Genomic DNA, 57,671 nt, shown 5'->3' with positions numbered 1-57,671 from the left:
TTTGCATGTCATAATATTTAAATATAATAACTTTCTTATCTTTTAAGTAGTAAAAAATACTATTTAAGTTGAGGAAGTTTTTTTATTTCCTCAACAAAGGAGAGGACAATTATGGCACAAATTAAAATAAATAATTTAAGTTTTCAATATGATAACCATGGAGATGATATATTTAAAAATGTATCCATAAATATAGATACAGACTGGAAGTTAGGATTAATAGGTAGAAATGGTCGAGGGAAAACAACTTTTTTAAAATTATTAAAAGGAGAATATAAATATAGTGGGCAAATAATAAGTCCAGTAAGCTTTGATTATTTTCCTATGAATGTAGAGAATGACAATCAAGTAGCTTTAGAAGTTATGAGAGAAGCAATAGCACCGTTCACTAAATGGGAAAAAGAACTAAAAGAATATTCAAGTGATATTAAATATATAAAAGAATATGGAGAAGTGTTAGATAAATTTATAAGCTATGATGGATATATTATTAATGAAATGATAGAAAAAGAAGTAAGAAAAATAGGATTAGGACCAGAAATACTAGATAGAAATTTTAAAACATTAAGTTCTGGTGAGCGTACAAAACTATTATTATCAGCATTATTTCTTAGAAAAAATAACTTTTTACTTATTGATGAACCTACTAACCATTTAGATTCAGAAGGTAGAGAATGTGTAGCAAAATATTTAAATAAGAAGAAGGGATTTATATTAGTTTCACATGATAGAAACTTTTTAGATGAAGTAATTAATCATGTTTTATCTATTAATAAAAGTAATATAGATATCCAAAAAGGTAATTACACTACATGGCAAGTAAATAATGATAGGCGAGATGAGTTTGAAAAATCAGAAAATGAAAAATTACTTAAAAACATTAAAAGACTTAAAATAGCAGCTAAACAAAAATCTAGTTGGTCTGATAAATTAGAGTCCACTAAAATAGGAGGTGGTCCTGTAGATAGAGGATATATTGGGCATAAAGCATCAAAGATGATGAAAAGAGCTAAATGCTTAGAAAAGCGTCAAAATAAAGCTATAGAGGAAAAATCTAAATTGCTAAAAAATATAGAACAGGTAGAAAAACTCAAAATAGGGAATATAGAGACAAACTCAGATAAGTTGTTAGAGGTAGTAGACTTACAAATAGTATATCAAAAGGAAATATTTAAAAAACCAATAAGTTTTAAAATTAAACCAGGAGATCGTATTTGGATAAGAGGTAAAAATGGGTGTGGTAAATCAAGTTTAATAAAGCTATTAATGGGAGAAGAAATTAATTATACAGGCTATGTAGAAAAAGTAAGTAAGATATCATATGTTTCTCAAGAAACAAATTTTTTAAAAGGAAAAATTGAAGAGTTTTCAGCAGAAAAAGGAATAAATATACAGCATTTAAAAAGTAGCTTGAATCAAGTAGGTGTTACAAATATTCAATTTGAAAAGAATATAGAACAGTGGAGTGAAGGTCAAAAGAAAAAATTACTTATTGCTGCAAGTTTATGTGAAAAATCTCAACTTTATATTTGGGACGAACCCCTTAATTTTATTGATGTAATTTCGCGTATACAAATAGAAAATATGATTCTTGAAGAAAAACCTACTATGCTTTTTGTAGAGCATGATAAATGTTTTGGAGAGAAAATAGCTACTAAAATTATAGATATAATATAAAAAGAATATATTTTAAATATATTTAGTGTTGTATCATTTAATGGTAAATAAAATTAAATTATCAATAATTAAAAAAGATAGTGTTGTACTTTTGGGCACTATCTTTTTTATAATAATAAACTATTAAGAGGAACAAAATGTTCCTCTTAATATAACGGGTTTAATTATTTTTAATAATGAAAAGTATTTTTTTAATATTTGAAAATATTTAAAGGTACTAATGATTTTAAAGTATAAAAATTTTGCTTTATATATCTAAATAGAAGTGATATAATTAATTTCTAATAAAAATAATATGTAAATGAGGGGGTCAACTATGGCAGAAAGTATTAATTATAAATACAAAAAGGATGTCTTGAGATTAGCCACATTTATAGGGCAATTAATGCTTAGTAATGGAGCAGAAACTTATAGAGTAGACGATACTGTAAAACGGATTTGCAAATCTAGAGGATTTTCTCATATAAATGTGTTTATGGCACCCAATACCATTATAGTTTCTGATGATAGATTTGATGGATATACATTTATGAAAGTAATAGAAAATAGGTGTATAAATTTAAATAAAATTGACTTACTAAATGAGTTTTCAAGAAAATTTGTTAACGATATAGATATGTCAATAGATGATGCAATAGCAGAATTAAAAAACTTAGAAGATAAATCACCGCATACACAAAGTGAGATAAATATATGGACTGCAATAGGTTCTTCTAGTTTTGCAGTATTAGTTGGAGGAGATAACGTAATAACATTTATGCTAACTCTTATAACATCGGTAATAGCTATGATTACTTATAATAAGGTAAAAAAAATAACACATATACCTGTTTTTGCAACACTAGTTTCATCTATAATTATAGGATTTTGTGGAATAGGTCTTGTAGAACTTGGTATATTAGATACACCAAAGATGTTAATAGTAGGATCTATAATGCCACTTTTACCAGGCGTACCTTTTATAAAAGCTATAAGGGATTTAGTATCAGGGGAGTTAATGTCAGGAGTAGGAAGAGCAATTGATGCAGGAGTTATTGCCACAGCTATTGCAGTTGGTGTTGGTATGTCAATGAATATATATGTAAAATGGGGAGGATTATTATAATGATTTGGATGCCAATGTATATACATATAATATTTTCATACTTAGCAGCAGTTGGTTTTGCAGTATTTTTAAATGCACCTAAAAAAACACTATACATATCTGGTTCTATAGGAATGATATCATGGACTATATATATAATTTTAATGAGAATCAATTTTGATATGATGAGTGCAAACTTTATAGCAGCGTCAATTGCAGCATTATTATGTGAAATATTAGCAAGAAAGATGAAAAAACCTACTATATTATTTGTAGTTCCAGGAATAATAACTTTAATTCCAGGTCTTGGATTATATAATACAATGTATTATGTTATAGAAGGAAATTTCCAAGAATCATTCACTACAGGAGCTAATGTTTTATTTGCAAGTGGTTCTATAGCCCTTGGTGTTATAGTAGTTTCTTCTTTATTTAGGACATATTATAAAAACTTAAGGAAAAATGAAAAAGTAGAGATTCATAAGGTTTCACAAATTAGCCAACAATAAAAATAGAATTAGTACTTTAAAGGTAATTAATTTGATATAATATTACTAAATATTAGTAAGACTATTGGAGGAAACAAATGTTTTTTATAATGGGTGTAAGTCAAGAAGAGAAAAAACTAGACTTTGATGAATTTACTATATGTAAATGCTGTGGAAAGTATGGACATGTAGAAGTATATATATCATATTGGTATTTTATGTTTTTCTTCATACCTCTTTTTAAATGGAACAAAACATACTTTGTCAAAATGACTTGCTGTAACAAAATAGGAAAGTTAAATAATGAAATTGGAAGAAAAATCGAAAAGAAAGAAAAAGTATCTTTAGATTTAGATAATATAGAATTTATTGATTTAGAAGATAGAAATTATTTTAATTATGATAAATCTGAAGAAATTAACAAATCTATAGAAGATTTAGAATTTGAGAAAAAGAAGATAGAACAAGGAAAAAAAGAAAAGGCTATAGAAATAGCAAAGGAATTATTAGATGTATTACCTATTGAAGTGATAGCACAAAAAACTGGACTTACTATAGAAGAAATAAAAAACTTAAAAAAATAAAGAAGATGGCATTGTGAAATATGATGCCATCTTTTTATTATTTAAGTTTTTATATTTTATTATAACTGTTAATAAATATACTAATTTAAGGGGTAAATTATATAATTTATTCTAAAGCCAGATTATCGTTACATGTTTTTTTAGATTTTTTCTTATTATCTTTTACATATATTATTGCAATTATTAATCCGATTACTACTAATATAGTAGCAATTCTAAATGCAGCATCCATTCCTTTTATATCAGCAAGAACTTGAGACGTATTTAAACTACTATTTGATACATGTGTCATTATAGATATAAGCATAGATGCGCCTATTGCCCCAGAAACTTGTCTAAGTGTAGAGCTTATAGCACTACCATCTGCCAGTTCAGATTGTTTAAGTGAATTAAGTCCCCAAGTTGTAACTGGCATTAATAAAAATGTTATTCCGAGCATTCTAAACGAATACATAATAGTTAATGTTAAAATAGACGTTGTTTCACTTAAGTTTGAAAATGCAAATGTACCTATTCCCAAACATAAAAATCCTGATAAAACTGGGATTCTTGCTCCATATTTATCAAGCATACGTCCTGATACTGGACTTAATATAGACATAAGTATTGAACCTGGAAGCATCATTAATCCTGGTATCATTGCGGACATTTTTCTTGCTGATTGTATATATAAAGATAATATCATAGTTGCAGATGTAAATGCTCCATAAGTAATCATTAGCAATATAACTGATACTACAAACTGTTTACTTTTAAATACTCTAAGGTTTAAAAGTGGTACATCAACCTTGTATTGTCTTATTGTAAATAATATAAGTGATATAATTCCAATTACTATTGGTACATATGTTATAGGATTTAATATTCCATATGATCCAACATTAGAAACTCCTGTTAATAATCCTCCAAACCCGAAAGTTGATAATATTAGTGATATGAATTCAAGTTTAGATTTTTTAATTTCTGTAATATTTTTTAATGTAAAGTGTGCAAATATCATATCTAATACTGCAATAAAAGCTAGAACATAAAATAAAACTCTCCATCCAAAGTTATCTATTACATACCCAGCTAATGTTGGTCCTATTGCTGGAGCAACACCAACAACAAAACCATACATACCCATGGCAGCTCCTCTTTCTTCCTTAGGGTATAGGTTTAGCATTGCAACTTGAACTAATTGCATTATTATTCCGGAAGCCATCGCTTGAAAGACTCTAGACACAACTAGCAATGAAAAGTTTTTTGTAAATATAGATATCGTACATCCAATAGAAAATAGCAACATAGCACTAATATATAGCTTTTTAGTTGAGAAATTACTTATTAAATATGCAGTTGAGGGTATCATAATACCTAAAACAAGCATATAAATTGATGTTAGCCATTGAGCTGTATCTGCATTTACAGAAAAATCATGCATTATACTAGGTAGTGCTGAAGTTAGTACAGTTTGATTAAGCCCTGTTAAAAATGAACCTAGCATTAGCGCTGAAACTATTAAATTCCTTAATCTTTTATTCTCCATTTATTATTTCATCTCCTAACTTAGATATCAATCTATTTAATTTAGCTGCATATTCTTTTAGAGAATCTTGCTTTTCTAAGTATGCTATCATAGCATGCATAGTCAATGAATTATAATTACCTAAATTAAATTCTTCTTCTATTTTTGTAATTGCTTCAGATAGTTTTTCGTTTTCATTTAATTTAATACATTCTTTTATAGAATATACTACATTTAAAAAAACATCTTTTAGAGAATCTTTATAATTGCTTTCACCAATTTCATCTATAGAGTAAAATATATTTTCATTTATAATACTTTTGTTGTATCTTAGATTTTTTATATTTAAATCTATTTGTCTAGTTATAAATTCAAAAATATATTCTTCACTAATATTTCTTTTATTCATTTTCATTACAAGATTAAATTCATGAATTAAGCTATCTATAACAAATAATAACTCCCATATAAAAGGAGTTATTTCTTCACCATAAATTAATATTAAAGGGGTCTTATAACAGTTTATTATATTAGATCTTAAGTTATTTCTTATCTCTATTAAAGAATTACCCTTAATTTCTGAAAATTCTCCTAGAATGTGTGCATTAAAAGAATAGTTATATTTAAGATAATCAGATACAAGTTTTATTTTTTCTTTTAATTTTTCATGTGGTGTTTTTGTATTATCTGTGTCTATCAATATAGATGCATTAGAAAATTTTTTATTAGAATAGATTAACATTTCCCAAACTAAATCTTCTTTAGTCGCAAAATACTTATAAAATGTAGATTTAGATATCTTACATTCTTTTACAATATCATCTATTGATGTATATTTTAATCCTTGTTTATTAAAACATTTTTGAGCCACTTGCATAATAACTTCTTGTTTACTACTCATAAATCACCTCTTAGAAACTAATAGTACTGATTAGTACTTATTGATACTTTATAGTACTATTATGTATATTTTTATTATTTTTGTCAAGTAACAGGGCCAATATTCTTAAGGAGTTAATCTTATATACATAGCAATCGGGAGTGGAATAGATGAAATTAATTATAAAATAAACAACTAAAAAATTAGTTATACTACTACTTAAATATACAAATAACGATATAGCATATAAGATTACCAGCCAAAGGATAAATAATGGATAATACTAGACCTACAAGTATGCCTTAATTTAAGTAAAACGTATGGTAAAGTGAATTAAAAGAAAATATTTATCTATAGCAGTGAATAAAGACAAATTTATAGATGGTATTTTAAAGGATATAGGAAAATATGAATGCAATTGTTGATACAACCCCATAGAATGCACACCACTAGTACAAAATGAAGAATCACAAGAATCAAATGGAATCTAGGTAGACATAAGTATAGTATTGAAGAAATATAAAAATATAAAAGGTATATTCCTAGTAGATATAAAATACTTAAATTTTTAACACATGATTATCACAGAAATTCGCTCGTAAATTTATATTATTATTAATATTTAATTATATAAAAATTAATAATAATAATTTATTACCATAATCTTATTATGTTAACTACTATTTAAATTAGAAATAAAAAATAAAAGTGTTTTAAATTAATATATAGGAGTATAATTACAAGTAAGAATAATACATAAATAATAGTTATTAAAAGTATAAATATATATATAATTATTGAAGAAAGAAGGTCTAAAATTGACTAAAGAGGAATTAAAAATACTTCAAATGTTTGAAAATCCAACTATATATGAGGTTAAAATAATTATAGAAGAAACTAATATAGATTTAGAAACTATAATAGCCTATTATAGAGGTGGACTAGATGAAAGTTTATTATGTGAGAATATACATAGACAAAAAAGAAGTAGAAATAGTTAATGTAAAATATATAATAATTATGATTAAAATATCCCATATAAGTTTTGCTTATATGGGATATTTTAAAGTGCATCTAACATTAAAAAACTTAAATAACAAATATGGATATATAAAGAGAAATTTGTATACAAATCTTAAAAAATGAAATTTTTATATGATATAATAAATATATGGTAAAATATGTAAAATAGGGGGGTGAAATTATGGTTAATGCTAGTTTTAGGCAATTAGAAATAGGGCAAAGGATAAAAATAAAATCTAATGTATATAAAATAATTTCTTATATAGTATACAAAGATGAAGAAGGTTCAACTTTTATAGAATACGAAATTTTAAGCGATAATAATAGCGTATTATGGTTAAGTGTTGGAATAAGTTATGATTATTTATATTTATTTAAAGAAACCCATCAAAAATCAGAAAACACATTATACAAGTCGGGATACAAATTAAAAGAAGACTTAAAAGCAGAAGTTACAAACTTTTATAAAGCAGATGTAGATTTATATGAAAAAGTAGTATTTAAAGAATATGAACATAAAGAATCTAAAAAAATATTTTCAGTAGAAATTTGGGAGGATGAAGTTACCTATTGTGAAAGCATTGAAGTAGATAATATAGAAATACTACAAGATGATTACATAGAAGAAAACAATCCTAAAAAAGAACAGAAAAAAGTGCAATATCTAAAATATGCTTTATTACTTTCAATACCTATAATTATATTAATAGTATATATGTTTATAAGTGATAAAAATTTTATACAAAACTACCTTAAAAATAACTCATCAAAATATACTTATTACACATCTATAACTTCAGATGCTAATAGTAAACTAAAAGCAGATGTATATTATACATCTATGTCCATGGATGAATCAGCAAAAGATATAATAGATAAAGCAACAACTTTAATAGAAGAAGTTCAAAGTAGTGATGATGAGTATAGTGTGGCTATACTTACAAAGGATGAATATGCTGTAGTTTATATAGGGATGGATGATAAGACATATATACAAGTATGTCCTAGAGAATATATGTATGTTAGCAACAATGATCTATATAATACAAGTCACTCTTCATCAAATGTATATTATAGAGATTTTTATTATACATTTGGATATAGAAATGACTACAGCAAATACAAAAGAAGAATATCTCCATTTAATACTTATAAAGGAAACATAGTCTCTCAAGATTTTAATAATAAATACAGAGAACTACAAACTTCAAATCAAAGTGTTAAAAGAGGTAGTGTATTTTCAAGAACATCATCTGGTGGTGGACTTAGTAGTGGTAAATAATAGGAGGAATATATGGAAGGTATTTTAGGAACGATAATCTATTCAGTAATAGGTTTTATACTTATGTTAGTTGGAAACTTTTTAGTAGACTTGGCTATACCTTGTCACTTTCCAACAGAAATAAAAAGAGGAAATAAAGCAGTAGGATATATAAGTGCAGCATCATCAATAGCAGTAGGAATACTTTTAAGAAGTGTTATAGCATCTCCAGTTAATCAAAATACAAATACAACAATACTACAAGATTTAACTTCAACAGTTATATACTTTGTACTTGGAATAGTACTTTGTATATTAGGTTACTTATCAATGTTAGTATTTAATAAAAAATATAACCTAAATGAAGAAATTGGAAATGGAAATAGTGCAGCAGGACTTATGGTTTCAGGAATATTTATAGGTCTTGCTATACTAATTAGTGGTGCTATACAGTAATGGTAAATAATAAATTTAATTACAAGATTTTAATGCTTACAACACTTATAATATCAGGCTGTTCGATAGTGTATGAACTTTTAATAAGTGCTGTAGGCTCATACTTATTAGGAGATAGTATAAAGCAGTTTTCTATAACAATAGGGCTTTATATGTGTGCTATGGGAGTAGGTTCTCATATTTCAAAATATGTTAAAAAGAACCTATTTGACTTTTTTGTATTTGTTGAAATAGCTGTCGGTATACTAGGAGGAATATCTTCATTAATACTATTTTTATCCAATGTATATATAGCTTCTAGTGAATTTATTATGTATATACAGATAGTTCTAATAGGAACTTTAGTAGGACTTGAAATTCCTATACTTACAAGAATTATAGAGGAAAATTGTGATAATTTAAGAGTAACTTTATCAAATGTATTTAGCTTTGATTATATAGGAGGACTTATCGGCTCACTTTTATTCCCATTATTTTTACTTCCTACTTTAGGGTATTTTGCTACATCTTTTTTAGTGGGAACGATAAACATAGTAATAGCTATAGTTATAATTCATAATTATAAAAGTTATATAAAAAATATTGAAACGTTTAAGATAGTCTCATATATATCATTAGTATTTATGTTTTTAGGAGTATTATATTCTGAAAATATATCTCAAAGTATTGAAAATTCACTATATCGTGATAGAGTTGTATTATCAAATCAAACGCAGTATCAAAAGATTGTTATGACAAGACACAAGGATGATTTAAGGTTATATTTAAATGGGAACATACAGTTTTCATCTAAAGATGAATATAGATATCATGAAGCATTAGTTCATATACCTATGGGAATAGTTAAAAATCATGAAAATGTATTGATACTAGGCGGAGGAGATGGACTTGCAGTTCGTGAGTTATTAAAGTATGATGATATTAAAAATATTACTTTAGTTGACATAGATAAAGAGATGGTAGATTTGTGTAAAACAAACCCACTTATAACTGAGATTAATAAAAACTCTTTATCTAGTGAAAAAGTAAATTTGGTATATGAAGATGCTTTTGAATTTTTAGAAAATACTAAAGAGGTTTATGATGTTATAATAGTTGATTTGCCAGACCCTAACAATGATAGTTTAAATAAATTATATACTAATATATTTTATAGACTATGTAAAAATGCATTAACTCAAAATGGAGTAATGACCGTTCAATCCACTAGCCCATATTACGCTAGAAAAGCATTTTGGAGTATAAATAAAACTTTAAAATCTGAGGATTTTAATGTATATCCATATCATGTGCAAGTGCCATCTTTTGGAGAATGGGGATTTAATCTTTCTTCAAAACAAGAGTTGAATTTGGATGATATTAAGGTTAATGTAAGTACCAAGTATTTAAACAAGGGTTCTATTGAGAGTATGTTCAATTTTGCACAGGATGAAGTTATCGATATTGAAAGTATTGATACTAATACTTTATCTCATCCTAAACTTATAAATTATTACGAAGAATCGGTTAAAAATTGGAAATAGTACGGGAGGAGTTTATGTCTATTACATATGAATTTTTTTCCAAGTATTTAATATATTAATATGGATATTAATTCCTATTGCTATATATAAATTTATAAAAAAATATAAAGAAAAGAAAGTATTAATAAATAGTAAAATTTCTAATTTAGAGAAAAGAGTTAATGAATTAGAAAATAAATAGTATAAGTTTAATCATATAAAAATACCATTAGCATAAATTTATGTTGATGGTATTTTTTTTATTCTAAGTATATAGAAAACATAAGTTAATTAATTTTATAAAAATAAAAAGTTGCTATAAATATATTTAAAATTTTTACCTTATATTATGTATTATTATTTTAGTAAAAGTTAAGATGGTATTCTTTTGAATTACTTCATATTTATTCGAGATAAAAGAATATACAGCAATCCAAAAGAATATATAGGAATAGAGTGAGAGTTAAAAATATTAGAAACTATAAAAGATAATTAGAAATATATATTTAATATCTTCAAACATTAAGACTATAAGGGGAGGGAGAATATTGCCTGGTAAGAAACTTGTGCTAAACGAAAAGTGGTGCAAAAGTTGTGGAATCTGTGTGGAATTTTGTCCGAAAGATGTATTAAAACTAGAAAATAGTAAGGTACAAATACAAAAAGAAAAAGATTGTATTTTTTGTGGATTATGTGAACTTAGATGCCCAGATTATGCTATATATATAGCACAAACTTCTGAGGATTAAAGAGGTGAGAATATGTCTAGGAAAGTAAAGTTATTACAAGGAAATGAAGCTTGTGTACATGGGGCACTTTATGCAGGTATGAAATTTTTTGCAGGGTACCCTATAACACCATCTACTGAAATAGCAGAAATTTCATCGTTTATGCTTCCAAGAGTAGGAGGTAAGTTTATTCAAATGGAAGATGAAATAGCATCTATGGCTGCAACTATAGGAGGATCAATTGCAGGACTAAAATCAATGACAGCTACTAGTGGACCAGGTTTTTCTCTAAAGCAAGAAAATATAGGGTATGCATGTTTAGCTGAAGTACCATGTGTTATTGTTGATGTTCAAAGATGTGGTCCAAGTACAGGGCTTCCAACATCTCCAGCGCAAGGTGATTTAATGCAAGCTAAGTGGGGAACTCATGGTGACCATCCAATAATAGTATTATCTCCAATAAGCGTTAAAGACACATTTGATATGACAGTAAAAGCATTTAACTTTTCAGAAAAATACCGTACCCCAGTTATATTACTTTTAGATGAAGTTATAGGACATATGAGAGAAAAGGTAGAAATACCAGAAATAAATGAATTAGAAGTGATAGATAGAATAAAAGTTACAGCATCTAAAAAAGACTATAAGGCTTATGATTCAAATTGCTTGGTACCTCCTATGGCAAATTTTACAGATGGTTATAAATATCATGTAACAGGACTTATGCATGATGACGTAGGGTTTCCAACTAACAGCATAGAGAAAACAAAAATATTAATGGATAGACTTATAAGAAAGATAGAATGTAACTTAGATGACATATTAATATATGAGGAATATAAAACAAAAGATTGTGAAGAACTTATAGTTACTTTTGGATGTATGAGTAGATGTAGCAAAGATGCAGTAAATATACTAAGAGAAGAAGGCATAAAAGCTGGACTTTTAAGTATAAAGACGGTATGGCCATTTCCTGAAGAAAAGATGAGAGAAATAAGTAAGCAAGTTCAAAATATATATGTACCTGAATTAAATAGTGGACAAATAAGGTTAGAAGTAGAAAGGGTAAGTTCAAAAGACTGTAATATTTATGGAATCAACAAATATAATGGAGATATTATAACTCCAGAAGAAATTGTAGATAAAATATTGGAGGTAAAAAGATGCCTAGTACAGTCATAGAAAATAATTTTAGAATGGATAGACTGCCACATATATGGTGTCCTGGATGTGGTCATGGGATATTAATGAGATCTATAGCTGTAGCTATAGAAGAGTTAGGTCTTATTAAGGAAAATGTTTGTATAGTATCTGGTATTGGATGTTCATCAAGGGCATCTGGATATTTAAACTTTAATACACTTCATACTACTCACGGTAGAGCATTGCCATTTGCAACAGGTGTAAAATTTGCAAGTCCTAATATGCATGTTGTAGTTATAACTGGTGATGGTGACTGTAGTGCAATAGGAGGAAATCATTTAATACATGCTTGTAGAAGAAATATAGATATAACAGCAATAGTATTTAATAATAATATATACGGAATGACAGGCGGTCAATACTCTCCAACTACTAACACTAATGATTTATCCACAACATCACCATATGGAAATATTGACAGACCTTTTGATATATGTGAGCTAGCAATAGGAGCAGGAGCTACATTTGTTGCAAGGGCTACAGCATATCATGCAAAGCAAATGATAGATTATATTAAAAAAGGAATAAATCATAAAGGATTTTCTTTAATAGAAGGAATGAGTTTGTGTCCAACATACTATGGAAGAAAAAATAAGAAAGGGTCAGCAGTATCCTTAATGAATTTATTAAAAGAAAATTATTTAGATGTATCTATTAAAGATAAATTACCCAAAGAAAAATTAGAGAATAAATCATTTTATGGAGTATTTAAAGATAGTATTATGCCAGAGTATACTGAGGAATATGAAAAAATTTTAAATAAATTCAAGTAAGTATAAGGAGATTATATTATGAGAAAAGAAGTTAGGCTTAGTGGTTCTGGTGGTCAAGGACTTATTCTAGCAGGTGTTATACTTGCAGAAGGCTCTATACTTTCAAATCTAAATGCAGTACAAACCCAATCATATGGGCCTGAAGCTAGAGGGGGAGCTAGTAAGGCTGAAGTAATAGTAAGTGATGAAGAGATAAATTTTCCAAAGGTAAGAAAAGCTGACATGCTATTATGTTTAACACAAAAGGCATTTGATGAATATTATCACACAGTAAAAAATAATGGAATTATAATTTTAGATTCTTCTATTGATGAGAAAGATATAATTAATGATGATAAAATTAAGGTATTAAAATTACCTATTATATATACAAGCAAGTATGAATTAAAAAAAGAAATGGTAGCTAATATGGTAGCACTTGGAGTAATATGCAATATGATACCAGAAATAGATACAGAACAAGTAAAAAAATCTATGTTAAGTAGAGTTCCAAAAGGAACAGAAGAATTAAATGAAAAAGCTTTTGAAAGAGGAATTTCACTATCAAAATAAATTAAAAGTTTAATAAAATATTAAAATATTTTAATTTTATTAATTAGGTATAGGGGGGGAAGCTTATGACAAATAACAAAAATGAGATACAAGTAAACTTAAAAAAATGGGAAGAAAATAAGGTTAATAAGAGTTTAAGTAAATTTTCAGAAAGAAAAGAAATATTTACATTTGATACAGGAGAAGAAGTAAAAAGACTATATACACCAATTGATGTAAATATGGACTATGAAAAAGATTTAGGTTATCCAGGGCAATATCCATTTACAAGAGGTGTTCAACCTACAATGTATAGAAGTAAGTTTTGGACTATGAGAATGTATGCTGGATTTGCAACTGCTGAAGAATCAAACAAAAGATACAAATATTTAATAGAACAAGGTTCTATGGGACTTTCAGTAGCATTTGATTTACCAACTCAAATGGGATATGACTCAGATGATGATATATCTGAAGGTGAAGTAGGCAAAGTTGGAGTTTGTATAGATTCATTAGCTGATATGGAAATATTATTTGACTCAATACCACTAGATAAAGTATCAACATCGATGACTATAAATGCACCAGCATCAGTTCTTCTTGCAATGTATATAGCAGTAGCCAAAAAGCAAGGTGTAAGTGCTGATAAGTTAAGAGGAACTATTCAAAACGACATATTAAAAGAATATGTAGCAAGAGGAACTTATATATTCCCTGTAAAGCCTTCTATGAGGCTAATAACTGATATATTTGAGTATTGTTCAAAAGAGGTACCAAAATGGAACACTATAAGTATATCAGGGTATCATATAAGAGAAGCTGGAGCAAATGCAGTTCAGGAAGTAGCATTTACTTTAGCTGATGGTATAGCTTATGTTAATTCTGCTATAGAAGCAGGACTTAATGTTGATGATTTTGCGCCAAGATTATCATTTTTCTTTAATGCACATAATAATTTATTAGAAGAGGTTGCAAAGTTTAGGGCAGCAAGGAGATTATGGGCAAAAATAATGAAAGAAAGATTTAATGCACAAAATCCAAAATCATGGTCGCTTAAATTTCACACCCAAACGGCAGGTTGTACACTAACTGCACAACAACCAGAAAATAATATAGTAAGAGTAGCAATTCAAACATTAGCAGCAGTTCTTGGAGGAACACAATCACTTCATACTAATTCAAAAGATGAGGCATTAGCTCTACCAACAGAAGATTCAGTAAGAGTAGCACTTAGAACGCAACAAATAGTGGCAAATGAAAGTGGAGTAGCAGATAGCATAGACCCACTAGCTGGTTCTTATTATGTAGAAAGCTTAACTAATAATATAGAACAAAAGGCTTTAGAATTAATAAATAAAATAGACAACTTAGGAGGAGCACCACAAGCCATAGAAAAAGGATTTATTCAACAAGAAATAATGGATAGTGCATATAGATATCAAAAAGAAATAGAAAATAATGAAAGAATAATAGTTGGAGTAAATAAATTCCAGATAGAAGAAGAAGCTCCAAAGGGACTTCTCAAGGTTGATCCTATGGTTGGTGAAAGACAAAAAGAAAAGATAAGAAAATTAAAAGAGAGTAGAGATAATGAAAAAGTACAAAAAAACTTAGAAGCTTTAAGAAAAGCTTGTAACTCCAATGAAAATATAATGCCATATATACTAGATGCAGTAGAAAGTTATGCCACATTAGGGGAAATATGCAAAGTTATGAGAGCTGAATTTGGTGAATATAAACAAACGGTAATGATATAGTGATTTAAGGAGGAATACAAATGAGACCAATAAGAGTATTAGTTGCAAAACCAGGCTTAGATGGACATGACAGGGGAGCTAAAGTAATAGCTAGAGCACTAAGAGATGCAGGGATGGAAGTTATATACACAGGCCTTCGTCAAACTCCATATCAAATAGTTCAAGCTGCAATCCAGGAAGATGTAGATGTTGTGGCTATGAGCATACTATCTGGTGCACATAATCATTTATTACCAAAGGTCGTAGAATTATTAAGATCTGAAGAGGCAGACGATATTTTGGTAATAGGTGGAGGCGTTATTCCAGAAGAAGATATACCTTTTTTAAAAGAAAAAGGTATAGCACAAATTTTTACACCAGGAACTCCAACAACAGTTACTATAGAGTTTATAAAAGAAAATCTCAAAAGAGAATTATAATAAAGGTGAAATTATGAGTGATATAGTAAAAAAAGTTATAGAAGGTAAAAAAAGGGATTGTGCTAGGCTTATTACTATTGTAGAAAATGAAATAAATGGATATGAAAAGTACCTAAAAGAAATATATAAATATACTGGAAGGGCTTATATAGTGGGAATAACAGGCCCTCCCGGTGCAGGAAAATCTACAATGACGGATAAGTTAGTAAAACACATAAGAAGTAAAGGAAACAAAGTCGGTATAATTGCAATAGACCCAACAAGCCCTTTTACAAAAGGAGCAATACTTGGAGATAGAGTAAGAATGAATGATTTAAGCTTAGACAAAGGTGTATTTATAAGGTCTATGGGGACAAGGGGTAGCCTAGGTGGTCTATCAAATGCAACACAATCTGCTGTAAAAATACTTGATGCTTATGGGTGTGACTTTATATTTATAGAAACTGTAGGAGTTGGGCAATCGGAAATCGATATAGTAAAAAACTCTGACACTACACTTATGATTATGGTTCCAGGTCTTGGAGACGATATACAAGCAATAAAAGCTGGTGTTATGGAAATTGGAGATGTATTTGTTATAAATAAGGCTGATAAGGATGGAGCGAAAAAAACAGCCTTAGAAATAGAAATGATGCTTGATTTTAAAAAAGATTGGAAATTTAGACCACCGGTAAACTTATGTGTAGCAGAAACTGGAGAAGGTATAGATACTACTTTTAAAAATATAATAAAGCATAAAAATTATTTAGAAAGTAGTGGCGAACTAACTAAAAAAAGATTTGAGCGAAACAAATTAGAAGTAAAAGAATTAGTACAAAGAAAGATTTCAAAGCTCGTTAAAGAACTAGAATATACAAACGAAGTCAATGAGCTTTTAGATAAAACTATAACTAAGGAAATAGATATATATTCGCTTAGCGATATATTAGTTGAAAAGATAATTAATGATTAGGAGGAAACTATGGAAATATTAAAAGTAGATCATGTGGGGATAGCTGTAAATAACCTAGAAGAAAGTTTAAAATTTTATGAAGATGTATTAGGAATAAATTGTGAAGGTACAGAAATTATAAATGAACAAAAAGTCAGAGTAGCATTTTTACCAGTTGGAGATACTGAACTTGAATTACTAGAATCAACTACTGAAGATGGACCTATAGCTAAATTTATAGATAAAAATAATGGACGCGGTGGAATACAACACGTAGCAATAAGAGTAGATAATATAGAAAAAGCAATAGAAGAAGTTAAAGCTAAAGGGTATAAAATGATAGATGAAGTACCGAGATATGGAGCAGGAAATGCAAAAATAGCTTTCTGTCATCCAAAAGGAACTGATGGAGTGTTACTTGAGCTAAGCGAAAGAAAATAAAATTTGCTTTACCATTTAATACATTAACTAAAGTTTTGGGGGTGGTTTTGTGTCACAAGAAAAGTTAAATCTACTTTATGAAAAAAGAAGTAAGATAGAACTAGGAGGTGGGCAAAAGAGAATAGATAAACAACATGCATCAGGAAAATTAACTGCAAGAGAAAGATTAAATTTATTATTTGATGAAAATACTTTTGTTGAATTAGATGCATTTGTAAAACATAGATGTTCAAATTTTGGTATGGAAAAACAAGAAGTACCAGGTGAAGGTGTAATATGCGGATATGGTAAAGTTGAGGGGAGATTAGTTTGTGCATTTGCACAAGATTTTACAGTACTTGGTGGGTCTTTAGGTGAGATGCATGCTAAAAAAATAGGCAAAGTTATGGATATGGCACTTAAAGTTGGAGCTCCAGTAGTAGGGCTTAACGATTCAGGAGGAGCTAGAATACAAGAAGGCGTTGATGCATTAGCTGGATACGGAGAGATATTTTATAAAAACACAATAGCATCGGGGGTAGTACCACAAATATCTGCAATTATGGGTCCTTGTGCAGGAGGTGCAGTATATTCACCGGCACTGACAGATTTTATATATATGGTAGATAAAACTAGTCAAATGTTTATAACAGGTCCACAGGTTATAAAAACAGTAACAGGTGAAGAAGTTAGTGCTGAAAGTTTAGGTGGAGCATCTACTCATAATACTACTTCTGGAGTAGCTCACTTTATAGCAAATAACGATGAGGATTGTATACAACAAATAAGAAAACTGCTTAGTTTTTTACCATCAAACAACTCAGAGAAAGCTCCAATAATAGATACAATAGATGATGCCAATAGAAAAAATGATATATTAAACAGCATAATTCCAGATGATGCCAAAAATCCATATGATATGAAAGAAATAATATATGAAATAGTAGATGAGTGTGATTTCTATGAAGTCCAACCATATTTTGCACAAAATATGATAACTGGATTTGCAAGAGTAAACGGAGAAAGTATTGGTATAATTGCAAATCAACCAAAAGTTATGGCAGGATCACTTGATATAAATGCATCAGATAAAAGTGCAAGGTTTATAAGAACTTGCGATGCTTTTAATATTCCGATAATTACATTAGTAGATGTACCAGGATTTTTACCAGGAACATCTCAAGAGTATGGAGGGATAATAAGACATGGTGCAAAAATGCTTTATGCATATAGTGAAGCTACAGTACCAAAAATAACTTTAATAACTAGAAAAGCTTATGGTGGTTCATATCTTGCTATGTGTTCAAAAGATCTGGGAGCAGATATGGTACTTGCTTGGCCAAGTGCTGAAGTTGCAGTTATGGGACCAAGTGGTGCAGCAAATATAATATTTAAAAATGATATAAAAAATGCCCAAAATCCTAAAGAAATGAGAGAAGTTAAGATAAATGAATATAGTGATGAGTTTGCAACTCCATACAAAGCAGCAGAAAGAGGATATTTAGATGATGTAATAGAACCTGCATACTCAAGAGTAAGAATAGCTGATGCACTTGATACATTATCATCTAAAAGAGAAGAAAGACCGCCTAAAAAACATGGAAATATACCTTTATAGGAAGGTGGTAATATATGAATATTAGTCAATTATTAGAAACTTTAAAAGATCCTACAATAACATTATCAATAGGAGAAACATTATTAGCAGGTGTTAGTGTAGCATTACTGTCTATGAGCGTAGTTTTTATAATTTTATTAGTTATAACAGCTATAATAAAGTTACTTCAAAGTGAAAAATCACAAGCTAAGCTTAAGGATAGTACTGAGAAAGAAACTATGACAGAAAGTAATGAATTTAAAAAAGATGAAAGTATAGAAGAATTAGTATCCGTAATAACTGCAGCAATAGCAGCTTCAACTGGAAATAGTACAAATAATATAATAGTAAGAAAAATATCTAGGACTAATAACTCAAAAACAAATTGGGAAAGAATGACTAAAAGTACTACTAAATAAAGTAGCAGGGGGAGTTTAATAATGATAAAAAAATATAATATAACAGTTAATGGAAATACATATGAAGTAGAAGTAGAAGAACTAAGTAGCGTAGCGAGTCATATTTCAAAAGTACCACAAGCACAAAGTACACACCAAATAGATAAAGCATCTAAAGTACAAAATAAAGCTCAATCATCACCTAAAGCCTCAAATAGTTCTGGTCAAGTAAATGCTCCAATGCCAGGAACTATATGCGATGTTAAAGTCAAAGAAGGAGATAGTGTAAAAAAAGGTCAAGTTTTATTAATACTTGAAGCTATGAAAATGGAAAATGAAATAATGGCAGATTCTGACGGAACAGTTACATCTGTTAATGTTTCAAAAGGAGCATCTGTAAGTGTTGGAGATATACTTTTATCTATAAAATAGTACTTTAGATTATAATAAAACTACAAATACTTTATATTACATATAATTTGAGCAAAAGATTAAGATAGAGGAGAGTTTTTATAGTACGTAAAATCAAACTTATCAGAATAGGGAAAATTACAATTTCCTAGAATAGAAAAAGGGGGACTTACCCGTGATAGAAGTTATAAATAATTTTATTTCATCTATGGGGATTGTTAATATATCATGGCAACAAATAATTATGATTTTTATTGCTTGTATTTTATTATATTTAGCAATAGCAAAAGAATTTGAACCATTATTATTAGTACCCATAGCTTTTGGTATGTTACTTACAAACCTTCCGTTGGCAGGTGTTATGAATGGGCCAATATCATCAATTAGTAATTTAGAATTAACAAATGAAGCTATAAATGGAACTATAAATACTAAATCACCAGGAGGACTTTTACATTATTTATATCAAGGTGCAAAGCTTGGAATATTTCCACCACTAATATTTCTAGGTGTAGGAGCATGCACAGACTTTGGGCCATTAATAGCAAATCCTAAAACCATGTTACTAGGAGCAGCAGCTCAATTTGGGATATTCTTTACATTTATAGGAGCATTACTCTTAGGGTTTACTGGGCTTGAAGCATCATCAATAGGAATAATTGGTGGAGCTGATGGACCTACTGCAATATACTTAACGACAAAGTTAGCATCTCACTTATTAGCACCTATAGCAGTTGCTGCATATTCTTATATGGCACTAGTACCAATTATTCAACCACCGATTATGAAAGCTTTAACAACTAAAGAAGAAAGAAGTATAGTTATGACACAATCAAAGTTGGTGTCTAAAAAAACAAAAATAATATTTCCAATAGCAGTAACAATAGTAGTATCACTATTATTGCCATCAGCAGCTACATTGATAGGACTTCTTATGTTTGGAAATTTACTTAAAGAGTGTATGGTTACAGATAGATTATCAGATACTGCAAGTAATGCTTTAATGAATATGATAACTATATTTTTAGGATTAGCAGTTGGAGCATCAGCAGAGGCAGAAATATTTTTAAGCATGCAAACTATAAAAATATTTGTACTTGGTATAATAGCATTTAGTATAGGAACTGGATCAGGTGTATTATTTGCAAAATTAATGAATAAATTTAGCAAAGATAAAGTAAATCCACTTATAGGAGCAGCAGGAGTATCAGCAGTTCCTATGGCTGCAAGGGTTGCTCATAAAGTAGCACAAGAAGAAAATCCAGGCAATTTCATACTTATGTATGCGATGGGACCAAATGTTGCTGGAGTTATAGGTTCAGCAGTAGCGGCAGGAATACTTCTTAGTTTATTTGGATAAATATATTTAGTAGACGAAGGATATCTCTAAAAGTTTTAAGAATTAAAAGAGATATCCTTTTTTAGTTAAAATATGGTATTTATATTTAATTGTATAAATTTAAAAAATTTGATGAGAAAAATTATAGGAATTGTTAGTAATTATAATAGAGGAGGGAGATATATGGATATATTAAAATATAATAGTAATGCTTGGGATAATGAGGTTAAAAAAGGAAATAAGTGGACAATGCCTGTAAGTAGTGAAGATGTAGATAAAGCAAGAAATGGAGAATATAAACTATTATTAACACCAACAAAATTAGTACCTAAAGAGTGGATAGGGAACATAAAGGATAAAAAGGTACTTTGCCTAGCATGTGGTGGAGGACAACAAGGACCAATTTTTTCTGCACTAGGGTCAAATGTAACCGTATTTGATAATAGCAAAGAACAGCTATTAAAAGATGAGCTTGTAAGTAAAAGAGATAATCTTAAAATAGATTTAGAACAAGGTGATATGAGAGATTTATCAAGATTTGAGGATGAAAGCTTTGATTTTATATTTCATCCAGTATCAAACACATTTATAGATAATATAGAAAAGACTTGGAAAGAGTGCTACAGAGTACTTACAAAGGGTGGTGTGCTAATAGCTGGATTTACAAATCCTATAGTATATATATTCGATTTATATGAATGGGAAAAAGGTAATTTAGCAGTAGCAAACACTATACCTTATTCAGATATAAAGCAACTGCCAAAAGAAAAACTAGAAGAATTTATAAAAAATAAAGAACCTTTAGAGTTTGGGCATACACTTTATAGTCAAATAGGAGGTCAAATTGAAGCAGGTTTTGTAATAGGTGGATTTTATGAAGATAAGATAGAAGATGATATATTAGGAAAATATATAGATACTTATATAGCTACGAAGGCAATAAAATTATAAATAATATATATAATATATATAATATAGATTAGAAATCTAATTACTTGCAAATTGTACCATAATATAGTAAATTTAAATATATTAAATAGGACATTATATAGCTCAGGAGGAAATTTATGAAATTTAGTAAAGAAAATTTTATATATGAATTTACTAGAAACCAAGCCACCAATGAGGAGATACATGAAAACATATTAGAAGGAATGAATGTACACGGTGCAAACTTTATAATACTAATATGTGCAATAATAATAGCATCTGTTGGACTTAATATGAACTCTACTGCAGTAATAATAGGTGCTATGCTTATATCACCACTTATGGGTTCTATTATAGGTATAGGCTATGGTGTAGGTACTTATAATTTAAAGTTATTAAAAGAAGCTTTTAAAATACTAACAATATCAGTTTTTATAAGTATAATAACATCTACATTATATTTTTCAATAACACCAATAACAACAGCAGGTAGTGAAATATTAGCAAGGACTAGTCCAACTATATGGGACGTTATAATAGCTTTTGTTGGTGGTATAGCAGGAATGGTTGGACTAACTCGTAATAAAATTAGTAACGTAATACCGGGAGTTGCTATAGCTACTGCACTTATGCCACCACTTTGTACAGCAGGATATGGACTTGCTACTAAAAATTATCATATATTTCTTGGTGCAGGATATTTATTTTTTATTAATTGCTTTTTTATAATAACGTCAACTTTTATAGTTACAAAAGCATTAAATTTACCAGCTAGAACTAATTTAGATGATGAAAAACAACATAGGGTAAAAAGAATTATATTAATTACAGCTGTAATAGTTATGATACCTAGCGTATTTTCTGCACTTAATATGATACAAGAAACAATAGATGAAAGTAATTTAGATGCTTTTATTAATACAGAATTAAAAGATCAATATGTAATAGAAAAAAACATAAATACAAAAAATAACACTATAACTTTAGCATTAATTGGAGAAAAAATATCAAGAAATGAATTTAAAATTTTAGAAAAAAATTTACATAATTATGGATTTAAAGATATGGATTTAATAATAAAGCAAGATGAAGGAAGCATATCTGATATAGAAAAGTATATATCTGATATAAAAAATCAAAGTAATATATTTATAAAGGATAATAATGTATCTAATAAGACAGGTGATATAAAAGAAGATACAAATGTGCAAGAAATATCAAAAGAAATAAAAGTTATTTATCCTCAGATAAAAGAAGTATATTTAGGATATGTAACTAGTGATACTAATAGTTCAAAAGAAGTACCGGTACTTATACTATATACAAATGATGAAACCTTAAGCAAAAGTATACCTACTATAGAAAACTGGTTTAAAGCTAGAACTAAAGAAGATGGAGTTAAAGTTTATGTGCAAATGATTTCTACAGAAAAAGAAACTAAAACTGATAATGAATATAAAAAATAAGACACTAATAATAAGTTAATCAACATGTAAAAAAGCACTAAAAATTATAATTATGATTTTTAGTGCTTTTTTACATGTTACAAAAGTAGTATTTTTTACAAATTAATATATAGTTGTTTATGTAATATATATCTAAGTCTATTTCATAGTATTTAGTAAAGGTTAAAAATTAAATTAAGGAAGGGGACAAGTAAATGAAGTCTTTAATAAGAGTTAGGATAGGGACAAATGATGCTAACTATGGCAAAAATGTAGTAGATAGTTCAAAGATACTTAAATTATTTAAAGATGCGGCCACAGAAATACTTATAAAGCATGATGGAGATGAAGGCTTATTTAGATCTTATGACAATATAGAGTTTTTAGCACCTGTATATGCAGGAGACTATATTGAGGTTAGTGGAGAATTAATATCTTTTGGAACCACATCTAGAAAAATGAATTTTGAAGCGAGAAAGGTTATACAATCAGCATCAGATATAAGCGATTCAGCAGGAGAGGTATTACTAAGACCTATAGTTGTATGTAAAGCTACTGGAACTTGTGTAGTTCCTAAAGATAAACAAAGGAAATAGATAAAAATATGAATTATTAAGTTAAATATTATAAAAGTTATAAATATAGAATTTATAGAGTTTATTATACATGAATATATTAAAAATAACTAAAGAATTGGTATAATTTTCAGAAAATTTAATATAGATTAATAAAATATAAAAATAAGGGGGGAATATTTTGAAAGCAAAACCAAAAACCCAGAGAAAGGCAACTCTTATAGAATCTATAATACCATTAATACTTTTAGTTATAGTATTAGCATATTCACTGATAAAACTCGATGCGGATCCACATATACCACTTATAATAGGTTCACTTGTGGTAGGTTGTGTTGGAATATTTAGGCTAGGGTTTAGCTGGAAAGAGTTAGAAGTAACAATACTTGAAACTATAAAGATGGCAATGCAGGCGATACTTATACTTATGATAGTAGGTACACTTATAGGAACATGGATACTAAGTGGAACAGTACCATCAATGATTTATTGGGGGCTTGAAATATTATCACCAGCAATATTCCTACCAGCAACTACAATAATATGTGCAATAGTATCACTTGCTACTGGATCATCTTGGACTACAGCAGGAACTGTTGGTATTGCACTTATTGGTATCGGGCAAGGCCTTGGAATGCCAGCTCCACTTGTAGCAGGAGCTATAATATCTGGGGCATACTTTGGAGATAAAATGTCACCACTTTCGGATACTACAAACTTAGCACCAGCAATGGCAGGATCAGAGCTATTTGAACATATAAAACATATGATATACACTACTGGACCAGCACTTATAATAGCACTTATACTTTATGGAATAATAGGTATGAAATATGCAGGCAAAGAACTTGATATGGCAAATATTGAACTTATAAGAAGTACACTTAGTGATTCATATAATACTTTATCACCGATACTATTTATCCCACCTATTTTAGTAATAATACTTGTCATATGTAAAGTACCAGCGATACCAGGATTATTAATAGGAACACTACTAGGTGGAATATTTGCATATTTCTGTCAAGGATCTAATTTAACTGATATAGTAGGAGCTGCTCATTATGGATATGTATCAGAAACAGGAGTAGCTGATGTTGATGCACTATTAAGTCGTGGTGGTCTTGATTCTATGATGTGGACAGTTTCACTTATATTATGTGCACTTAGTTTAGGAGGATTACTTGAAAAAACGGGAATGCTAGAGGCACTATCAAGTGCACTTTTGAGATTTGCAAAAGGTTCTTTTGGATTAGTTTTAGCTACTATAGTATCTTGTATAGGAGTAAATTTAGCGACTGGAGACCAATATCTATCAATAGTTTTACCAGGAAGAATGTATAAAAATGAATTTAGAAAAAGAGGATATCATCCAAAAAATTTATCAAGGGCACTAGAAGATAGTGGAACACTAACATCACCACTTATCCCATGGAATACATGTGGGGCTTATATGTGGGTAACTTTAGGAATTCACCCATTTGCTTATTTACCATTTGCATTTTTAAACTTAATAAATCCTATAATATCTTTAATATACGCAGCTACTGGTATAACTATAGAAAAATTACCTCCTGAAGAAATGGGAAAAGTTAAAGAAGAAATAGAAAAAGGTATACTATAAATAAGAAAGAGGCTATCTTAATTAAAGATTAGCCTCTTTCTTATTTATAGAAAATTTTCAAAAAAAGTCTATTTTCAAACTTTATATGACAAATTTTTATAAAAAAGAAGGAGTATAAGAGAAAGCGAAGAATATTTATATATAAAAAATAATATATATAAAATTTATTAATAAATATTAGGATAAAAATTTTTAATTAATAACAAATGATGCTTATTAATAATTATAAGTATATGTAATACTGACTTATATATAAAAAAAATAATATACAAAAAATGTAAAATATAAAGAGGTAATATGAAGAATAAAGTAGAATATTATATATTATAAAAAGAAAATGTAAAAAAATAAAAATAAAAGAAGGAATATAGAAATAAATACAGAATATAATACATAAGAAAATATTTATCCTAAAATTTTAGCTACAAATTAAAAATGTAAAAAAATAAAAATAAAAGAAGGAATATGAAAATAAATGCAGAATATTAAGAACATGAGGAAAAATTTGGTTCAAAGCTGTAATTATAAATCACTAAATTACTAAATTGCTAAGAGAGGAAATAGGACATCTGTGTTACTATTAGTAAATAGGATATAAGGATGGAAAAAATATGTTTAAAAATTTAATTTGCACTAAAGAGGGGAATATATACATAATTAATATAGCTAGGGAAGAATATTTGAATTCTTTAAATGAAGAAGTATTAAAAGAATTAGATATGGCTATTGATATCATCAAAAAAGATGAGGAAATTTATGTAGGTATAATAACAGGTCAAGGAAGAGCTTTCGTAGCAGGGGCAGATATAGAAGCTATGAAAGATATGAATTTTGAAGAAGCGAGAAGATTTTCAAAAACTGGAAATGACTTGTTTAGAAAAATAGAAAACTGCGAGAAGCCTATAATAGCGGGGATAAATGGATTTTGCCTAGGTGGAGGATTAGAGATTGCTATGAGTTGTGATATTAGAATAGCAAGCACAAAAGCAAAATTTGGACAAGTAGAAGTCAATCTTGGTATATTACCTGGATTTGGGGGAACTCAAAGGTTATCTAGAATAGTTGGAATAGGGAAAGCTAAAGAACTTATATACAGTGCCAAAATAATAAAAGCAGAAGATGCACTAAACATAAATCTAGTAAATAAAGTTACATCGCATGAAACTTTACTAGAAGAATGTATAGATATGGCAAAGCTTATTGCATCTAAAGGTCAACTTGCCGTAAGGTATGCTAAAAATGCTATAAATAAAGGGTATGAAATAGATATAGATAATGCTATAAATCTAGAAAGCTATCTATTTGGGCTATGTTTTGCAAGTTATGACCAAGAAGAAGGTATGAGTGCCTTTTTAGAAAAAAGAGATCCAAAATTTAATATACATTGTGATAAAAAAGTAAGCAGTTCATTATAGGGGGAAATATCATGAAAATAATGGTAATAGGAAGCGGTACTATGGGAAGTGGTATTGCAGAAGTACTTATATCTAATGGACATCAAGTAATACTTAGAGATTTAAACAATGACAGTATAGAAAAAGGGATTAAGTTAATAACAAAAAGTTTAGAAAGAAAAGTAGCAAAAGAAAAGATAAAAAAAGAAGAAAAAAATGAAATATTAAACAGACTTAATTCAACTATAGAATTAGAAGAAGCAAAAGATTGTGATTTAGTAATAGAGGCTATAGTTGAAAATATACAAATCAAAAAACAATTACTTAAAGAACTAGATGGAATATGTAAAGAAGAAACAATATTTGCAACAAATACATCATCATTGTCGATAACAGACCTATCAATAAGCACTAATAGACCTGAAAAAGTAATAGGAATGCACTTTTTCAACCCAGCACCAGTTATGAAATTAATAGAAGTAATAGATGGTATGCTAACATCAAAAGAAACCCACAATACGATATTTGAATTATGTAAACAATTAAATAAAACTCCTGTAAGTGTATCTGAAGCACCAGGATTTGTAGTTAATAGAATCTTAGTACCTATGATAAATGAAGCAATAGGAATATTTGCAGAAGGTATTGCAAGTGCAGAAGATATAGATAATGCAATGAAGTTAGGAGCAAATCATCCAATAGGACCATTAGCATTAGGTGATCTTATAGGTCTAGACGTATGCCTAAATATAATGGAAGTACTATATAGTGAATTTGGGGATTCAAAATATAGACCATATCCACTTCTTAAAAAAATGGTTAGAGGTGGCATGTTAGGAAGAAAAGTTAAAAAAGGATTTTATGATTATCAATAACTAATTATAAAATTCATTAAATAAATAAAAATAATTGATATTGTCAAGGGAGGAAGAATATGAGAGAAGTTGTTATAGTATCAGCAGTTAGAACTCCTATAGGTTCTTTAGGTGGGGCACTTAAAGATGTAAGCTCTGTAGAATTAGGAAGTATAGCGGCTAAAGAAGCAATAAAAAGAGCTAATATAAATCCTGAAATAATAGATGAGGTGTTAATAGGTAATGTATTAAGTGCAGGTCTTGGACAAAATGTAGCAAGACAAGTTGCTATAAAAGCTAATATCCCAGTAGAAACTCCAGCACTTGCTATAAATAAAGTCTGTGGTTCTGGCCTTAGAGCAGTTAGTATGGCAGCACAGTTTATAGCTCTTGGAGATTGTGATGTAGTACTTGCTGGTGGATGTGAAAGTATGAGTAATGCACCATATTTATTAAATAGAGGTAGATATGGATATGGACTAGGGGATAATAAAATAGTTGACTCTTTAGTAAATGATGGCTTAACAGATGCCTTTAATAATTACCACATGGGGATAACTGCAGAAAATTTAGCAGAAAAGTTTGGTATAACTAGAGAAGAACAAGATAAATTTGCTCTTTTAAGTCAGGAAAAAGCTAAACAGGCTCAATTAAACAATAGATTTAAGGATGAAATAGTTGAAGTTTTAATACCACAAAGAAAAGGTGATCCTATTGTATTTGATACTGATGAGCATCCAAAGCATAACACTACTATAGAAAGATTATCTAAATTAAGACCAGCATTTAAAAAAGATGGAACTGTTAGTGCAGGAAATGCATCAGGAATAAATGATGGTAGTGCTATGGTTATACTTATGAGTAGAGAAAAGTGTGATGAATTAGGATTAAAACCATTAGCAAGTATAGTTTCTTATGCTTCAGCAGGGGTTGATCCATCTATAATGGGTTATGGTCCAGTTCCATCAACAGAAAAAGCTCTTCAAAAAGCAAACTTAAACCTAGATGATATAGATTTAATAGAAGCAAATGAAGCTTTTGCAGTACAAGCTTTATCAGTATCAAAAGGATTAGACTTTGATATGGAAAAAGTAAATGTAAATGGTGGTGCAATAGCGCTTGGGCATCCAGTAGGAGCTAGTGGATGTAGAATATTAGTTTCTTTAATACATGAAATGCAAAAAAGAGAAGATGCTAACCTAGGACTTGCTACACTTTGTATAGGTGGTGGACAAGGCACTAGTTTAATAATAAAAAAATGCTAAAATAGTGTATTCAAAAGAGGGGAGAAATTTATGGAAAAATATGAATTATTAAAACAAATGTATAGAGAGTTTACAGTAAATGAGGTAGCTCCTATAGCTCATGAGATAGATGAAGAAGAAAAATTCCCATATGCAACAGTTGATAAGATGGCTGAATGTGGAATGTTAGGAATACCTTTTCCGAAAGAGTATGGTGGAGAAGGAGGAGATTATTTAGGATACACATTAGCTGTTGAAGAACTTTCAAAAGCTTGTGGAACTACAGGGGTAATATTATCTGCTCATACTTCATTAGGTGCTAATCCAATATATGAATTTGGTACAGAAGAACAAAAGCAAAAGTTTTTAGTACCACTTGCAAAAGGTGAAAAATTAGGTGCTTTTGGCTTAACTGAACCTAATGCAGGTACAGATGCATCAGCTCAACAAACTACTGCAGTTTTAGATGGAGATAATTATATATTAAATGGAACTAAGATATTTATAACTAATGCAGGTCCTGCTGATATATATATAGTTATGGCTATGACTGATAAATCAAAAGGAACTCGTGGAATATCAGCTTTCATAGTTGAAAAAGGAACAGAAGGATTTACAATAGGTAAAAAAGAGAAAAAACTTGGTATAAGAGGTTCTGCAACTTGTGAACTTATATTTGAAAACTGTGTAATACCTAAAGAAAACTTATTAGGTAAAGTTGGACAAGGATTTAAAATAGCTATGAAGACACTAGATGGTGGTCGTATAGGAATAGCTGCACAGGCATTAGGAATTGCACAAGGTGCATTAGATGTTACAGTTGATTATGTAAAAGAAAGAAAGCAATTTGGTAGAAGCTTATCGGCATTTCAAAATACTCAATTTGAACTTGCTAATATGAAAACTAAAATAGAAGCTGCAAGACTTTTAGTATATAAGGCTGCAAGCAAAAAAGATGCAGGTAAACCATATAGTGTAGATGCTGCTATGGCAAAACTTTATGCATCTGAAGTAGCGATGGAAGTTACAACTAAAGCAGTTCAACTTCACGGAGGATACGGATACACTCGTGAATATGATATAGAAAGAATGATGAGAGATGCAAAAATAACTGAAATATACGAAGGAACAAGTGAAGTACAAAGAATGGTTATAAGTGCAGACTTACTTAAATAGCAAATTTTTAGGAGGAAAGAATATGAATATATTAGTTTGTGTAAAGCAAGTACCAGATACAACAGAAGTAAAATTAGATCCTAAAACTGGTACATTAATAAGAGATGGTGTACCAAGTATTATAAACCCTGATGATAAAGCAGGTATAGAAGAAGCAGTAAATTTAAAAGAAAAAATGGGTGCAACAGTTACAGTGTTAACAATGGGACCACCACAAGCTAAAAATGCATTAAAAGAAGCAATAGCAATGGGTGCTGATAAAGCAATACTTCTTACAGATAGAGCTTTTGCAGGAGCTGATACATTAGCTACTTCAAAAACTATAGCAGGAGCTATAAAGAAGTTAGACTATGATTTAATAATAGCAGGAAGACAAGCAATAGATGGAGATACAGCACAAGTTGGACCTCAAATAGCAAATCATCTTGATATACCATCTATAACTTATGTTGAAAAGTTAGAAGTAGAAGGTGAGAATGTAATAGTAAATAGAGCTTTTGAAGATGGATATCAAGTTATAAAGGCTAAAATGCCACTTCTTATAACTACTTTAAAAGAGATGAACACTCCAAGATATATGAGAGTTTCTAGAATATATGATTGTATGAGAGAAGAAAAAATAGAAACTTGGACTTTAAAAGATATAGATGTTTGTTTAGAAGAGATAGGACTAAAAGGTTCTCCAACAAAAGTTAAAAAATCATTTACTAAGGGTGTTAAAGCAAAAGGAACACTTTATGATGTAGATGAAAAAGAAGGAGCATCAATAATAGTAAATGCTCTTAAAGAAAAGTTTATAATAACTGAAGCTAAGGCTTAAAAACTAAACAATTTGACGAAATATTTCTCAAAGAGTAGTGATTATAGGAGGAAAAATAATGAGTGTAATGGTTTTTGTTGAGCAAAGAAGCGGTGAGATCCAAAATGTTTCTTTGGAATTAATAGGAAGAGGTAAAGAGTTAGCAGATAAATTAAATAGTAAAGTAAGTGCAGTGCTTCTTGGACATAATGTTAAAAGTTTAAGTGAAGAGCTTATACAATATGGTGCAGATGAAGTAATTTGTGTAGATGATGAAAACTTAGATGTATATGTTACTAATACATACACTAAAGCACTTTGTGATGTTATAAATAAAAAAGATCCAGAAATAGTTTTAGTAGGAGCAACTACAATAGGTAGAGATTTAGCACCAAGAGTTAGTGCAACTATTGGAACAGGGCTTACAGCAGACTGTACATCACTTGAAATAGATGATGAAACTAGTGGCCTTTTAATGACTAGACCTGCATTTGGTGGGAATATAATGGCGACTATAATATGTCCAAATCATAGACCACAAATGAGCACTGTAAGACCAGGAGTTATGAAAAAGTTAAAAAAAGATGCTACAAGAACTGGAAATGTTGAAAATTTTGCAGTAGATTTTAGTGAAAATGGTAAAAATGTAGAAGTATTAGAATATGTAAAAGAAACTATAAAGAAGGTTAACATAGAAGATGCTAATATACTTATATCAGCAGGAAGAGGAATAGGTTCTAAAGAAAATATGGATGCTTTATATGAATTAGCAGACATATTAGGGGCTGAAGTAAGTGCTTCTCGTGCTGTAGTTGATGCAGGATGGGTTGATAAATCTCGTCAAGTAGGACAAACTGGTAAAACTGTAAGACCAGACCTTTACCTTGCTTGTGGTATATCAGGAGCTATACAACACTTAGCTGGAATGGAAGAATCTGAATTTATAGTGGCTATAAATAAAAATAGTGAAGCACCTATATTTGAAGTTGCAGATGTTTCTATAGTAGGAGATGTTAATAAAGTTATTAAAAATTTAATACAAGAATTAGCATAATAAATTTAAATTTACTAATTGGTGTAGGTCTAGTAAAAAGGCCTATCCCAGTTACTAAATATACAAACAAACATAAAGGGGGATTTTCACATGAAAGCAATGATAAGAATAAGAATGGGAAGTAATGACGCTCATTATGGTGGAAATTTAGTAGATGGTGCTAAAATGCTTCAATTATTTGGAGATGTAGCTACTGAATTACTAATACAAAATGATGGTGATGAAGGATTATTTAAAGCATATGATAGTGTAGAGTTTTTAGCTCCAGTATATGCTGGTGATTATATAGAAGCAGTTGGTGAAATAGTTAATGTAGGAAATAGCTCAAGAAAGATGGTATTTGAAGCTAGAAAAGTTATAGTACCAAGAACTGATATAAATGAATCAGCAGCAGAAGTTTTAGAAAATCCAATAGTAGTATGTAAAGCTAGTGGAACTTGTGTAGTGCCTAAAGATAAACAAAGATTATAGTTACTTAGGGGGAGACTTTAATATGCAAAAGGTTATAATAACTGCAGCTATATGTGGTGCAGAGGTAACAAAAGAACATAATCCAAATGTTCCATATACTGTTGAAGAAATAGTAAGAGAAGCAAAGTCTGCTTATGATGCTGGAGCAAGTATAATACATCTTCATGTAAGAAAAGATGATGGAACTCCAACACAAGATATAAATAGATTTAAAGAATGTATAGACGCTATAAAGGTTGCTTGCCCTGATGCAATTGTTCAACCTTCAACTGGAGGAGCAGTTGGAATGAGTAATGAAGAAAGAATTCAACCAGTAAATTTATCTCCAGAAATGGCAACTCTAGACTGTGGAACTTGTAACTTTGGTGGAGATGAAATCTTTGTGAACACTGAAAATACTATAAAAGAGTTCGGAAAGAAAATGATAGAATTAAATGTTAAGCCAGAAATAGAAGTATTTGATAAGGGTATGATAGATATGGCTCTTAGACTTAACAAAAAAGGATTTATAAATGATAATATGCACTTTAACTTTGTAATGGGAGTTAATGGAGGTATAAGTGCTACTTATAGAGATTTAATGTTTATGAGAGAAAGTATACCTGAGAATGCTACATTTACAGTAAGTGGAATAGGAAGATCTCAATTTGATATGGTGGCTTTAAGCATATTATTAGGTGGACATATTCGAGTAGGATTTGAAGATAATGTATATATGAAAAAAGGAGTCCTAGCATCATCAAATGGAGAATTAGTTAAAAAAGCTGCAAATATAGTAAAAGAGCTTGGAAGAGAAGTAGCAACACCTAAAGAAGCTCGTGAAATACTAGGTTTGAAAGCAAATATATTAAGCACACAAGAAGCTTAAACAATTTAGGGGGAAGCTAAAATGAGTAAAGTTGTATCTTTAGAAACACTAAAGAATCTTTTTAAAGATGATATGACTATCATGATAGGTGGATTTTTAGGCTGTGGAACAGGGGAAATCCTTATAGATTCACTTATAGAATCTGGTGCTAAAAATTTAACTATAATAGGAAATGATACTTCTTTTGTTGATAAGGGAATTGGAAGGCTGATAGTAAATAATCAAGTTAAAAAGGTTATAGCATCTCATATAGGAACAAATGCGGAAACTGGAAGGTTAATGAATGAAGGTAAACTAGAAGTTGAATTATCTCCACAAGGAACTCTTATAGAAAGAGTAAGAGCAGGTGGATTTGGTCTTGGTGGAATATTAACTCCAACAGGAGTTGGAACTTTAGTTGAAGAAAATAAAGAAAAAATAACGGTAAATGACAAAGAATATTTATTAGAATTACCATTAAGAGCAGATATAGCGCTTGTAAAAGGTAGCCTAGTAGATACATTTGGAAATACAGTTTATAAAGGAACTACTAAAAACTTTAACCCAATGATAGCTATGGCAAGTGACCTAGTAATAGTTGAGGCTGAAGAAGTAGTAGAAGCAGGAAGTTTAGATAAAGAGATGATAATGACTCCAGGTGTAGTAGTAGATTACATAATAAAGGAGGCAAAATAAATGAATCCTAAAGAGATTATAGCTAAAAGAGTGGCTAAAGAATTTGAAAATAATCAATTAGTAAATTTAGGGATAGGACTTCCAACATTAACTGCAAACTACATAGAAGAAGGCATAAATGTAATTTTCCAATCAGAAAATGGAATGGTTGGTATGGGTAGAGTTGCTAATGAAGATGAAGTAGATCCATATATAACTAATGCAGGTGGTCAATTTGTAACTATAAATGAAGAAGGAGCTTTCTTTGATTCATCAATGTCTTTTGGTCTTATAAGAGGAGGACATGTGGATGTAACAGTTCTAGGAGCTTTAGAAGTAGATCAACATGGAAATCTAGCTAACTGGATAGTACCTGGAAAAATGGTTCCAGGTATGGGTGGAGCTATGGATTTAGTAGTTGGAGCTAAAAAGGTTATAGTTGCAATGCTACACACTGTAAAAGGTAAATCTAAGATACTTAAAGAGTGTACTCTTCCATTAACTGCAAAAGGTGTAGTTGATATGATAATAACTGAACTTGCTGTTATGGAAGTAACAAAAGAAGGTTTAGTTGTAAAAGAGATAAGTGAAGATGTAACAATTGAAGAATTAAGAGAAATGACAGATGCAGATTTAATAATATCTGATGATTTAGTATATATGCAAGCACAAACAGTATAATAAGGGGGATTAGTCATGAAAGGATGTAAATACGGAACACACAGAGTTATAGGGGAAAATGTACTTCCACAACCAGCTAAAAAAATAAACAATGATATGAATATTTATGATAATGAAATATTAATAGATGTTCAAGCTTTAAACATAGATTCAGCAAGTTTTACTCAAATAGAAGAAGAGTGTAACCATGATGTAGAAAAAATAAAGTCAAGAATATTAGAAATAGTAGAAGAAAAAGGGAAAATGCAAAACCCAGTTACTGGTTCTGGTGGAATGTTAATAGGGACAATAGAAAAAATAGGATCTGATTTAGTAGGAAAAACAGATTTACAAATAGGAGATAAGATAGCTACGCTTGTATCATTATCATTAACTCCATTAAAAATAGATGAAATAATAGACATAAAAGCAGATATAGATAGAGTTGAAATAAAAGGAAAAGCTATATTATTTGAAAGTGGTATATATGCAAAATTACCAACAGATATGGAAGAAAACCTAGCATTAGCTGCTCTTGATGTTGCTGGTGCTCCGGCTCAAACACAAAAGTTAGTTAAAGAAGGGGATAGTGTTTTAATACTTGGAGCTGCTGGTAAATCTGGAATGCTTTGCTGTTATGAGGCTAAAAAGAAAGCTGGAAAAAATGGTAGAGTAATAGGACTTGTTAGAGATGAAAAACAAAAAGCATTCTTAAAAGAAAATAACCTTGTAGATGAAGTTATAGCTGTAGATGCACAAAATCCTAATGAAGTACTTAAGAATGTATTAGAAGTTAATGAAGGAAAAGAGGTAGATTTAGCTATAAACTGTGTAAATGTTCAAAATACAGAAATGAGTACAATACTACCTGTTAGAGACGGTGGAGTAGTATACTTCTTCTCAATGGCAACAGCATTTACAAAGGCAGCACTTGGAGCTGAGGGTGTAGGTAAAGATGTAGATATGATAATAGGAAATGGATACACTAAAGGTCATGCAGATGTTACAATAGCAGCTTTAAGAGAAAGTGAAACAATAAGAAATATATTCAAAAAATTATATGTATAAAATATAAGGGGTGGAGATTATGGAAAGAAAAATATTTACAGACGTTAGTAATGAATTATGGAATGATTGGACTTGGCAAGTAAAAAATAGAATAACAACAGTTGAAGAATTAAAAAAATATATACCACTTACAGAAAGTGAAGAAGAAGGGGTTAAGGAGTGCCTTAAAACTCTTAGAATGAGTATAACTCCATACTACTTATCATTAATAGATCCAACTAATGCAAATGATCCAATAAGAAAGCAAGCTATACCAGTTGCAAGTGAACTTAAAGTATCAGATGCTGATTTAGATGATCCACTTCATGAAGATGGAGATTCACCAGTGCCAGGACTTACTCATAGATATCCAGATAGAGCATTACTTTTAATAACAGACCAATGTGCAATGTATTGTAGACACTGTACAAGAAGAAGATTTGCTGGACAAAATGATGGAGCTCAACCAGTTGATAGAATAGATAAAGCTATAGAATATATAAGAAATACTCCAGTTATAAGAGATGTATTATTATCAGGTGGAGATGCACTTTTAATGAGTGACGAGAGATTAGAGTATATAATAAGCAAATTAAGAGAGATACCACATGTTGAAATAATAAGAATAGGAAGTAGAACTCCAGTAGTTATGCCACAAAGAATAACTGATAATTTAGTAAATATGCTTAAGAAATATCATCCAGTATGGTTAAACACTCACTTTAATCATCCAAATGAAATAACTAAAGAATCTATAGAAGCTTGTAAGAAGATGGCAGATGCAGGTATACCTCTAGGAAACCAAAGTGTTTTACTACGTGGGGTAAACGATTGCATGCACGTAATGAAGAAATTAGTTAATGATTTAGTAAAAATAAGAGTTAGACCATATTACATATATCAATGTGATTTATCTAATGGAATAGAGCACTTTAGAACTCCAGTATCTAAAGGTATAGAAATAATAGAAGGATTAAGAGGACATACATCAGGATACTGTGTACCAACATTTGTTGTAGATGCACCAGGTGGTGGAGGTAAAACTCCAGTTATGCCAAATTATGTAATATCTCAAAGCTACGATAAAGTAATACTTAGAAACTTTGAAGGTGTTATAACTACTTATACAGAGCCAACAAACTACAATCATACATGTGAATGTGAAGTTTGCAAAGGTGAAAAAGAAGTTCATAAGGTAGGGGTAGCAGGTCTTTTAAATAATGAAAGAATGGTACTTGAGCCAACTGAATTAGATAGAAAGAAAAGAGAGCTAAGTACTCAATTAGGTTAGTAAAAATTAACATTAAAAGATATTATAGGTAATATTACCTATAATATCTTTTAAAAAAATCATTAAAATCTACATCGCTTAGATTAAATTTTTAAGGATATAATTATGGATATATTAAATGAAATTTTAAAATATAAGAGTATGTCTATTATAGGAAATTACAAGAATGTAGGTAAAACTACTACTTTAAATTATATATTAAAAGAATGTATAAATAAAAATATAATACTAGGACTTACATCAATTGGGGTAGATGGAGAAGGTGTAGATGTTGTTACTAAAACTGATAAACCTAGGATATATGTAAATAGAAATACTATAATAGCTACAGCTAATAGTTTGGCTTTAAATAGTGATATAACCAAAGAAATTCTAGAACTTACAAATATAACAACACCACTAGGGAATATAGTTATATTTAGATCCTTAAGCGATGGATATATAGAACTTGCAGGTCCATCTATAAACACTCAAATAAAGTACATATGTGAAAGATTAAATCACTTTGGTGCAGACTTAAGTATAGTTGATGGGGCTTTATCTAGAAAGACATTGGGCTCACCATCTATAACAGATTCTACAATATTTTGTAGTGGAGCTGTAATAAATAAAGATATAAATAAGGCAATAGAAAAAATAATATATGAAGCTAATATACTAAATCTTGATAAATTAAATGATGATAAATTCTATGAAATTTATGAAAATATAAAAGAATATAAGATTAGCTTAGTAAATAAGGATTATTCATACAAATGCCTAAATATAAATACAACTCTAAACTCTTCTAAAGAAATTATAGATAGTGTAGATGAAAATACTAAGTATATAGTTGTAAATGGAATAGTTACTAATAATTTTATAAACAACTTTATAAAAAGTGGTAGTAACTATAAAAATATAACTATATTGGTCAGCGATAGTACAAAGATATTTTTAGATAAGGAAATATTTGATAAGTTTATAAAGCTTAAAGGAAGTATTAAGGTTGTAAATAAAGTTAATCTAATTGGATTAAGTATAAATCCAACATCAATAGAAGGATATATCTTTGATGATAAATATTTTATAGATAGTATACAAAGTAAAACTAATATAAAAGTATTTAATGTTATGAATGTTTAGAAATTAAGCTTTTATAAACAAGAAGGTGATTATATTAAGTCATTTATAATAAACGAAGTAAATACAATTACACCATATGGAGAGAAAGAAAAAGCTAATATAAAAATATATAAAAAAGAAAATAGTGAAAAATTAATAAAAGAACTTAATTATATAGAGAATATGATTAATAGCTTAAAAGAAAATGACATGGTGTATGATAATATACAATATGAGTTTTGTAAAATTAAAAATATAACAAATACTCTAAATCGGTTAAAACAGAAAAATGCATTAGACGAAATAGAACTGTTTGAAATAAAAAACTTTGCTATAAATACTAATGAAATAATAAAAAATTATTTAAAATTGAATATTAATATAGATTATATAAACTTTAAAAACTTAGATGCAGTTGTAAAGATGTTAGATCCAGATGAATTAAATTTAACTACATTTCAAATATATGGTGCATATAGTAAAAAGTTATTGCATATTAGACAAAATAAGTTAAATATTGAAAAGAAAATATTTAGTGAAACTGATAAAGATAATATAGAAAAATTAAAACAAGAAAGACTAGAGATTGTTGTAAATGAGGAACAAGAAGAGTTAAGAATAAGAAAAGCACTAAGTGAAAAGTTGTATAACTATTTAAATGATATAAATGAAAATATAAAATCTATAGGGAAGTTAGATTTACTTATTGCTAAAGCAAATTTAGCACTTAAGTATAATGCTATAAAACCTAATATAAATAGAGAAAATAAAATTTTCTTTAAAGATCTTATAAATCCGAGTCTTCAGACAATTTTAAGTTCACAAAATAAGGAATATATTCCAATAACCATAGATATAGATAAAAAAATTACTATAATAAGTGGTGCTAATATGGGTGGAAAAAGTGTAAGTATGAAAACTATAGCACTTAACCTATATTTATTCCAATGTGGATTTTATGTATTTGCCAAAGAGGCTAACTTATGTGTATTAGACTTTATATACATAATAAGTGATGATATGCAAGATATAAACAAAGGTCTAAGTACATTTGGAGCAGAGATCCTAAAGTTAAAAGAAATAACAAAACTTATGAAGTTAAGGGATGGATTTATTGCATTAGATGAATTTGCAAGGGGAACCAATCCGATAGAGGGAAGGTTACTACTAAAAGCAATATGTGAATATTTTAAAAAGTACAATTCTATAAGCTTAATATCTACACATCTAGATGATATAAATATAGATGATGTTACTTATTACCAAGTAGTAGGTCTTAAAAATGTAGATTTTGATGGTTTAAAACGTCAAATAGATTTAAAGATTGGAGTAGGTAAAAGTTCAAAAGGTGTACAAATACTTCAAGAATACATGGATTACAGATTAGAGAAAGTAAGTAAAGAAACTAAAGTTCCAAAAGATGCTATAAATATATGTAGATTATTAGGATTAGATAATGAAATAGTAGATATAGCTGATAAGCTAAGTAAATAAAGCTTGTAGATATAGCTGACAAACTAAGTAAATAAAGCTTAAGGGGGATTAATATGAGTAAGTTAAATTTAGATTTTAGTATAGTGGAAAAAGCTCGTGAATCAGCGCGTAATATAGTGTTAGATACACAAGAATTTATAAACAAACACACTACAGTAACAGTTGAAAGAAGTATACTTAGACTATTTGGCGTAGATGGAGTAGATGAATTTGGTGTGCCACTTCCAAACGTAGTTGTAGATAGCATTAAAAACTCAAACAATGGCTCTTTAGGTATGGGGGTTGCTTATTATATAGGTAATGCTATGATAAATACAGGACTTACTCCACAAGAGATAGCACAAAAAGTATCTCAAGGAGAATTAGATCTATGTTCCCTTAAAGAGCATGATGTATTTGATGTTAAGCTTAAAATAAATGAAATAGCTAAACAAAGTGTAGATCAAATAAAGGCAAATAGAAATAAAAGAGAAGAATTCTTAAATGAGTATGGAGATAAAAGTGGACCATACTTATATGTAATAGTAGCTACAGGAAATATATACGAAGATATAACTCAAGCTGTAGCAGCTGCAAAGCAAGGAGCGGATATAATCGCAGTTATAAGAACAACTGGACAAAGTTTACTTGACTATGTTCCATATGGTGCTACGACTGAAGGATTTGGAGGAACTTATGCAACAGGTGAAAACTTCAGATTAATGAGAGAAGCACTTGATGAGGTTGGAGCTGAACTTGGAAGATACATAAGACTTTGCAACTACTGTTCAGGATTATGTATGCCAGAAATAGCAGCACTAGGAGCACAAAATAGATTAGACGTTATGCTAAATGATGCTTTATATGGAATATTATTTAGAGATATAAATATGAAAAGAACAATGATAGACCAATACTTCTCAAGAATAATAAATGGATTTGCCGGAGTCATAATAAACACTGGTGAAGATAACTACTTAACAACAGCAGATGCAGTAGAAGAAGCACATACTGTACTTGCATCTCAATTTATAAATGAGCAATTTGCATTAGTTGCAGGATTACCTGAAGAACAAATGGGACTTGGACATGCATTTGAAATAAGCCCTGATGTTGAAAATGGATTCTTATATGAATTAGCTCAAGCTCAAATGGCTAGAGAAATATTCCCTAAAGCACCTCTTAAGTATATGCCACCAACTAAGTTTATGACTGGTGATATATTTAAAGGTCAAGTACAAGATGCATTATTTAATATGGTAACTATAATGACAGATCAAAAATTACACTTATTAGGAATGCTTACAGAAGCAATTCATACTCCGTTTATATCAGATAGAGCACTTTCAATAGACAATGCTAAGTATATATTTAATACTATGAAAGATCTAGGAAGTGAAATAGAATTTAAAAAAGATGGAATAATGTGTAATAGAGTTAATGAAGTTTTAAACAATGCATATGAATTAATTTCTCAGATAGAAAAAGATGGATTATTTAAAACATTAGAACAAGGTAAATTTGCAGGTATAAAAAGACCAATAGATGGTGGAAAAGGTCTTGATGGAGTTGTTATGAAAGAAGCTATGTACTTCAATCCATTTGTAGAACTAATGTTAGAAAAAGAGTTAGTGTTAGGGGGGAATTGTTAATGAGCGGACTATATTCTATGGAAAGTAAGGAATATGATAAAAACCTTGATTTAAAAAATTTAAAGCCTTATGGAGATACATTAAACGATGCTAAAGTACAAGTAAGTTTTACATTACCAATAAAAGATGATGAAAAAGGTATAGAAGCTGCAAAACTTACAGCTAAAAATATGGGACTTGGTGATATAAATGTAGCACATCATAAAGCACTTGATAGTGAATTTACTTTCTATGTTGTATATGGAAGTTTAGAAAAAGGTGTAAACTATGAAGATATACATGTAGAAGTAGCACAAGAAGATACTATGGATAAATATGAAATAGAAGACTATATAAAAGAAAATATAAAAAGAGATGTAGTAGTAGTAGGTGCAAGTACAGGAACTGATGCACATACAGTTGGAATAGATGCAATAATGAATATGAAAGGTTATGCAGGAAACTATGGATTAGAAAGATATGAAGGTATAGAAGCTTATAACTTAGGAAGTCAAGTTCCTAATGAAGAGTTTATAAAAAAAGCAGTAGAGCTTAAAGCTGATGTATTATTAGTTTCCCAAACTGTAACTCAAAAAAATGTTCATATAGAAAACTTAACTAATTTAGTAGAATTATTAGAAGCTGAAGGTTTACGTGATAAAGTAGTACTTCTTTGTGGTGGACCAAGAATAAGTCATGAACTTGCAAAAGAATTAGGTTATGATGCAGGATTTGGACCAGGCAAATTTGCACAAGATGTAGGAAGTTTCTTTGTAACTGAGTTAGTAAATAGAAACTTAGTATAATAAAGATCAGAGATTTATAAATCAACCGAGGAAATTGTTATACTACAGCATCTGATGAAAATAATTAAAAATTTATAGAAATATTATATAAAATTAAACAAAAACTGACATAACATAATGACAATTAGAATAAGTATAATGTTTATTTATAGGATGTAACAATATTTTTTTAATAACCAAAATTTAAGTAGTGCTTTATGGTTAAAATCAACAGACTTATGCATTATGACAGTGCATAAGTCTGAAAAGTTACTGGATAGTGTTAGGTTTAACCTAAATTAAATACATTATCAATTATACATTATATCAAGGGGGCTCATTTTATGGGGTTTTGGATTGGACTATTAAAATTTTCACCAGTATTTATGCTGGCAGGTCTAATGATTTCGGGTATGGACTGCTTAATAGCAGCTCCAATAGCTACAATATATGCATTTATTGTAGCATCAATAACAGACAAGCTTAAATTTAATGATTTAGTTGACTGTGCAGTTGACAATGTAAAACATTTAAACTTAGTTTTCTTTATACTAATGCTTGCTTACGCTATGGCAGAAGCATTTATGGCTACAGGGGTTGGGGCTTCAATAGTTAATATAGCACTTTCTCTAGGCGTAACAGGTAGAACTGTTGCAGTTGTTGCATTTATAGTTACTGGTATACTTTCAGTGGCTACTGGAACTTCATGGGGAACTTTTGCTGCATGTGCTCCAATATTTTTATGGTTAAACCATATGGTTGGTGGTAGTATATTATTAACAACTGCATCTATAGCTGGGGGAGCTTGTTTTGGAGACAATATAGGGCTTATATCAGATACAACAGTTGTAAGTTCTGGTATGCAAGGTGTTGAAGTAATAGATAGAATTAAATCTCAAGGGCCATGGTCTATAGTATGTTTAATAATATCTATAGTACTTATATATGGACTAAGTATGTCTATGGGATTACCAACAGATGCTGCAAATGCTGCATTAGCAATAGATCAAATACCAGCACAAGTAATGACTGATTTAGAAGTTGCAAGACCATCAGCAGTAGAGCTTTTAAATCAAGTAAAAACAGGAGTACCATATTATATGGCAATACCATTATTACTTGTTTTAGGAGTAGCTATTAAAGGTTTACCTACATTAGCGTGTTTATCTGTTGGTATAGTATCATCATTTATATTTGGAATTTTTGCAGGAACTGTAGATTCTTTAAAAGGCTTTTTAGATTTAATGATGAGTGGATTTGCAGATGCAGGTTCTTGGGTTATAGTAATGATGATGTGGGTTGGAGCGTTCGGTGGAATAATGTCTAAGATGAAAGCTTTCGAACCATTATCAAATTTAGTTATGTTCCTTGCTAGAAATGTAAAACAATTAATGTTTATGAATGGTTTATTATGCTTAGTAGGAAATGCTGCACTTGCAGATGAAATGGCACAAATTGTTACAGTAGGTCCTATAACTAAAGAATTAGTTGAAAATAATGTGGAGGGTAGTGAAGAAGATTTATACCAACTACGTTTAAGAAATGCTACTTTCTCTAGTTCTCTAGGGGTATTTGGTTCTCAATTAATACCATGGCATGTTTATATAGGGTTCTATTTAGGAATATTAACAGCTGTGTATCCACTTCATCAATTCGTGGCATTTGATATAATAAAATACAATGTTATGGCATACGTTACAGTTGGATCTATACTTATATTAACATTAACTGGACTTGATAAATTTATTCCTAAGTTTGGTTTACCAAGTGAGCCAAATATTAGATTAAAGAAGAAACAAAAAGAAGAAAAAGAAAGTGTGACTGTATATTCATAAGTTAAATATATGAAAATATAAAATACCCACTAGGTTATATAACCTAGTGGGTATTTTATATTTTCATTTGTTAATGTAAAGATAAAAAGCGTACTATATAAAAGAAATTATGCATAAAAAACAAAATATTAGCAAATTTAGATGAAAAATGTTTACTAAATATTAAAAATGTTATACTATATAATTAAATATTACACAAATAATTTGAATATTAAATTATTAAAAATATGTAAAAAAGGGTAAAAGTATTTAAAGTTTATGGTAATTAAAATAAAAATTTAATATAAGTCTACCTTATATAATTAAGTTTTATTATAAACTATTAAAATATTTATATAGTTTATATAATATATAATCATATATCTTGGGGAGGATAAAATGAGTAAAAAACTAAATTTAAGAAAAGTGACATCATTAGCATTAGTACTAGGATTATCAATACCAATGTTATATCCATCAGAAGTAAGGGCATTAGAAGAAAATAAAAAAATAACAATACTTCATACTAATGACATACATGGTAGATTTGTTAAAAATGATAAGACAATAGGAGTAGATGTATTATCAAGTATAAAAAAACAAACTCCAAATTCATTGTTATTAGATGCAGGAGATACAATCCATGGTTTACCATTTGTAACATTAAATAAAGGTCAAGATGCAGTTGATTTAATGAATATAGCAGGATATGATTTTATGACACCAGGAAATCATGACTTTAACTATGGTTATGAGAGATTATTAGAACTTGTTAAAAAACTTGAATTAACAAATGGACAACAAAAGATGAGGGTTTTATCATCAAACGTAACTAAAGATGGTAAAAGTGTATTTACACCAAATGCTATAAAAGAAATAAATGGAGTTAAAGTAGGTATCTTTGGATTATCATCTCCAGAAACTGCATACAAAACAAACCCTAATAATGTTAAAGGATTAAAATTTGAAAATCCAGTTCAAATGGCAAAAAAACAAGTTGAAGAATTAGAAAAAAATGGTGCAGAAGTAATAGTAGGACTTGCACATGTTGGAATAGATGAATCAAGCGATCCAACAACTATAGATATCGCAAATGAAGTAAATGGTATAGATGTTATAGTAGATGGACATAGTCATTCAAATTTACCAAATGGCAAAAAAGTAAAGGATACTTTAATAGTTAGTACTGGAGAATATATGCAGAATATAGGCAAAGTAGAGTTAGAGGTATCTAGTGTAAATGGAAAGCATGAAGTTGTTAATGCAAATGCAAGTCATATTACTAAAGAACAAGCAAGTAAGATAGCTTCAGATAGTGTTGTTGAAAATAAAATAAAAGAAATAGAAGAAGCTCAAGATAAGATATTATCTGTAAATGTAGGGAATACGGATGTTCATTTAGAGGGAAGAAGAGAAAATGTTAGAACTAAAGAAACTAACTTAGGAAACCTTATAACAGATGCGATGATTTCAGAAACTAATGCAGATGTAGCTATAACTAATGGTGGAGGAATAAGAGATAGTATAAATATAGGAGATATAACTAAAGGAGAAGTAATAAAAGTTCTTCCTTTTGGAAACTACATAGTAACAAAAGAATTAACTGGAGCTCAAATAAAAAAAGTATTAGAACACGGGGTTAAAGACTACGTAACACCAGCAGGTTCATTTACACATATAGGCGGAATGAAAATAGTAGTAGATCCTAGAAATGAAGTGGGAAATAAAGTAATAGATATAACTATAAACAATAAAAAAATAGATATGAATAAAAAATATACAGTAGCTACTAACGATTTCATGGCAGTTGGTGGAGATGATTATCCATGTTTTAACGATGAGTCAATAATAAACGAATACAGTGGCTTAGATGAAGCTTTAATAAAATATTTAGAAAAAACTGGTACTGTATCACCTAAAGTTGAAGGTAGGATAACATCAGTAATAGAAAAATTAGTTGGAGACAATAGATATCATACTGCAACTAAAATAAGCTTAAGTGGATTTGAAAAGGCAGACAATGTTGTATTAGTAAATTCAAATGCTATGTCAGATGCACTTAGCGCAACACCATTTGCAAAACTTAAGGATGCTCCAGTATTATTAACAGAAAGTTCTAAGTTAAGCAACGAAACTAAAGCTGAAATACAAAGATTAGGTGCTAAAAATGTATACATAGTAGGTGGAGATAGCGTTGTTAATGAAAATGTTGTTAATGAACTTAAAACTATGAATTTAACTACTGAAAGAATAAGTGGAAAAGATAGATATGAAACTTCATTAAAAATAGCTAAAAAACTAGGTGATGTAAGTGAAGTAGTAGTAGTAAATGGGGTAAGAGGACTTAGTGATGCAGTAAGTATAGCACCAGTTGCAGCAAATAAAAATATGCCTATATTACTAGCATCTGATACTAATGGAACTAAAGTATTTGATGAATTTATAAAGGATGAAAAAATAACAAAATCTTATGTAATAGGAAAAGAAGGATCTATATCAGAAGAGGTAGCTAAAACACTTCCAAATTCACAAAGAATAGGTGGAATAGACAGAGATGAAACTAATGCTATGATAATAGATAACTTCTATAAAGATATAGAAATAAAAAATTTATTTGTAGCCAAAAATGGAATGAATAGAGAACAAGATTTAGTAGATGCACTAGCATTAGGGGTTGTTGCATCTAAAGAAAATTCTCCTATATTAATAGGTAGTGATAAATTAAATGATAAACAAAAAGAAGTATTAGGAAATAAAACTATAAAATCTCTAACTCAGGTTGGAGGAAATGGAAATGAAGGTATAGTTAAAGAAGTTTCTAATATGATAAAAAGATAAAAATATGCTTTAAACAATTTTATACTAAAATATAAAAACACCTCCGTTTCGTTTTGAAACGAGGTGTTTTTGTAATAGGTATATTTAAACATGATTATTTATCTTCTGGAATTATAAAACTTTTCTATAAGATTTAAAATAGCATACATAATCCAAGCGCAAAAAGCAAGTACAAATACTCCCATCATAACCAAATCTAACTTAAATACCTGGCTTCCATAAACTATTAAATAACCAATACCAGCTCTTGATACTAAGAACTCACCAACTATAACACCAACCCAAGCCATACCTATATTTATCTTAGTAAGGTTTATTAAATTACCAATATTAGAAGGAATTATAAGTTTAAATAATATTTGTGATTTAGTAGCACCAAAACTTCTTAACATTTTAATTTTTTCTTCATCAACATTTATAAAATAATTATAAGCAGAGAGTATAGTAACAACAACAGATATAGTAACAGCAGTAACTACAATACCTTCAATACCAGCACCTGCCCAAACTATAATAATAGGAGCTAGAGCTGTTTTAGGAAGAGCATTTAATATAACTAAAAATGGGTCTAAAATTTTTGATAATTTTTCAGACCACCAAAGTGCTATTGCAACTAATATTCCAAGCACTGTACCTATAATTAAACCAAGTAGAGTTTCATATACTGATATTCCAACATGAGTTAGAAGTTGACCATTTTGAACATAGCTTATAAAAAGCGAGTATATATCACTAGGTTTGCTAAATAAGAATGTGTTTATTATATTTAGATTAGCAAGTACTTCCCAAAGAATTAAAAATCCTGCAAATATTAATATCTGATATAAAAGAATTTTAGTTTTTTCTTTTTTAACGTTTTTTAGATAATTTTTATATCCATCTGAATCTTTACTTAATCTCATCACTATCTAGCTCCTTCCATAGTATGTCAAAGTATTTTTGAAAATCAGGAACTTTTCTGGTTTGAAGAGGTGTTAAATCTTCATTTTGTCTTAGGTCTATGTTGTATACATTTTTAACAGTTGCAGGTCGTTTAGATAGTGCTACTACTTTGTCTGACATCGATATAGCTTCACTTATATCATGAGTTACTAATATAGCAGACTTATTCTCATTTTTAATTATTTTATAAACATCATCACTAACTAAAATCCTTGTTTGGTAATCAAGGGCTGAAAAAGGTTCGTCTAAAAGTAATATATCTGGATTTACAGATAGAGTACGAATAAGAGACACCCTTTGCCTCATTCCTCCTGAAAGTTCTTTTGGATACATATATCTATATTCCCAAAGACCATAAGTTTTTAATAAATTTTCAATACGAGATATATTTTTATCAGTTTTTATATTTTGGATTTCAAGTCCAATTGTTATATTATCGATTATATTTCTCCACTCAAGTAAATGGTCTTTTTGAAACATATATCCTATATTTCCATTTATATTAATATCCCCACTAGTAGGTTTTAAAAGTTTTGTTAATATATTAAGTATAGTTGATTTTCCAGAACCACTAGGTCCAAGTAGAGTTAGAATTTGTCCTTCGTTTAGGGAGAAACTTATATCTTTTAGAACTTCTAGTTCTCCGTCTTTTGTGTAAAAGGTTTGACACAGGTCGCTAACTTTTACAATTTCATTCATGTAATTCACCCCTAAAGTAGATTTTTGGTATATATTATATTATTAAAGTATGAGTGGATTTGTACCTATTTTAAAATATTTATATCTTATATAAGCATAAACATATATAAGATATAACTAGTAAATTAGTGAGTATAGCAAAGTCAAAAAAATAATTTTATGACTTCTTAGTAGATATAGTTTAATAGATAAAAAAGATAGCGTGATAATTACCACGCTATCTTTTTTATCTATTAATAGTTTTTATTAATTAATCTTCAATCTCGTCATAGGTATCAGAAGATCCACAATTACATGGTTTTGAATCGTGACAACCATGGTGATTATCACAACAATCATTATCACCAGGTTGTGAAATATCGCAATCGCATTCTATATCAAGAGTTCCTTTTACACCTATTACATCTTTTATTATAGTATATACAGTTTCTTTAGGTCTAAAGCATAATACTATATCAGCTTTAAATTTATATTTATTAGGACCAGATTTAAGGTTTACTAATTCACTAGAACCAGATTCAGAGTTTTCTGATTCACCAGAATCAGACTCAGAGTTTTCTAAACTAGAAGAACTATATACAGGGTATAATTCACTAGCTCTAGTAACACAATCTACCTTAAATCTACCATCGAATTTTTTGTATATTAAAGAATCTCTTTCAAAAGGAACACATAGGTTTCCGTAGAAATAAGGAGATGGAAGTCCTAAACCTGTTTCTTTAAGATTATTAAGATTTATACAATCACTTAACTTTGTAATTCCAGGGATTTCAAACACACCTAAAAACTCTTTATCTGGGCAATCTTTTAACTGAGCTTTTACTATTACCTTAAAATCACATACGTAATATTCTACATCATTATGATATATTTTTATCTTAATTCCTTCTGATTCATCATCGCAACCTTTAGTATTGCAAATATCATCTAAACAATAGTGCTTTTGAAATTTTTCTTTTGATATATACTCGTTGTATAATTTTTTAGAATAACCACTAGAATCTTTACAAGAGCAAATAGGTCCACTAATAGGTTTAAAACATAAATCTTCATCGTCTAAACACTCTTTAAGGATAGCATCAGGGTGCTTTGGATCATCGCTATAATTATTTCTTAAACCTAAGCATTTATATTTAACACCTACTACTTCTTTTATACATACTTTTTCACCAGCTAAACCATAAGTCAAAGGTGTTACTACTTTAAATGTAGCATTTCTTAAAATTGTTGATAGTGTCGCACTTTTTAAAATTGCGCAGCTAAATATTCTATTAGTTAATATTGGGTAGCATAATGTATCCTTACAATCCCATTTTAAACCTTTACAGCATCCGTCAGAACAATAATCTGATGGCACAAATTTTTTTGTTGTCAAACCTCTAAAGTCATCCATCTATAAATATCCTCCCAATTATATTAATTTATAAAAAGATTTTAATCTTCTTACCCATATGATATGAAATAAAAGGACAATTGTTACAGCTTGTATTTAAATAAAATATTTTTTAACAAGGTATAAATATTATCTATATGAATATATTGTAGTATTATTAAGGAGGGGGTAGGATGACATTTATACAAAATACTGAAATACTAATAAGAAAATCAGATAAGTGTATATCAAAGATATTTTTTAAGAATGGAATTAATATAGCAAATTTTGATTCAAACTTCGAGTTAATATCTTCAAGTAAAGTAATTGATAATATAAAAGGAAGTACAGATATATGGTTTGATATAGATGAACAAGATAACATATATGGAATATATGATGATAAGCAGGGAAGCTTAATTAAAATAGACATAAATAATGACAAAATAAATAAAGCTAGTATTATTAGTTATGATAATTCTAAACATACAATAAGTTTTCCATATATAAGTAAGATAGGTAAAGATATTCATATCATATATTATTTAAAGGATAATAAAAGTAAATTATACAAATTAATTCATAATATAAAAAGAGATAAAGAAGATATAATGTCAATTATAGATATAGTCGGATATGAAGATATAAATAATTTTACTGTAATATGTGATAATACCAATATAAGTGTGTTTTACTTTAAAGTAGTAAAAGGATACGAGGAAGTATTTATGTGTACCTTAAATCATGAAAACTCAATTTGGTATAATCCAATACAAATAACCAATTCAAACAAAGAAAAAATCCATTTATCAGTTACAAAAGGAACAAACAATACGTACCATATAGCCTATTCAGAAAACAATTCTAGTAAATACCAACCAATCTATAAAAGAGTCGATTTAAATAAAGAAGGCATATCGATAAGTGACAGTGTATATGTAAATAAATCCTCAGCTTGTAATATCCCTCATATAATAGAACATAAAAATATTTTACATATGCAATGGATAGAATATGGAAATTTAAATATAAGTAAATCTTCTGATTTTGGTAAATCATGGGGCACACCTATTATAGATGATGATAGCATAGAGTATCCATTTATAAGATATTACTATAAATCAAATTGTGAGGCAGATAAAGAATATAAGGTATCAAATGTATATGGCTGCAGAAACTATATAAATATACTTGGAATATAAAAGGAATTAATGTATTTAGAATATAAAAAATAAGTATAAATATAAAATATTAATACTTGTTTTAGTAATATTTTAAGAATTTAAGATTATATTTATAGCATATAAATTATAGTGGTAGAAAGATATTATAATTAAGAGTAGGCAAGGGGGAGAGCGTGTTGGATAAATATAAAAGATATGCTTCAAAATCAAAATCATCTAAAAATGATATAGAATGCGATAACTCCAAAGTTATAGAGCGTACGTATGATAAATATAAAAGAGAAACAGTAGGAAGGGGAGCGAAAGGAGAACAAGGTCCTCAAGGTAAGATAGGACCACAGGGACCAAGAGGAGAGAAAGGAGAGCAAGGACCTGAAGGGAAGGTAGGACCACAGGGACCAAGAGGAGAGAAAGGAGAGCAAGGACCTGAAGGTAAGATAGGACCACAGGGACCAAGAGGAGAAAAAGGGGAGCAAGGACCTGAAGGTAAGATAGGACCACAGGGACCAAGAGGAGAAAAAGGGGAGCAAGGACCTGAAGGGAAGGTAGGACCACAGGGACCAAAAGGAGAACAAGGGCTTCAAGGTAAGATAGGGCCACAGGGACCAAGAGGAGAGAAAGGAGAGCAAGGACCTGAAGGTAAGATAGGACCACAGGGACCAAGAGGAGAAAAAGGGGAGCAAGGACCTGAAGGGAAGGTAGGACCACAGGGGCCAAGAGGAGAACAAGGGCTTCAAGGTAAGATAGGGCCACAAGGGCCAAGAGGAGAAAAGGGAGAACCAGGACTTGAAGGTAAAACAGGGCCACAAGGGCCAAGAGGAGAAAAAGGAGAACAAGGGCTTCAAGGTAAGATTGGACCACAGGGACCAAGAGGAGAAAAAGGAAATTCAACAGTTCAAAATAATGCTTATCTAGTTCAGTCAGAATCAGTAAGTATTAGCCCAACATCAAGATTTGTATTTAATTCTAGTTTTATAAATGGTACAGATATAAGTGTTAAAAATGATGGCATGACTGTAGTTTTATCTCCAAATGCCACATATTATATTAAGTATACAGTAACAGGAAATTCGTATAATACTTATATAGTTGGACTTAGAGTAAATGAAGCTTTAATCAAAGGGTCACTAGCATACTGTGAAGAAGGTATTAAAAATTCAATTAGTAATGGAGCTATATATACTACTGGAAATTGTGAAGAGGAGCTTGACTTATATAATTTTTCTAACAGAAATATAAAAACAATACCAAATTCAGTTAATATGCAAATAATAAGAATTAATTAACTTTATAAATAAGATTAATTAAAAATAACAAAAAGCTATCTTACAAATTAAGATAGCTTTTTGTTTATGTATTTATAATGGTTTATTTGTATATTTAAGCTCAATATTTATAATAATTATGTATTTTAATGGGAAATATACTATATCATGGACAAATTAAATTAAGGAGAAATGAAATGAATGAATCTTATTGGATTTTAAGCTCTAAGCATAGTGAGTTAGGTAACTTAGAAAAAAATATAAAAACAAATATTTTAATAGTTGGTGGAGGAATAGTAGGAGTTACAACAGCTTATTTATTAGCTAAAAATGGTTTAAAATCTACTATTGTTGATGCTAATAAAATAGGTTATGGAGGTTCTGGGAGAAATACTGGAAAGATAACTTCACAACATGGAATAATATATTCAAAGCTAAACCAAAAGTACGGAATAGAAGATGCTAAATTATACTATGAAGGTAATAATCAGGCACTTAATTTAATTGAAAAAATAACAAAAGAACACAATATAGACTGTAATTTAAAAAGAGAAGACTCATATATACTTGCACAAAATGAAAATTACTTAGAAGAATTAAAAGAGGAATATGAGATTTGTAAAAAAATAGGGATTGATTGCGAGTACCATAAAAGTTTAGATTTACCAGTAGATGTGAAGGGAGCTATTAGTTTTAAAAATCAATGTCAATTTAATCCTAAAAAGTATATAGATGGATTACTAAAAGAATGTATAAACTTAGGGGTTAAAGTTTATGAAAATACACCTATAGTTGACTTTAATAAAGGAGAAGTTTGTGAATTAAGAACCAACAAAAATAATAAAATTTTTGCAGATATAGTTGTAATAGCATCACATATGCCTTGGTATGATGGTAAAAACCTTTACTTTGCAAAAGAAAAGGGAGGAAGGTCTTATTTAATAGCTGGCAAACTAGAAAAAGACATAATCCCAGGAATGTTTTTAGGAGTTGAGGAACAAGGGATAACATTTAGAACTTATAATGAAGGTAACAGAAAACTATTAATATTTGGTGGTGGAGATCATAAAGTTGGTCAGTGTAAAAATGAAGAAGAAATGTATGAAAAACTAAAAAATTATGCAAAAGATAAATTTAAAATTAAAGAATTTAAATATCAATGGTCAGCTCAAGATTATATGAGTTATGACTACCTACCTTATATAGGTTATATAAACAAAAAACAAGACAATGTATATGTAGCTACAGGATTTTCTAAGTGGGGAATGAGTAATGGAACTTTATCAGCAATAATAATAAGTGATCTTATAGCTAAAAAAGAATCTATATATGAAAATCTATTTAATCCATCTAGAAAAAGTAGCTATTTAACAACAGATTTTTATAAAGAAAATTTAAATATGACAATAGAGTATATAAAAGGGAAATTTAATATAGGAAAAGAAGAATTATATATAGAAAAAGGAGAAGGGCAGATTGTAACTATTGATGGAAAAAGATATGGGGCTTATAGACATCTTAATGATGAACTTTATATAGTTGATATAACTTGTACTCATCTAGGTTGCGAACTTAGATTTAATTCAGCAGAAAAAACTTGGGACTGCCCATGCCATGCTTCTAGATATGATTATAAAGGAAATGTATTAGAAGGACCTACTGTAAAACCTTTAAAAAGATACGGAGAAGGAAAAAATCATATTCATATAAACTTGAATTAAGGTATATATAATATATTTAAAGACAGAATATAGCTTAAAATTTACGAATTTTAAATTTATATAAAACGAGGAGCTATCAAAATGATTGCTCCTCATTTTATATCTTACAGTTGTATATTATTAATTAAATAAAACGTATATGCTTTGAATGTTAAATAATAATATTAAGATTACTTGAATATACTAAAGTGGACAGAAACTTTACAAAAACAATCTGCTCATACTTAGGAGGTAGATATGAGTATAAAAAACAATGTTCTCTTTCAAAAGCTAGAACTTAGACAATTTTGTACTTATAGATTTATATTTGGAATAAGTTATAGCTTTATGATTCCTATAATACCACTTTTCCTTGATTCAATTGGAATAACTACAGTTATGATTGGTACTATAATGTCTTTATATGGAGTAAGCAAAACACTAGCACAGATTCTATTTGGGAGAGTATCTGATTATATAGGAGATAAAAAACTTTAGTATTTGCTTTGATACTAATGACCTTTGTTCCATTTTGTTATACCATAACAAATAAGCATATAATAGCAGAAAGCTTATACATAATACAAGGAGCAGTACTTGGTATGTTAGCACCTGCTACTTATTCTATATTATCAAGATCCGTAGAAGTAACTAGAAGAGGAGAAAGTACAGGATTAGCAGCAGCAGTTTTTACATTCGGTGGAGGAATAGGTGCTGCTATTGCTGGATACATTTTATCAAATACTGGTAGTTATGATATTGTATTTTATTTATCTTCAGGAGGGATATTGCTTACACTTATATATGTAATATTTAAGATAGAAAAAGGCAAATTGGATCATTCTAAGTGTAGTAGCAAAAAGAAAGCTATAAAAGAAGAAATTAAAAGATATAGTTTAAAATATAAAATAATTATGTTATGCGCTATTGCATTTTTAGGAGACTATATATATGGATGTGTAGTTGCTTTATTCCATTTTTATGGACAGGAAGTGCTGGGAGCTACTACATCGTACACTTCATCAATTATATCAATATACTTATTTGAATTTGGGTTAGGAGCACCTATTGCATGGTGGGTAAGTGATAAGATAGGAAATAAAAGACAATTATTTTTATTTTTTTGTGTTATTAATATAACCTTACTTGGATTATCCTTTACAAGAAGCATATCTATATTTACCACTATAATAATAGTATATTTTCTTGGAGCAACTTTTTTAAATGCTTCACTTCAAAGTCTTTTATCAGAGTTTGGGGAAAATCCTAAAATAAAGGGTAGCGTATTTGGTATAGTTGGAGCATCTGAATCTTTTGGATATGCACTTGGGCCAATGTTATCTGCACATGTATATAATTTTAATAAGTCTTGGTTATTTTTAAGTCTATTATTAGTTTCAATGATAGTTTCAATTATTTATTTACTATTATATAAAAAAGCTAAAATATAAAATTTAATAAAATAACCCATACGTCAAAACTTAAGACATAGGGGTATTTTTACATGTATGAAACACTTAATGCTATACAACATTGTGCAATGTAATAAACTAAAAGATTAAGACCTGCCATAAATTTTGGACAATCTCTATAAAAATATACAAAAGACAATATTAAATCAGAAACTATAAATAATAATGCTCCAATTATAACTAAAAATACTCCAAAATTATTAAATCCTACTAAATATAAAGATATTGATTTTATAAACATAAAGCTAATAAGTACAGCATAAAAGGCTATATATCTAAATACTCCTTTAAAATCAAAGTTTTTAATAGACTTTAGTATAGATAAAGAACCTATGGAAAGTATAGCAGTAAATAAAATATCATAAACAGTTAAAGAAGTAATAGATACAAAACATAAGGAAAAGAATATATGAGTTATACTAAAGCTTAAAAGACCATGAATAAAAGCATTACCCATAGAGTTTTTACTTCCATTCTCAAATATAAGAAATATATCTCCAAATAGTGAAAATATAAGCCCCATAAGTATAAGTATAAAATAAGTAAAATTATTACTAGAACTATATCCATTTATACATATTCCTATAAATAATAAGCTAGTTACAGTTTTTAAAATAGGCCTTAAATTTTTAAAAGGTTTATATGTAAAATAAATAAGGCTTATTAAAGATAAAGTCATAAAAAAAAATAATAAATAGACCATAACAACCTCCTCAATATACAATAAATAATATATAATTATAATAATACAATATATGTAAATTCACAGAAAAGAGATGAGAGATTGATAAAAGATATATTAAATAATCAAAGGTTATACTTTGAAAGCAATAAGACTAAAGATATAAACTTTAGATTAGATAAATTAAAAACTCTTAAAAAAGCTATAGTAGAAAATGAAGAGGCTATACTTAATGCACTTTATAAAGATTTAGGAAAATCACATTTTGAAGGATATGAAACAGAAATTGGTATAGTATTAGAGGAGATAAACTACGCTATAAAACATTTAAAAAGTTGGAGCAAAAATAAGAAAGTATCAACTCCTATAACTCAATTTCCTGCTAAAAGTTATATAGTAAGTGAACCTTATGGAGTAGTACTTATAATGGCGCCTTGGAATTATCCCTTCCAATTAACTATATCTCCGCTTATAGGTGCTATAGCTGGTGGAAATTGCTCAATACTTAAGCCATCGGAGTTTTCAGTTCATACTTCTAAGGTAATAGTTGATATTATAAATAAGTACTTTGAAAGAGGATATATAAACGTAATAGAAGGTGGAATAGGAGTTAATCAACAGATATTAGAAGAAAGATTTGATTATATATTCTTTACAGGTAGTGTAAATGTAGGAAAGATAGTAATGAATAAAGCATCTAAATATTTAACACCAGTAACCCTTGAACTAGGAGGTAAAAGCCCTTGTATAGTAGAAAAGTCAGCAAATGTAGACCTAAGTGCTAAAAGAATAGTATGGGGGAAATTTTTAAATGCGGGTCAAACCTGTGTAGCACCTGATTATATTATAGTGCACAAAGATATTAAAAAAGATTTAATAGATAATATGAAAAAATATATAATAAAGTTTTATGGAAATAATCCTATTGAAAGTGTGGACTATCCTAAAATAATAAATAAAACACACTTTGATAGATTAAATAATCTTATGAAAAACACAGATGTAATTATAGGTGGAAATATAGATAAATCTAAATTAAAAATAGCACCGACCATTATAGATAATATAGACCATACTTATCCTATAATGGATGAAGAAATATTTGGACCACTACTTCCTATAATAACTTATAAAGATTATAAAGATATAATAGAAATAGTAAAAAAACATCCAAATCCACTAGCACTATATTTATTTACTAAAAATAAAGATATTGAAAAATACATAACAAATAATATAGCTTTTGGAGGAGGGTGTATAAATGATACTATAATCCATCTAGCCACTTCAAATCTTCCATTTGGAGGTAGAGGAACTAGTGGAATGGGATCTTATCATGGTAAGAAAAGCTTTGATACTTTTACACATAAAAAGAGTATACTTAAAAAGTCAAATTTAATAGATATACCAGTTAGATATGCACCTTATAAGGGCAAATTAAAATTACTTAAAAAGATATTAAAATAAATATATTAATTTATAGATAAAATATTTAAAGTAGATTATAAATAAAGGTTTTGATATAATTAAATTAAAGTATATAATACTTGAATGTATAAAATTTAATAAATATAAAGTGCTTGGTGTCAAGTAGACTTAATAGGGAATTAGATGAAAATTCTAAGCTACCCCAGTAACCGTAAAACTGACGAAAT

General features: G+C 29.0%; 52 protein-coding genes, 1 pseudogene and 1 riboswitch (1 of these 54 running past the window's edge). Of the genes and pseudogenes, 47 read left to right on the top strand and 6 right to left on the bottom strand.

Translation table 11 applies throughout. The annotated features are described in order from the left end of the window. The first annotated feature begins 111 nt into the window (after window positions 1–111). The 4 genes from abc-f to I1959_RS07990 all read left to right on the top strand — a co-directional run bounded on the left by abc-f (window position 112) and on the right by I1959_RS07990 (window position 3,833). Window positions 112–1,677 carry a ribosomal protection-like ABC-F family protein gene (gene abc-f, locus I1959_RS08005; protein ID WP_166505495.1) on the top strand — a complete coding sequence of 522 codons (1,566 nt, stop codon included), beginning with the start codon at window positions 112–114 and terminating at the stop codon, window positions 1,675–1,677. A gap of 316 nt (window positions 1,678–1,993) precedes the next feature. Then, complete coding sequence (locus I1959_RS08000; protein WP_195237838.1) at window positions 1,994–2,782, top strand: threonine/serine exporter family protein; 789 nt, start codon at window positions 1,994–1,996, stop codon at window positions 2,780–2,782. Then, on the top strand, window positions 2,782–3,270 hold the full coding sequence (locus tag I1959_RS07995) for a threonine/serine exporter family protein (protein ID WP_195237836.1): 489 nt from the start codon (window positions 2,782–2,784) through the stop codon (window positions 3,268–3,270). The genes I1959_RS08000 and I1959_RS07995 overlap by 1 nt, the downstream gene beginning before the upstream one ends. Window positions 3,271–3,347: 77 nt before the next feature. Further along, the gene (locus I1959_RS07990; RefSeq protein ID WP_195237834.1) at window positions 3,348–3,833 is read left to right on the top strand and encodes a zinc ribbon domain-containing protein; all 486 of its coding nucleotides are present in this window, start codon (window positions 3,348–3,350) and stop codon (window positions 3,831–3,833) included. Window positions 3,834–3,939: 106 nt separating this feature from the next. On the opposite strand, the gene I1959_RS07985 is transcribed toward I1959_RS07990, so the two are convergent. Both I1959_RS07985 and I1959_RS07980 read right to left on the bottom strand, forming a co-directional pair. Beyond that, window positions 3,940–5,361 (bottom strand): MDR family MFS transporter, encoded by a 1,422-nt coding sequence (locus tag I1959_RS07985; RefSeq protein ID WP_195237826.1) that lies wholly within the window; start codon window positions 5,359–5,361, stop codon window positions 3,940–3,942. After that, the gene (locus tag I1959_RS07980) at window positions 5,351–6,241 is read right to left on the bottom strand and encodes a TetR/AcrR family transcriptional regulator (protein WP_166505491.1); all 891 of its coding nucleotides are present in this window, start codon (window positions 6,239–6,241) and stop codon (window positions 5,351–5,353) included. Before I1959_RS07980 ends, I1959_RS07985 begins: the two co-directional genes overlap by 11 nt. Before the next feature lie 797 nt (window positions 6,242–7,038). On the opposite strand from I1959_RS07980, the gene I1959_RS07975 reads away from it, so the two are divergent. From I1959_RS07975 to I1959_RS07790, 38 genes are all read left to right on the top strand, one after another. Continuing rightward, the gene (locus I1959_RS07975; protein ID WP_195237818.1) at window positions 7,039–7,221 is read left to right on the top strand and encodes a hypothetical protein; all 183 of its coding nucleotides are present in this window, start codon (window positions 7,039–7,041) and stop codon (window positions 7,219–7,221) included. A gap of 203 nt (window positions 7,222–7,424) precedes the next feature. Further along, window positions 7,425–8,525 carry a DUF4178 domain-containing protein gene (locus I1959_RS07970; RefSeq protein ID WP_195237816.1) on the top strand — a complete coding sequence of 367 codons (1,101 nt, stop codon included), beginning with the start codon at window positions 7,425–7,427 and terminating at the stop codon, window positions 8,523–8,525. 12 nt (window positions 8,526–8,537) lie between these two features. Next, window positions 8,538–8,960, top strand: a complete 423-nt coding sequence (locus I1959_RS07965; protein WP_092925649.1) for a DUF350 domain-containing protein — start codon at window positions 8,538–8,540, stop codon at window positions 8,958–8,960. Further along, complete coding sequence (locus I1959_RS07960; RefSeq protein ID WP_092925651.1) at window positions 8,960–10,483, top strand: polyamine aminopropyltransferase; 1,524 nt, start codon at window positions 8,960–8,962, stop codon at window positions 10,481–10,483. Before I1959_RS07965 ends, I1959_RS07960 begins: the two co-directional genes overlap by 1 nt. A 527-nt stretch (window positions 10,484–11,010) precedes the next feature. Further along, complete coding sequence (locus tag I1959_RS07955; RefSeq protein WP_207733559.1) at window positions 11,011–11,211, top strand: 4Fe-4S dicluster domain-containing protein; 201 nt, start codon at window positions 11,011–11,013, stop codon at window positions 11,209–11,211. A gap of 12 nt (window positions 11,212–11,223) precedes the next feature. Further along, window positions 11,224–12,372, top strand: coding sequence for a 2-oxoacid:acceptor oxidoreductase subunit alpha (locus I1959_RS07950; protein WP_166505489.1), 1,149 nt, complete (start codon window positions 11,224–11,226; stop codon window positions 12,370–12,372). Further along, window positions 12,354–13,166 (top strand): 2-oxoacid:ferredoxin oxidoreductase subunit beta, encoded by an 813-nt coding sequence (locus I1959_RS07945; protein WP_195237814.1) that lies wholly within the window; start codon window positions 12,354–12,356, stop codon window positions 13,164–13,166. The genes I1959_RS07950 and I1959_RS07945 overlap by 19 nt, the downstream gene beginning before the upstream one ends. Before the next feature lie 18 nt (window positions 13,167–13,184). Then, window positions 13,185–13,718, top strand: coding sequence for a 2-oxoacid:acceptor oxidoreductase family protein (locus I1959_RS07940; RefSeq protein ID WP_092925659.1), 534 nt, complete (start codon window positions 13,185–13,187; stop codon window positions 13,716–13,718). Between the two features lie 65 nt (window positions 13,719–13,783). Further along, window positions 13,784–15,454 carry an acyl-CoA mutase large subunit family protein gene (locus tag I1959_RS07935; RefSeq protein ID WP_195237812.1) on the top strand — a complete coding sequence of 557 codons (1,671 nt, stop codon included), beginning with the start codon at window positions 13,784–13,786 and terminating at the stop codon, window positions 15,452–15,454. A gap of 20 nt (window positions 15,455–15,474) precedes the next feature. After that, on the top strand, window positions 15,475–15,873 hold the full coding sequence (locus tag I1959_RS07930; RefSeq protein ID WP_092925663.1) for a cobalamin B12-binding domain-containing protein: 399 nt from the start codon (window positions 15,475–15,477) through the stop codon (window positions 15,871–15,873). 13 nt (window positions 15,874–15,886) lie between these two features. Then, window positions 15,887–16,825, top strand: coding sequence for a methylmalonyl Co-A mutase-associated GTPase MeaB (gene meaB / locus I1959_RS07925; protein ID WP_166505486.1), 939 nt, complete (start codon window positions 15,887–15,889; stop codon window positions 16,823–16,825). A 9-nt stretch (window positions 16,826–16,834) separates the two neighbouring features. Beyond that, complete coding sequence (mce, locus tag I1959_RS07920) at window positions 16,835–17,245, top strand: methylmalonyl-CoA epimerase (RefSeq protein ID WP_166505485.1); 411 nt, start codon at window positions 16,835–16,837, stop codon at window positions 17,243–17,245. A 49-nt stretch (window positions 17,246–17,294) separates the two neighbouring features. Next, entirely contained in the window at window positions 17,295–18,842 is a 1,548-nt protein-coding gene (gene mmdA, locus I1959_RS07915; RefSeq protein ID WP_166505484.1) for a methylmalonyl-CoA decarboxylase subunit alpha, read from the top strand. Window positions 18,843–18,856: 14 nt separating this feature from the next. Further along, entirely contained in the window at window positions 18,857–19,240 is a 384-nt protein-coding gene (locus tag I1959_RS07910) for an OadG family protein (protein ID WP_166505483.1), read from the top strand. Window positions 19,241–19,261: 21 nt separating this feature from the next. Further along, on the top strand, window positions 19,262–19,651 hold the full coding sequence (locus I1959_RS07905; protein ID WP_207733558.1) for a biotin/lipoyl-containing protein: 390 nt from the start codon (window positions 19,262–19,264) through the stop codon (window positions 19,649–19,651). A 154-nt stretch (window positions 19,652–19,805) separates the two neighbouring features. Then, window positions 19,806–20,990 carry a sodium ion-translocating decarboxylase subunit beta gene (locus I1959_RS07900; RefSeq protein ID WP_166505482.1) on the top strand — a complete coding sequence of 395 codons (1,185 nt, stop codon included), beginning with the start codon at window positions 19,806–19,808 and terminating at the stop codon, window positions 20,988–20,990. Window positions 20,991–21,152: 162 nt separating this feature from the next. Then, window positions 21,153–21,920 (top strand): class I SAM-dependent methyltransferase, encoded by a 768-nt coding sequence (locus I1959_RS07895; protein ID WP_166505481.1) that lies wholly within the window; start codon window positions 21,153–21,155, stop codon window positions 21,918–21,920. Window positions 21,921–22,036: 116 nt separating this feature from the next. Next, the gene (locus tag I1959_RS07890; RefSeq protein WP_092925677.1) at window positions 22,037–23,365 is read left to right on the top strand and encodes a DUF389 domain-containing protein; all 1,329 of its coding nucleotides are present in this window, start codon (window positions 22,037–22,039) and stop codon (window positions 23,363–23,365) included. Window positions 23,366–23,559: 194 nt separating this feature from the next. Then, window positions 23,560–23,940, top strand: coding sequence for a hotdog domain-containing protein (locus I1959_RS07885; protein ID WP_092925679.1), 381 nt, complete (start codon window positions 23,560–23,562; stop codon window positions 23,938–23,940). A 160-nt stretch (window positions 23,941–24,100) separates the two neighbouring features. Further along, entirely contained in the window at window positions 24,101–25,543 is a 1,443-nt protein-coding gene (nhaC, locus tag I1959_RS07880) for a Na+/H+ antiporter NhaC (RefSeq protein ID WP_092925681.1), read from the top strand. Window positions 25,544–26,154: 611 nt separating this feature from the next. Then, complete coding sequence (locus tag I1959_RS07875; RefSeq protein WP_195237811.1) at window positions 26,155–26,958, top strand: enoyl-CoA hydratase-related protein; 804 nt, start codon at window positions 26,155–26,157, stop codon at window positions 26,956–26,958. Window positions 26,959–26,969: 11 nt separating this feature from the next. Then, window positions 26,970–27,812 (top strand): 3-hydroxybutyryl-CoA dehydrogenase, encoded by an 843-nt coding sequence (locus I1959_RS07870; protein WP_207733557.1) that lies wholly within the window; start codon window positions 26,970–26,972, stop codon window positions 27,810–27,812. Between the two features lie 59 nt (window positions 27,813–27,871). Next, window positions 27,872–29,056, top strand: a complete 1,185-nt coding sequence (locus I1959_RS07865) for an acetyl-CoA C-acetyltransferase (RefSeq protein ID WP_195237810.1) — start codon at window positions 27,872–27,874, stop codon at window positions 29,054–29,056. Between the two features lie 30 nt (window positions 29,057–29,086). Beyond that, the gene (locus I1959_RS07860; protein ID WP_092925689.1) at window positions 29,087–30,211 is read left to right on the top strand and encodes an acyl-CoA dehydrogenase; all 1,125 of its coding nucleotides are present in this window, start codon (window positions 29,087–29,089) and stop codon (window positions 30,209–30,211) included. Between the two features lie 22 nt (window positions 30,212–30,233). After that, on the top strand, window positions 30,234–31,031 hold the full coding sequence (locus I1959_RS07855) for an electron transfer flavoprotein subunit beta/FixA family protein (RefSeq protein ID WP_166505475.1): 798 nt from the start codon (window positions 30,234–30,236) through the stop codon (window positions 31,029–31,031). 58 nt (window positions 31,032–31,089) lie between these two features. After that, the gene (locus I1959_RS07850) at window positions 31,090–32,064 is read left to right on the top strand and encodes an electron transfer flavoprotein subunit alpha/FixB family protein (protein WP_166505474.1); all 975 of its coding nucleotides are present in this window, start codon (window positions 31,090–31,092) and stop codon (window positions 32,062–32,064) included. A gap of 90 nt (window positions 32,065–32,154) precedes the next feature. Then, window positions 32,155–32,535, top strand: a complete 381-nt coding sequence (locus tag I1959_RS07845; RefSeq protein WP_092925695.1) for a hotdog domain-containing protein — start codon at window positions 32,155–32,157, stop codon at window positions 32,533–32,535. A gap of 22 nt (window positions 32,536–32,557) precedes the next feature. Further along, window positions 32,558–33,403, top strand: coding sequence for a 3-keto-5-aminohexanoate cleavage protein (locus I1959_RS07840; RefSeq protein WP_092925697.1), 846 nt, complete (start codon window positions 32,558–32,560; stop codon window positions 33,401–33,403). A gap of 21 nt (window positions 33,404–33,424) precedes the next feature. After that, window positions 33,425–34,078 (top strand): acetate CoA-transferase subunit alpha, encoded by a 654-nt coding sequence (gene atoD / locus I1959_RS07835; RefSeq protein WP_166505473.1) that lies wholly within the window; start codon window positions 33,425–33,427, stop codon window positions 34,076–34,078. Further along, entirely contained in the window at window positions 34,079–34,738 is a 660-nt protein-coding gene (locus I1959_RS07830; RefSeq protein ID WP_195237809.1) for a 3-oxoacid CoA-transferase subunit B, read from the top strand. 15 nt (window positions 34,739–34,753) lie between these two features. After that, window positions 34,754–35,785: a zinc-binding alcohol dehydrogenase family protein gene (locus I1959_RS07825; RefSeq protein ID WP_092925703.1), complete on the top strand. Its 1,032-nt coding sequence runs from the start codon at window positions 34,754–34,756 to the stop codon at window positions 35,783–35,785. A 19-nt stretch (window positions 35,786–35,804) separates the two neighbouring features. Then, window positions 35,805–37,055, top strand: coding sequence for a lysine 2,3-aminomutase (gene ablA, locus I1959_RS07820; RefSeq protein WP_092925705.1), 1,251 nt, complete (start codon window positions 35,805–35,807; stop codon window positions 37,053–37,055). 105 nt (window positions 37,056–37,160) lie between these two features. Continuing rightward, complete coding sequence (locus I1959_RS07815) at window positions 37,161–38,180, top strand: hypothetical protein (protein WP_195237808.1); 1,020 nt, start codon at window positions 37,161–37,163, stop codon at window positions 38,178–38,180. Window positions 38,181–38,342: 162 nt separating this feature from the next. After that, window positions 38,343–39,653, top strand: a complete 1,311-nt coding sequence (locus tag I1959_RS07810) for a MutS-related protein (protein ID WP_240275812.1) — start codon at window positions 38,343–38,345, stop codon at window positions 39,651–39,653. A 53-nt stretch (window positions 39,654–39,706) separates the two neighbouring features. Next, complete coding sequence (locus I1959_RS07805; RefSeq protein ID WP_092925711.1) at window positions 39,707–41,284, top strand: lysine 5,6-aminomutase subunit alpha; 1,578 nt, start codon at window positions 39,707–39,709, stop codon at window positions 41,282–41,284. Further along, window positions 41,284–42,069, top strand: a complete 786-nt coding sequence (locus tag I1959_RS07800; RefSeq protein WP_092925713.1) for an OAM dimerization domain-containing protein — start codon at window positions 41,284–41,286, stop codon at window positions 42,067–42,069. The genes I1959_RS07805 and I1959_RS07800 overlap by 1 nt, the downstream gene beginning before the upstream one ends. Window positions 42,070–42,392: 323 nt before the next feature. After that, window positions 42,393–43,883, top strand: coding sequence for a Na+/H+ antiporter NhaC family protein (locus I1959_RS07795; protein ID WP_195237807.1), 1,491 nt, complete (start codon window positions 42,393–42,395; stop codon window positions 43,881–43,883). A 378-nt stretch (window positions 43,884–44,261) separates the two neighbouring features. Then, window positions 44,262–46,700: a cell wall-binding repeat-containing protein gene (locus I1959_RS07790; RefSeq protein WP_195237787.1), complete on the top strand. Its 2,439-nt coding sequence runs from the start codon at window positions 44,262–44,264 to the stop codon at window positions 46,698–46,700. Window positions 46,701–46,798: 98 nt separating this feature from the next. Here I1959_RS07790 and I1959_RS07785 read toward each other — a convergent pair whose 3' ends face one another. The 3 genes from I1959_RS07785 to I1959_RS07775 form a co-directional block, all read right to left on the bottom strand. After that, window positions 46,799–47,602, bottom strand: a complete 804-nt coding sequence (locus I1959_RS07785; protein WP_092925719.1) for an ABC transporter permease — start codon at window positions 47,600–47,602, stop codon at window positions 46,799–46,801. Further along, entirely contained in the window at window positions 47,589–48,341 is a 753-nt protein-coding gene (locus I1959_RS07780; RefSeq protein WP_092925721.1) for an ABC transporter ATP-binding protein, read from the bottom strand. Before I1959_RS07780 ends, I1959_RS07785 begins: the two co-directional genes overlap by 14 nt. Before the next feature lie 250 nt (window positions 48,342–48,591). After that, window positions 48,592–49,734, bottom strand: a complete 1,143-nt coding sequence (locus tag I1959_RS07775) for a hypothetical protein (protein WP_166505467.1) — start codon at window positions 49,732–49,734, stop codon at window positions 48,592–48,594. A 173-nt stretch (window positions 49,735–49,907) separates the two neighbouring features. Here I1959_RS07775 and I1959_RS07770 point away from each other — a divergent pair, with 173 nt between their 5' ends. The 4 genes and pseudogenes from I1959_RS07770 (at window position 49,908) to I1959_RS07755 (ending at window position 55,313) form a co-directional block, all read left to right on the top strand. Further along, window positions 49,908–50,915, top strand: a complete 1,008-nt coding sequence (locus I1959_RS07770) for a hypothetical protein (RefSeq protein ID WP_166505466.1) — start codon at window positions 49,908–49,910, stop codon at window positions 50,913–50,915. A 158-nt stretch (window positions 50,916–51,073) separates the two neighbouring features. After that, a complete protein-coding gene (locus I1959_RS07765) occupies window positions 51,074–52,183 on the top strand; it encodes a collagen-like protein (protein WP_207733556.1) in 1,110 nt (369 codons plus the stop codon). A 176-nt stretch (window positions 52,184–52,359) separates the two neighbouring features. Then, window positions 52,360–53,883: an FAD-dependent oxidoreductase gene (locus I1959_RS07760; RefSeq protein WP_166505464.1), complete on the top strand. Its 1,524-nt coding sequence runs from the start codon at window positions 52,360–52,362 to the stop codon at window positions 53,881–53,883. 237 nt (window positions 53,884–54,120) lie between these two features. Next, window positions 54,121–55,313, top strand: a pseudogene (locus I1959_RS07755) (MFS transporter). Between the two features lie 49 nt (window positions 55,314–55,362). Here I1959_RS07755 and I1959_RS07750 read toward each other — a convergent pair. Beyond that, window positions 55,363–56,037, bottom strand: a complete 675-nt coding sequence (locus tag I1959_RS07750) for a lysoplasmalogenase (protein ID WP_166505463.1) — start codon at window positions 56,035–56,037, stop codon at window positions 55,363–55,365. A 24-nt stretch (window positions 56,038–56,061) separates the two neighbouring features. On the opposite strand from I1959_RS07750, the gene I1959_RS07745 reads away from it, so the two are divergent. Then, on the top strand, window positions 56,062–57,483 hold the full coding sequence (locus I1959_RS07745; protein WP_330405617.1) for an aldehyde dehydrogenase: 1,422 nt from the start codon (window positions 56,062–56,064) through the stop codon (window positions 57,481–57,483). Between the two features lie 96 nt (window positions 57,484–57,579). Then, window positions 57,580–57,671: riboswitch (cobalamin riboswitch) on the top strand; it runs 83 nt beyond the window's last position.

This window comes from Romboutsia sp. 1001285H_161024_C4 (genome assembly GCF_015550185.1).
Taxonomy (GTDB): domain Bacteria; phylum Bacillota; class Clostridia; order Peptostreptococcales; family Peptostreptococcaceae; genus Romboutsia_C; species Romboutsia_C hominis.
The sequence above is the reverse complement of the archived record's forward strand: the minus strand, read 5'-3'. Positions and strand labels throughout refer to the sequence as shown.

Excerpts from the sequence above, each read along its gene's own strand:
- I1959_RS07870 (WP_207733557.1), top strand. The coding sequence starts at position 26,970 with ATGAAAATAATGGTAATAGGAAGCGGTACTATGGGAAGTGGTATTGCA.
- I1959_RS07860 (WP_092925689.1), top strand. The coding sequence starts at position 29,087 with ATGGAAAAATATGAATTATTAAAACAAATGTATAGAGAGTTTACAGTA.
- I1959_RS07985 (WP_195237826.1), bottom strand. The coding sequence starts at position 5,361 with ATGGAGAATAAAAGATTAAGGAATTTAATAGTTTCAGCGCTAATGCTA.
- I1959_RS07750 (WP_166505463.1), bottom strand. The coding sequence starts at position 56,037 with ATGGTCTATTTATTATTTTTTTTTATGACTTTATCTTTAATAAGCCTT.
- I1959_RS07850 (WP_166505474.1), top strand. The coding sequence starts at position 31,090 with ATGAGTGTAATGGTTTTTGTTGAGCAAAGAAGCGGTGAGATCCAAAAT.
- I1959_RS07790 (WP_195237787.1), top strand. The coding sequence starts at position 44,262 with ATGAGTAAAAAACTAAATTTAAGAAAAGTGACATCATTAGCATTAGTA.
- I1959_RS07950 (WP_166505489.1), top strand. The coding sequence starts at position 11,224 with ATGTCTAGGAAAGTAAAGTTATTACAAGGAAATGAAGCTTGTGTACAT.
- I1959_RS07830 (WP_195237809.1), top strand. The coding sequence starts at position 34,079 with ATGAATCCTAAAGAGATTATAGCTAAAAGAGTGGCTAAAGAATTTGAA.
- I1959_RS07770 (WP_166505466.1), top strand. The coding sequence starts at position 49,908 with ATGACATTTATACAAAATACTGAAATACTAATAAGAAAATCAGATAAG.
- mce (WP_166505485.1), top strand. The coding sequence starts at position 16,835 with ATGGAAATATTAAAAGTAGATCATGTGGGGATAGCTGTAAATAACCTA.
- I1959_RS07845 (WP_092925695.1), top strand. The coding sequence starts at position 32,155 with ATGAAAGCAATGATAAGAATAAGAATGGGAAGTAATGACGCTCATTAT.
- I1959_RS07780 (WP_092925721.1), bottom strand. The coding sequence starts at position 48,341 with ATGAATGAAATTGTAAAAGTTAGCGACCTGTGTCAAACCTTTTACACA.
- ablA (WP_092925705.1), top strand. The coding sequence starts at position 35,805 with ATGGAAAGAAAAATATTTACAGACGTTAGTAATGAATTATGGAATGAT.
- I1959_RS07785 (WP_092925719.1), bottom strand. The coding sequence starts at position 47,602 with ATGAGATTAAGTAAAGATTCAGATGGATATAAAAATTATCTAAAAAAC.
- I1959_RS07865 (WP_195237810.1), top strand. The coding sequence starts at position 27,872 with ATGAGAGAAGTTGTTATAGTATCAGCAGTTAGAACTCCTATAGGTTCT.
- I1959_RS07800 (WP_092925713.1), top strand. The coding sequence starts at position 41,284 with ATGAGCGGACTATATTCTATGGAAAGTAAGGAATATGATAAAAACCTT.
- I1959_RS07960 (WP_092925651.1), top strand. The coding sequence starts at position 8,960 with ATGGTAAATAATAAATTTAATTACAAGATTTTAATGCTTACAACACTT.
- I1959_RS07890 (WP_092925677.1), top strand. The coding sequence starts at position 22,037 with ATGAAATTTAGTAAAGAAAATTTTATATATGAATTTACTAGAAACCAA.
- I1959_RS07810 (WP_240275812.1), top strand. The coding sequence starts at position 38,343 with ATGATTAATAGCTTAAAAGAAAATGACATGGTGTATGATAATATACAA.
- abc-f (WP_166505495.1), top strand. The coding sequence starts at position 112 with ATGGCACAAATTAAAATAAATAATTTAAGTTTTCAATATGATAACCAT.
- I1959_RS07775 (WP_166505467.1), bottom strand. The coding sequence starts at position 49,734 with ATGGATGACTTTAGAGGTTTGACAACAAAAAAATTTGTGCCATCAGAT.
- I1959_RS07855 (WP_166505475.1), top strand. The coding sequence starts at position 30,234 with ATGAATATATTAGTTTGTGTAAAGCAAGTACCAGATACAACAGAAGTA.
- I1959_RS07935 (WP_195237812.1), top strand. The coding sequence starts at position 13,784 with ATGACAAATAACAAAAATGAGATACAAGTAAACTTAAAAAAATGGGAA.
- I1959_RS07930 (WP_092925663.1), top strand. The coding sequence starts at position 15,475 with ATGAGACCAATAAGAGTATTAGTTGCAAAACCAGGCTTAGATGGACAT.
- I1959_RS07910 (WP_166505483.1), top strand. The coding sequence starts at position 18,857 with ATGAATATTAGTCAATTATTAGAAACTTTAAAAGATCCTACAATAACA.
- I1959_RS07990 (WP_195237834.1), top strand. The coding sequence starts at position 3,348 with ATGTTTTTTATAATGGGTGTAAGTCAAGAAGAGAAAAAACTAGACTTT.
- I1959_RS08000 (WP_195237838.1), top strand. The coding sequence starts at position 1,994 with ATGGCAGAAAGTATTAATTATAAATACAAAAAGGATGTCTTGAGATTA.
- I1959_RS07945 (WP_195237814.1), top strand. The coding sequence starts at position 12,354 with ATGCCTAGTACAGTCATAGAAAATAATTTTAGAATGGATAGACTGCCA.
- I1959_RS07825 (WP_092925703.1), top strand. The coding sequence starts at position 34,754 with ATGAAAGGATGTAAATACGGAACACACAGAGTTATAGGGGAAAATGTA.
- I1959_RS07970 (WP_195237816.1), top strand. The coding sequence starts at position 7,425 with ATGGTTAATGCTAGTTTTAGGCAATTAGAAATAGGGCAAAGGATAAAA.
- I1959_RS07965 (WP_092925649.1), top strand. The coding sequence starts at position 8,538 with ATGGAAGGTATTTTAGGAACGATAATCTATTCAGTAATAGGTTTTATA.
- I1959_RS07815 (WP_195237808.1), top strand. The coding sequence starts at position 37,161 with ATGGATATATTAAATGAAATTTTAAAATATAAGAGTATGTCTATTATA.
- I1959_RS07795 (WP_195237807.1), top strand. The coding sequence starts at position 42,393 with ATGGGGTTTTGGATTGGACTATTAAAATTTTCACCAGTATTTATGCTG.
- I1959_RS07885 (WP_092925679.1), top strand. The coding sequence starts at position 23,560 with ATGAAGTCTTTAATAAGAGTTAGGATAGGGACAAATGATGCTAACTAT.
- I1959_RS07760 (WP_166505464.1), top strand. The coding sequence starts at position 52,360 with ATGAATGAATCTTATTGGATTTTAAGCTCTAAGCATAGTGAGTTAGGT.
- I1959_RS07805 (WP_092925711.1), top strand. The coding sequence starts at position 39,707 with ATGAGTAAGTTAAATTTAGATTTTAGTATAGTGGAAAAAGCTCGTGAA.
- I1959_RS07980 (WP_166505491.1), bottom strand. The coding sequence starts at position 6,241 with ATGAGTAGTAAACAAGAAGTTATTATGCAAGTGGCTCAAAAATGTTTT.
- meaB (WP_166505486.1), top strand. The coding sequence starts at position 15,887 with ATGAGTGATATAGTAAAAAAAGTTATAGAAGGTAAAAAAAGGGATTGT.
- I1959_RS07895 (WP_166505481.1), top strand. The coding sequence starts at position 21,153 with ATGGATATATTAAAATATAATAGTAATGCTTGGGATAATGAGGTTAAA.
- I1959_RS07905 (WP_207733558.1), top strand. The coding sequence starts at position 19,262 with ATGATAAAAAAATATAATATAACAGTTAATGGAAATACATATGAAGTA.
- I1959_RS07840 (WP_092925697.1), top strand. The coding sequence starts at position 32,558 with ATGCAAAAGGTTATAATAACTGCAGCTATATGTGGTGCAGAGGTAACA.
- I1959_RS07940 (WP_092925659.1), top strand. The coding sequence starts at position 13,185 with ATGAGAAAAGAAGTTAGGCTTAGTGGTTCTGGTGGTCAAGGACTTATT.
- atoD (WP_166505473.1), top strand. The coding sequence starts at position 33,425 with ATGAGTAAAGTTGTATCTTTAGAAACACTAAAGAATCTTTTTAAAGAT.
- I1959_RS07875 (WP_195237811.1), top strand. The coding sequence starts at position 26,155 with ATGTTTAAAAATTTAATTTGCACTAAAGAGGGGAATATATACATAATT.
- I1959_RS07995 (WP_195237836.1), top strand. The coding sequence starts at position 2,782 with ATGATTTGGATGCCAATGTATATACATATAATATTTTCATACTTAGCA.